The sequence below is a fragment of the Streptomyces sp. cmx-18-6 genome, from assembly GCF_046548915.1.
GTDB lineage: Bacteria > Actinomycetota > Actinomycetes > Streptomycetales > Streptomycetaceae > Streptomyces.
On record NZ_JAEBEP010000010.1, the window covers coordinates 114,728 to 172,398 of the forward strand.

The window sequence follows — 57,671 nt, forward strand, 5'->3', positions numbered from 1 at the left end:
CCTCAGCCCCAGCGCCTCGACGGCTTCGGTCCCGGAGGCGGTGTACGGGATCCTCTCCGGCCGCAGATACAGATTGTGCGGGGCGGGCCGCTCGGACCCCCGGAAGTACGCCCGGGGCGCGACCGAGGGCGGTACGGCGTCGAGCGGCGCACGGTCGATGGCCGGGAGGAGCTTGCTCTGCGCCCCCGAGAAGGCGAGCGTCGGCCGGTCGAACTGGCGCAGCAGCTCCAGATCGGTCTCCCGCGCGCTGCGGACGGGGCCGATGACCGGCGGCAGGTCGGAGGAGTAGACGGCGAGGATCCGGCTGAGACCGGCCTCCACCTGCTCCACGTAGACGACGTCCGCCCGCTCCAGCCCGGTCTGCGGACGGGCCGGGGCCACGTTGTCGATCTTCACGGCGAGCACCTTCGCACCCGCCGCCGTGCCGGCCGGGTCGCTGCTGCGGGGCGCGCGCCCCGAACCGTCGCCACCGGTGCACCCGGCCCCGGCGACGATCAGGAGGAGCACGGCGAGCAGCGCCGCGGCGGACGTTCTCACTCCGGCTGCGGACATGGCGACCGCCCTTCCGGGGCAATCGGCCGGCCGCCCCGGCGGAACGCTGCCGCGTCGCTGCCCCTCATCCATCATCACGCGCCCGGACCGTTCACGGTTGCCTCCGGCGTCGGCGCGGCTCGAAACGGCGGTTGGCGGAGGTCTTGCTCCACGGCGTGCTCTCCCGTACGGCGGAGGGCGAGCGATGACGACCTCCGTCCGGCGTCGCCGCGCCGCCACGGTCCTCGCGGCCCTTCTGGCCCCCGCCCTCGTCCGGCTCGTCACCGAACCGTTCCCCGGCCACCGGCTGCGGATCACCGACCCGGCGGGGGAGACACTGGACGTCGGCCTGTCACCGGTCGTGGTGATCGCGCTGCTGATCTCCCCGCCGGGCTGGGGGCTGCCGGCGGTCCTCGAACCGTTCACCCGGCGGGCGCGCCTCCTGTGGACCGGGGCCGCCTGTGCCGTGCTCCTGGTGTCGTCCCTCCCGCAGACCGGACCGGGGATGACCACGGGAACGCGTACGTCCCTCGCTCTGTGCACCTGGCGGTGGCGGCGGCACTCCTGACCGGGCCGCCCGGCCGGAACACCGCTGTCCGGCACCGTACGCCGTGGGCCGGCCCGGGCCCGGCCTGCATGGCTGGAACTGCACCGCGCCGCGCCCCCGATTCCGCTTCCGATGGGACCCTTCGCTCTCTACGGTTGCACCAGCGGCGGGTCATGTGCCCGTACGGTGACGGGTGAGACGGAGGGGGGCCGATGGAAGCCGAGTTGACGGCACTGGCGGCATCGGGTGCGACGACGTTCGTGGGGCTGATGGCGACCGAGGCATGGTCGCAGGCACGGGGGCGGCTGGCCCGGTTCCTGGCGCGGGGCGAGGACAGCGAGGCCGTCGACGCCGAGCTGGAGGAGTCCCGCGAGGACCTGATCGCGGCGCGTCGCAGCGGCGACGAGGACAGCGCCGAGGACATCGCGGCCGCATGGCGGGTCAGGCTCCGCAGGGCCCTGCGCGACAACCCGGAGGCCGCCGGAGAGCTCAGGGCCCTGCTGGACGAACTGGCCCCCCACCAGGCCCCCGGCCCGACCGTCACGGTCAACAACAGCACCAACGGGGGAACCTATTACGGCCAGGTGATCCAGGGGAACGACATCTCCGGACTGACCTTCACCGGCGGGGGCACGGCAGCGCCCCGGCCGGAACCGGGCACCGCGTGAACACCCCGGGCCCCGGCGGCCACCGGCCCGGGCACATCGCCGCGCGCAACGACCTGTCCGGCACCATCCACGGCCCGGTCGTGCAGGCCGCCACGATCCACGGCGGCATCACGTACACCGTCCAGCAGGCGCCCCCGACCGGTCTGCGGGTCACACCCGACGAGATCCCGCCACTGATGGTGCGGTTCGTCAACCGGACCCAGAACCTCGCCGCCCTGGACGGCTGGCTTGCGCCCCGGGAGCACGGCGCCGGCGTCGGTTTCGCCGCGCTGCACGGGCCGCCCGGCGTGGGCAAGACCGCGCTGGTGGCCCACTGGGCGGAACGGGGGCGGGAGCGGTTCCCGGGCGGACAGATCTATGTGGACTTCGCGAGCCTGCGGGGCGAGAGCGCGGGAGCCGACGTCTCCGAGGCCGTCCGGTGCTGCCTGAGATCCCTCGGCGTCGACGACGCCTACATTCCGGCCTCGTTCGCGGACCGGGTCCGGCTCCTGCGGAGCCTGTCCGCCGACCGGCGGCTGCTGATCTTCCTGGACAACGTCTCCGACCCCGGACAGGCCGCCGCGCTGATCCCGAAGGGGAAGGGCAGCTTCCTCGTGGTGGCCGGCGGCAGCGGGCTCGGGGAACTCGTCCACGACGGGGCCCGGTTGATGGCCGTGGAGCCGCTCGACCGGGACAGCGCCCTGGAGTTGCTCGGCGAGCGGTGCGGGGCGGAGAAGGTCGCCGCCGACCCGGCTTCGGCGGAGCGCCTGGTGGAGCTCTGCGAAGGGCTGCCGGTGGCGCTGCACGTGGTCGCCGGGCGGCTGGAGGCCCGGCCCCGTCTCACCCTGGCGGCGCTCGCGGCGGAGCTGGCCGCCGAGCCGCGCCGACTCGCAGGAATGTCCCTCGGAAAGGAACGGTCCGTGGCCGCCGCATTCGATCTCGTCTACCGCGAACTCGCCCCGGAACCGGCCCGCCTCTACCGCCTGATGGGCTGGCACCCGGGGGCCACCTTCGACGCCGGAGTCGCCGCGGTGGCGGCGGGCCTGGACCCGCACCGCGCCGCCGAAGCCCTGGAAGCGCTGACCGGCGCCAGCCTCCTGGAGGAGACGCCGGACGGCCGCTTCCGCTTCCACGACCTCGTACGGCTGCACGCCGACGACCGGGCGACGGAGGAGGAGGGGCCGGCCGAGCGGACCGCCCTCCTGCGGCGGGTGACCCTGCACTACCTGGCCCTCACCGCCCTCGCCGACCGGGCGATCCGGCTGGACCGGCTGCGGATCGCCGACCTCGGCCGACTGCTCTCCACCGTCCCCGACCCCTTCGCCGCGCCGGGCGCGCCCCGGCCCGTGGACTGGCTGGAGGCCGAGCACCGCAACATCCTCGGTGTGCTGCGGGCCGCCGCGCGGGAGGAGACGCTGCAGACGGAGGTGTGGCAGCTGGCGGAGGCGTTCACGGTCCTCTTCCTGCACCACCGGCACCTCGGCGACTGGCGGGAGTCGCTCGAAATCGGGGCGGCCGCCGCAGCCGAGGCATTGGCCCCCGCGGCCGAGGCGCGGCTGCGCAGCCTCCTGTCACGCCCGTTGATGGATCTCGGTGAGTACGAGGCCGCCCGGCGCGAACTGGACACCGCACAGGCTTGTGCCGAGGTCTCCGGCGACCTGGTCGTCCGCGCCTCCGTGCAGGAGTTCTCCGGACGCCACTGGGAGCGCACCGATCCGGTCCGGGCCATGGCGGCCTACCGCAGCGCCCTCGACCTCAACACCGCCGGGAACGAAGGCCGGGGCGCCGCGATAGCGGCCTACTTCCTCGGCTGCGCCCAGGACGCGGCCGGGAACCCCCGCGAGGCCCTGGACACCCTGCGCGGAGCCCACGAACAGCTCCTGGCCCGCGAGGACCTGCGGATGGCGGCCCGGGTCGATGTGGCCATCGGCCTCGCCCACGACCACCTCGGCGAGACGGACGAGGCGGTACGGGCCCTGAGGGAAGGGGCGGCGGCACTCCGCGACCAGGACGCGACGCACTACGAGGCCCAGGCGCTCGTCGCACTGGCCGACATCCAGCAGCGCTCGCAGGGCGACCCCCAGGAGGTGTGCGCGCACCTGGAGCGAGCCCTGGAGATCTACGAGGCCGGGGGCAGCCCTCGCGCGCAGGAGCTGCGGGAGCGGCTCGCGGGAGGCGAAGCGGCGGGGTGAGCCGGACGTCTCAGCGGGGTGCGGAACCGGGCGTCGGCGAGGTGCGCAGCCGTAGCGCCACGTCCTGTTCACGCGCCCCGACCCGCAGGGCGACCAGGGCGTCGCCCAGCGGGGCCGACGCCCGCAGCAGCGCGTAGACGGCCGCGGCCGGCAGCCCGGGATCCGTCGTCGGCCCGGTCATCGCCGCCTCCACGATCCGGCCGTCCCGCAGCCCCACGAGAAAGCCGCCCCCGGTCAGCGCGGTCGCCGCGAGCCGGCAGCCGGGAAGACGGTCCAGGGTCTCGCCGACCCACCGGAGCCCCACAGCGGCGGAAGGCGCGGGGGCGCCGCGCAGAAGCACCGATGCGCTCTCCACCACCCGCCGGTCCGGCTCCCGCTCGTCGCAGGCGAGATGACGGAAGCGCCCGGCGGCTCTGTCCTCGCCCGGCCCGTCCTCCCCCTGCCGCGACACCGCCGCGGGCTGCCTGCGTACGGTCACCGCATGGGGCCCGTGCCCGGGCGCGGCGGTCGTGGTGACCCTCCAGGAGGTGACCGGCGTGCCCGTCTCCACGGGCTCGGCCAGGAACCGCTCCTGCGGGGGAGCGGGATCCGGTTCGGCCAGACCGAGCAGGTCGTAGAGCGCGGTACGGAGCCGGGGCAGCGCCCCGCCCGGCCGGTCGAAGGCGTCCTCGGTGACGGTGGCGAAGCGCTCCGGCCGCTGCGTGGCGAGGGCGGACGCGATCTGCTCCCGGACGTCGCCGTGCGCGTCGAGGCGGGGGGCCGCCCGGCCGAGCGCGGCCACCGCCGTGCCGGGGACGGCCTCGCTCCCGTAGGCCCCCAGCAGGACCGGTTTGCCGAGCGCCGCACCGTACAGGGTCACCGACCCGTGGTCGCCCACGACCACCTCCGCCGCGACCAGCGCCGACCGCCACGCGTGGATGTGGGGGATGAGCATCAGCCCCGCGTCCAGGGCGGGCGCCAGGAGATTGCGGATCTGCCAGGAACCGTGCCCCGACCAGACATTGGGATGGACGATCGCCGCCACCCGGAACTCGTCGTACGGCAGGGCGGCGAGCACACGGGCCGCCAGCCCGGGGTCCTGCCCGATCAGCGACGTCGGCCCCCAGGTGGAGCTGAGCACCACCAGCCGGTGCCCGTCCGGCACGCCGAGCGCCCGGCGGTAGGAGCCCGCCCGGTCCGCGCTGCCCAGCAGTTCGTCGTAGCACGGGTCGCCCACCAGCAGCGTGCGTCCGGCCGCCTTGGGGTGTGAGGAGAGCAGTTGCTCCTCCTGGCCGGGGTGCGAGATGGCCAGCCAGGCCCGGCCGGACTCCAGCAGGCTGTCCGGCACGACTCCTGACAGCCGGTCACCGGGGGCGCGGGAGTCCGGCACCTTCTTCTGGAAGCCGATGCCGTGGGGCAGCACGAGTACGGGGCAGTGGCCGTCCGGTACGTCGATGTTCTCGCTGGCGGTGAGGATCAGATCGGGCTCCGCGTGGCCCACCTGCTCCCAGGGGATGACCCGGCAGCCCGCGTCGTGCAGCAGGTCCAGCACTCCGTCGTTGAACGCGGACGTGGGGTCGTGGGCGAAGACGACGGTGACCCGGCCGTCCCCGCGGAGGAGGGCGGGCAGGCATTCGAGGACCCGGACGGTCGAGGTCACCGTACGGGCCGCTACGACCAGGGTCTTCTCCCCGTGAAAGGTGCTCCACCGCCCGGCGTCCGTCCCGACGGGAACGCGGAGAGGCTGGCTAGCGTGCATGGCCACCCCGAAAGGCTACGGGCACACCGCCCACTCGCGGCTCGCGGCTCGCGGCTCGCGGCTCGCGGCTCGCGGCTCGCGGCTCGCGGCTCGCGGCTCGCGGCTCGCGGCTCGCGGCTCGCGGCTCGCGGCTCGCGGCTCGCGGCTCGCGGCTCGCGGCTCGCGGATATTGTCGGCCTATCGCATCTCAAGCTGCGCTGCAACCGTTTCGGGGTCGGGCGGGAAAGTGGCGGTCATATGGTACGGCCATCGTGGCTGTTCCGGTGTGCGGACGGCGGAACGACCGAGGGCCCGGGCCTGTCGGGGCCGCCGGATCCAGGCTCCTCGGCCTTCGGGGCGGCGAAGCGCACCGGGGCGCGGAACCGGGCCTTGCGGGCGGCCCGGCGGAACGTGGTGAGGACGGCGGGGCCGGCCAGGGTGATGCAGACGAAGTTGGTGACGGCCCGCCCGGTGTCCCAGCCGAGGGAGGTCGCCACGTCGAAGGCGAGATAGCGCTGCCACTGCTCGGTGAAGGGCAGGCCGGGAAGGTAGGCGATGGAGCTGTTCGGGTCCAGCGAGAACGGCCAGAAGGACAGGTTCAGCAGGAAGCCGAAGAGGTACCCGGAGAGCGACCCGTAGACGGCCAGCATCATCACCTCCAGGCGGCCCGTGGCCCGGGGCAGCAGGCCCGCGAGCATGCCGACGAACGCGCAGCCGAACATCTGGTACGGCATCCACGGGCCGACCCCGCCGGTGATCAGCGCGGACGCGAACAGCGAGGTGCAGCCCAGCGTGAAGCCGAAGCCCGGACCGTAGACGCGGCCCGCCAGCACCAGCACGAAGAACACCGTCTCGATGCCCGCCGTGCCCGCCCCCAGCGGGCGCAGCGCCGCGTTGACGGCGGAGAGCACCCCGAGCATCGCCAGCGCCTTGGAGTTGATCCCGCCCTCGGCGATCTCGGAGATCACCACGCACAGGACCAGGACCAGCAGGACGCCGAAGATCAGCGGCGGGGCGTAGTTGGCCCCCAGGCGGCCCGGTGCGACGAGGAACGGCCAGAAGAAGGCGACCAGCCCGAGGAACGCCGCCATGGCGATGACGATTCCGGCGCGCGGCGCGATGCGGATGGCGCCCGCGGAACGCTCGGTGAGCTCCGGCAGTTCATTCGGCCGCTTCACGCGCCCGCCTCCTCGTCCGGGAGCGCCGACGCCACCTGGCCGACCGTCAAGTACGGCAGCGGGGCGAGGATCTTCGCCACCTGCGGGGCGAAGACGGGGGAGGCGACGATCACCTCGGTGGTCGGGCCGTCCGCGACGATGTCCCCCTGCGCCATCACCACCACCCGGTCCGCCGCGCGGGCCGCGAACTCGACGTCATGCGTGGAGATCACCACCGACCGCCCCTCGGCGGCCAGTTCGTCGACCATGGCGATGAGCTGCGACTTGGCCCGGTAGTCGAGACCGCGGGTGGGCTCGTCCAGCAGCAGCACCCGGGGCGCGGCCGTCAGCTGGATGGCCAGGACCAGCGCCAGCTTCTGGCCCTCGGACAGATCGCGCGGGTGCGACGCGCCGTCGATGCCGGGGGCCAGCCGGTCCAGGATGACGCGGGCCGACAGCCCGCCGCCCGCCGGGGACGCCGACTCGGCGTCGGCCTGGTCGAGTTCCTGCTTGACGCTCTCCAGATAGAGCAGGTCGGTCGGGGTCTGCGGGACGAGCCCGACCAGTCGCCGGGCCTCGGCCGCGGACAGGCTCTTGGGGTCGCTGCCCTTGACCGGGCCGCGCGAGCGGTCCGGTGCGTCACCCGGACTGACGCGTACGGTGCCGGACTTGCGGGGCCCCGAACCCTGGAGCGCCCACAGGAGCGACGACTTGCCCGAGCCGTTGCGGCCCATCAGTGCGGTGATCTCGCCGCCCCGCAGATCGAGGTCCACCTCGCGCACCGCCGCGACTCCCCGGTACGCCACGGTGATCCCGCGCGCCGTGAGCAGATCCGCGCCCGGGGTTTTCGGCGCGGGGCGCACCGGCGGGGGCGGGGTGGCCGCCAGGGCGGTGCGCAGCGGGGCCGCGGCCCGGCGGGCGTCCCGCACCGAGAGCGGGAGCGGGGACCAGCGCGCGGCGCGGCCCAGCTCCACGATGGGCGGCGCGATCGAGGACGTGGTGAAGACGTCCGCCGGCGGACCCGAGACCACGCGCCCGTCGCCCGGGAGGTGGATGACCCGGTCCGCGTACTGCACCACCCGCTCCAGACGGTGCTCTGCCAGCAGCACCGTCACCCCCAGGTCGTGGACCAGACGCGTCACCGCCGCCAGGACCTCCTCCGCCGCCGTCGGGTCGAGCGCGGAGGTCGGCTCGTCCAGGACCAGGACGCGGGGGTGCGCGGTGAGGACGGAGCCGATGGCCACGCGCTGCTGCTGCCCGCCGGAGAGCTCGTGCAGCGCCCGGTGCCGCAGATCGGCGAGCCCCAGCAGATCGAGGGTCTCCTCGACGCGCTTGCGCATCACGGCCGGGGATATCGCCAACTGCTCCATGGCGTAGGCGAGTTCCTCCTCGACCGTGTCCGTGACGAAACCGTCCAGCGGATCCTGGCCGACCACGCCGACGACGTCGGCGAGTTCGCGCGGCGGATGATCGGCGGTGCTGCGGCCGTCGACGGTGACCGTGCCGAACAGGGTGCCGCCCGTGAAGTGCGGCACCAGCCCGTTGACCGCGCCCAGCAACGTCGACTTGCCGACGCCCGTATGGCCCACCACGAGGCAGAGTTCGCCCTCGTCGACCATCAGGTCCACGTCCCGCAGGACCGGTTCGGCGGCCCCGTCGTACACGACGGTGACCCTGTCGAAGGTGATCATGCGGCTTCCTCGGTGCGCTGCGCGGAGACGTACGGCAGGGGCTGGCTCGGCGGCGGGGCCAGGAACCCGGCCGCCCCGGCGAGCAGGATGGCGGCGGCCGGGACGAGCGGCAGCGTCGGCCAGCTGAGCGGATAGATGGACGGGTTCAACTCAGCGGGGTTGTAACCGACCTTGACGAACAGCAGCACCGCCGAGAGCACCCCGCAGGACGCCACCGCCCACTCCGCGAACCGCCACGGATCGGGCCGGTACGTCGTCCGCGTCACCCGGCGGCCGCCGAGCCGCAGCCCGGCCAGGCAGAGCAGCGAACCGACCGCCAGCGCGGGCAGCCCCAGCAGCTTCGGCGCGGTCGCGTCCAGGAGCCCGTACGCCCCGGCGCACAGCCCGCACATGCCCAGCAGCATCAGCGCCCCGGTCAGCCGGCGGGAGCGCGCGGTGGCCGACCCGGCCCGCCCGTAACCGCGCGAGTCCATCGCCGCGGCCAGCCGCAACGACCGCTCCAACGCGTCCTCCAGCACCGGGACGACGATGCCCCGCAACGCCCGCAGCCCCTTGTTGCGCCCCGCCCGCAGCCGCCGCGCGCGCGACACCCGCTGCACGCTCTGCACCAGTTGGGGGGCCACGCTGATCGATACGGTGACGGCGACGCCCAGTTCGTACAGCGCACCCGGCAGGACGCGCAGCGCCCGCTTCGGGTTGGCGAGGGTGTTCGCCGCGCCGATGCAGCACAGCATGCACGCCAGCCGGAGCCCGTCCGTGGCGGCCGACAGCAGCGCCTCCAGGGAGACCGGGCCGCCGAGTTGGATGCCCGCGTACCAGTCGGGCGTCGGGATGTGCGGCAGCGAGAACAGGTAGTGGTCGGTCGGGGTCATGCCGGTGGCGAAGACCGCCCGGAAGATCACCCGGATCGCGACGACCGTCAGCGCCAGATAGAGGTAGTACTTGAACCCCCGCGCCCACGGGGCCTCGGTGCGCCGCATGGTGATGACGTAGCCGAGCACCGCGAGGACCAGGAACAGCAGCAGCGGGTTGTTGGTCCGGCTGACGGCGGTGGCCAGGGCGAGCGCCCAGATCCACCAGGCGAGCGGATGCAGGGTGCGCGGGAGCCGCCTGCCGCCGGTGTCCGGCCCGGAGGCGGACACCGGCGTGCCGGGCTTTCGTGCCGTGCCGACCACGCGGGGACTACTCCGCACGGCGGCGGCGCTTGGCGGCGTACACGGCCGCGCCGCCGATCACCGCCACGAGAGCGGCCGTCGCCGCTATGGGCAGCACCGAGCCGGAGTCGTGCTCCGCCGCGGCCGCCGCGGGGGCGTCCACCACCTTCGACGAGCCTTCCGGGGCCGTCACCGCTTCACTCGGACTCCCCGAGGGGGACGGGGAAGCGGAGGCCGATGGAGACGGGGAGGGGGACGCGCTCGGCGAAGCCGTGGGCGACGCGGAGGGAGTGGCCGTCTTCGTCGCGGCCGGCGGGGGCGGGGCGGCGCTCCGGCCGTTGCCGTCCGGCCGGTCCGCGGTCCGGTCCGGTGCGGGCTTCGGCTTGGGCCTCGGCGCCGGATCGCCGCCCACGGGGCGGGCGTTGTGTGCGCGCAGCTGGTTCGGGGTGAGCGTCGGACGGCCCTTGGTGCCTTCGATGTTCGTCCCGCCGAAGATCCACAGGTCCACGCTGCCCGGCTTGGGCCGGTAGCTCATGGCCCCGAGCTGGCTGTACTCCCAGGTGTTCTCCCCGGCGTCGGCGTGCCAGTACGACCAGTAGGCGGAGGCGGGCGGGGTGAGGACGCAGTCCTCCTGCTGGGGCGTCGGGTACTGCTTGCCGCCCTGGTGGCCGCTGTAGCCGATCCGGCAGATGAAGGCCGGCCCGTCGTGCCCGGTGCCGGTGGTCCGCCAGCCGCCCTGGTTGAGCAGCTCGTAGCCCGTGGTCGGCGTCGTACCGCAGGAGCGGTAGACGGGACCGCCCCAGCGGCTGAAGTCGACGGCCAGGACGACGCCCGATGAGGTCGTGCACTGCCCGATCGGCTGCGGGGCCGCCGCGGCGGGGGAGGCGGGCGCGAGGAGCGCCGCGCCCGCCAGGCCGAGTGCGGCGACGGCGCGGCCGGCTGTCCGGCGCAGACGGGACGTCATCGCTGACCGCCCGGGGCCGTACGCCGGTTGCGGACGGCCACGACCGTGCCCGCGCCCGCCAGGACCAGTGCGGCCGCCGCACCGGTGAGACCGAGCGTCTGGGTGCCGGTCGCCGCGAGGCTGCCGCCCCCGGAACCGCCCGGGCCGCCCGATCCGTGGGTGTCCACGATGCCGGGCCCGCCGGTGGAGCCCGCGCTGTCTCCGGGCGTGACGATCGCCGGCGGCGAGGGCGAGGGCGACGGGTTCGGCGTCGTCCCGTCCAGGCTGCGGGTCAGCACGCCGAACGAGATGCCGGTCGCACCGCCCACGGCCTGCGCGGAGGCACGGAGGTTGGAGCCCCGCTGGCCCTTCTTGGCCGCGTTGAAGCCACCGTCCGCGTTCTGCTGCGAGGCGAGGAACTTCACCGCCTTGCCGAGCTGCTTGCCGTACTTCCCGGCGTCCAGGGACAGGCCCTGCACGGCGAGCGCGGCGGAGTTCACGGAGTTGCCGGAAGCGCCCGGGAACCCGCCGTCCGGCAGTTGCTGCGACGCGAGCCAGGCCAGCGCCTTGTCCACGGCCGCGGCGTGCGCGTCGCCGGGGGCCAGGTCCAGGGCCATCGCGGCCATCGCGGTGGAGTCCACCTCGGAGTCGCCCGTCGACGGGATCAGGCTCGGCCAGGCGCCCGACGGGTGCTGGAGCCCGGCCAGATAGGCGATCGGCGCCTCGGCTGCCTTCTCCTCGCCGGCCCGCAGCTGGGCGATGATGCCGAGGGACTGGCCGAAGACGGACTGCGCGTAGCTGTAGGAGCCCTTGTCGGCGCAACTGCGGTCCGGCGCGGCGCTCTTCTTCGTGCAGACCGCGTCGGCCAGGGCCGCGATGAGGTCCTTGCCGCCGAAGTCGCGCGGGTCGCGTTCGACGACCTGGGCGGCCAGCGCCGCCTTGCCCATCGCGCCGCCCAGGGCGTGCTTGGTGCCGACGTTGGTCCAGTCGTGGAGCGTACGGGCTTTGCGGTCCTTGCCGCCGTGGTCGAGGAAGTCCACGATCGTGCGCAGCGCCTTGTCGTCATGACCGGTCGCGGCCAGTGCGAACGCGCCGTCGATGGTGAGGCCGAAGTCGGCATGCCCGACCTTGCCGTTCGCGTCGTCGTAGTAGCGGCCGTCCACGAGGTTGACGGGGCTGGTGAGGAAGGCGACGCCCTTCTTCAGGTTCGGTCCGCCGGCCGGCGGACCCGTCGTGGGCGGGGTCGTCGGAGGCGTGGTCGGCGGCTTGGTGGGCTCGGGGGCCTTCGTGGTGAGGGTGGCGAGGCTGGTGCCGCTGCCCGCCAGCACGACGGGGGCCATCGAGAAGAGGGCGCCCTCCGTGGCGTTCTCCTCAAACCCGAATCCGCCGTCGTCGAGCTGCTGCCGCGACAGCCACCAGACGGCCGCGTCGGCCGCCCGGTCCTCACCGAGCGCGCGCAGCGCCTGCGCCGCGTAGGCGGTGCTCGCCGTGTGGCCGGTGGTGGCTCCGACGTACACGGGAAGCGCGCCGCTCCTCAGCTGCGTCTTCTTGAGGTACGCGATCGACTTCGCGACGGCGGCCTCGTGACCGCCCACCGCGTTCAGCACCAGGGTGACCAGACCGGTCGTCATGGGGTCGCCGCTGCAGGTCTCACCGGGTGCCAGGAAGGTGGGGGAGACCGAGCCGTCCTGACAGATCATGCCGGTCACCCGGGCGACCGTTCCGGCCGGGAGCTCGACCCCGCCGCGCGACAGGGCGAGCAGGACCAGCGCCTGTTCGTCGACGTAGGTGATGTTCCGGAAGTTGCCCTTGGCGGAGCAGCCCGGAACAGGTTCCTCCGAGTTGTAGTCCGTCCGGCAGACGTTCTTCACCAGGTCGCCGAGCAGATCGCGACCCGCGAAGTCGCGCGGGTCGCCCTCCGTGCTCTCCGCGAGCAGGGCCAGCCGTGCGGCGGCGGTGGCGTCGGGTGCTTCCTTCGGGCCGGACGGGTAGGCGTACCGGTCGACGTCGGCGGCGAGGCGGGCCACCACCTTGTCCAGGGCCGCGCTCCTGCCGTGGGCGCCGGCCAGTGCGTACGCTGCCTCGGTCGTCAGGAAGTAGTTCGGGGTGTCGGAACCTTCGTCCACCACATGGCTGCCGTCACGGAGTTGCCCGGCCACCCAGCGGGCGGCCGCCGGTACGTCGATCTTCCCCAGGGGCACATCCGGCCCCGGAGGGTCCGGCGTCGGGTCGGGCTTGCCCCCGGCCGCGCGGACGTCGTCGGGGGTGAAGGCAGGCCGGCCGGTGGTGCCTTCGACGTTCGTGCTGCCGAACACCCACGCGTCCACGTCGCCCGCCTTGGGCTGGCGGCTCATCGCGCCGAGCGGGCTGTAGGACCAGGTCTCCTGGCCGGGCGAGGCGATCCAGTACGACCAGTAGGCGGTGGCCTGCGGGGTGAGGACGCAGTCCTCGGCGGCCGGGGTCGGGTACTGCTTACCGGAGTTGAAGGCACGGTTGCCGATACGGCAGATGAAGCCGTCACCGTCGTGCTGGGTGCCCTCGGTGGTGAACCCGCCGTCGCGCAGCAGCTCGTAGCCGGTGGTCGGGGTGGTGTCGCAACCCCGCACCACACCGCCGCCGAACGGGCCGAAGTCCACCGCGACGATCGCGCCCTTGGTGGGCGTGCACTGCTTGACGGGGTCGGCGGCGGCCGGAGGCGCCCCGGTGACGAAGGCCACGGTCGCGGCGAACGTCACCGCTGCCGCCGAGAACAGCGAGAGGAGTCTCCTGCCGACTGCCCGCCGGTCACGTTCCCGCCGGTCATGTTGCTGTGCGGTCCCCACCACGGCCCCTCGTGTCGTCCGGGCGGGCCCCGCGTGGCAGACGGCTCCCCGGGACACGGCCGTGAAGGGCCGCCCGCAGAGGGCTGTTCGAACCACGCCGTAGTCCGCGACGGCGCTTCTCGCTGAAATTCGTTGCCCCAGGCATTCCGGCTCGCCCGCGCGGTGGCGGGCCTACGGTTGCGGGTCAGCGCCGGACTTCGACCGGCTTCCCCTGGGGCTGAGTGCTTATCAGGCGGATTGGAACACGCTCTCGAAGAGGGCGTCAAGGTGGCTTACGTCTCGTTGGCCGGACCGACCCCAGGGGTGTCCGGCGGACACCCCCTACGCGCTCCCGTCCTCCCTGGCGCGCCCCTGCCGCCTCGGGTAGCGTCCTGGCCTGCCGACAAGGGGGAACCCGGTGCGAATCCGGGGCTGACGCGCAGCGGTGTGGGACGGCAGGGGGCCGTTCCCGAGCCCGAATGCCCTGTCGGCAGCCGTATTCGGCGAAGCCGTACCCACGCGTTCGGGCGTCGGCCACCCACCCCTGCCCTGTGTGCACCCGGGGCGTGCGGTGCCGTGCGCCCCTCATCCCAGGAGCAGGCACATGCCCCGTTCTGTCACCTCCCGTCCTTCCCGCGTCTCCCGTACGTCTCGCACCCCCCGCCGTCTCGCTCTCGTGGCCCCGGCCGCCCTGGGAGCCTTCGTCCTCACGGTGATTCCGGCCGCCGCGACGTCCACCCCCGCCCAGATAGCCACCTCCAAGACCAACGGGGTGGCATACCTCAAGACCCTCCAGGCCGCGGACGGTTCGTACGCGGGCTCCGGACTCTCCAACGAGTGGGCCTTCAGCGCGTTCGCCGCCGCCGGAACGGCCGTCGTGGACGTGGCGCCCGGCGGCGACGCCACCAAGAACGCCCGCACCGTCTACCGCAACCTGCTGGCCACCCCCGGCTGGCCCTCCGCGAGCCCGGTCGTCACGGACTACCAGCGCGGCACGCTCAACGCGTACGCCGCCGGGATCGACCCCGCCCGGGTCTCCGCCTCGCGCAACCTGATCGCCGACATCTACGGCTACTGGCAGAACGCGGAGGCCGGTTACTTCGGCCCGTCCGCCAACTACAACGGGACGGTCTTCGCCGCGCTGGCACTCGGCGGGGCGAAGACGCAGGCGGGCGGCGGGCGCGTACCGCAGGCGCTCGTCGACAAGATCGTCGCCCGGGTCCGGGCCAACCAGCACAACGACGGCGGCTGGACCTACAGCAAGGCCGAGGGCAACGCGACCGAGCTGGCGAAGCCGGGCGACGTCGACATGACGGGCGCGTCCATGGCCGCGCTCTGCGTCTCCGGCGTCCCCAACACCGACCCCGACATCCTCCAGGCCAAGGCGTTCCTCAAGGGCAAGCTGGTCAGCTCCTCCGGCGCCTTCAACGCGATGTACGGCATCAACTCCAGCTCCAACGGCTGGGCCGTCTCCGGCCTCAACGCCTGCGGCATCAACCCGCAGACCGGCGACTTCCTCACCCTGGCGGGCAAGACGCCGATCGACTTCCTGATCGCCCAGCAGTACAACCCGGGCGGCGGCTTCAAGTACCAGCCCTCGGACACCACGCCCTCCGCCTACTCCTCCACCGACGCCCTGCGCGCCGTCGCCGGCGGCGGCTTCACCCCCGCACCGCCCACCCCCGTCACGGTGGGCGCGCCGAAGTGGGTCGCGCAGAGCGGCTTCACCTCCGGTACGGCGACCAAGCTGGCGCTCACCGTGGACGACGGGACCGGGACCCTGAAGGTCTGCTCGGTCGCCCTCACCCCCACGGGCGCCACGACCGACCTCGGCACCGTCCTGGCCGCCGCGACCAGCGCGTCCACCCCGGCGGGCTGCGTCACCGCCGTCACCCCGGCCACCGGCACCGGAACCATCACCTCCGTCAACGGCAAGGCCAACACCGGTTCGGCGACGTGGAAGGTGTCCGTCGACGGCTCGGCCTTCGCCGGAGCCACCCGCAACAAGGTGATCGGCGTCGGCGACACGATCGCCCTGCGCTTCTCCTGACCCGGTCCGGTGGAGGGGGCGCACGCCCGCGCCTACGCGGGCGGCGTCCCCTTCACCGGGTACGGCACGAACGTGCTGCTGTTCTCGTCGACGGCCAGCGGCTGCCCCAGCGGCGGCACCGCGCGCTGCGGGCAGTCCAGCCGCTCGCAGATCCGGCACCCCATCCCGATCGGCGTCGCCGCCGAGGCGTTGTCCAGGTCCAGGCCGTCCGAGTAGACGAGCCGGCCCGCGTGCCGGATCTCGCACCCGAGCCCGATCGCGAACGTCTTGCCGGGCTCGCCCCAGCCGCCCCGGTGCCGGGTCACGGCCCGCGCGGTCCACAGATAGCGCTGCCCGTCGGGCATGGCGGCGATCTGCACGTGGATGCGGCCCGGGGCGGCGAACGCCTCGTACACGTTCCACAGCGGGCAGGTGCCGCCCGCGCGGGAGAAGTGGAACCCGGTCGCGGACTGCCGCTTGGACATGTTCCCGGCCCGGTCGACCCGGACGAACGAGAACGGGACCCCGCGCAGCCGGGGCCGCTGGAGCGTGGACAGCCGGTGGCAGACCGTCTCGTAACCGAGCCCGAAGTGGTCGGTGAGGCGCTCGATGTCGTACCGCACCTCCTCCGCCGCCGTGTGGAAGGCCCGGTACGGGAGGATCAGCGCGCCCGCGAAGTAGTTGGCGACCCCGATCCGCGCCAGCGGCCAGGTCGCGGAGCCCTCGTCGTAGTCCTCGGACGCCGACGCCGAGATCTCGCGGCCGTATTCGAGCAGCGCCAGCTGGGTGGCCATCCGGAACGCCTGCTGCCCCGGCCGGAGCCGGCTGGACAGATACAGCACCCGGGCGTCCGGGTCGTAGTGGTGCAGCCGGCCGGTGTCCGGGCCCCGGCGGCCCCGCTCGTCGGGCTGCCGGGCCGGGCGGTGGGCCCCGGGCGCGCCGCCGGCCCGGCCCTGCCGGTCGGCTGCGGTGGCCAGCCGGATGCCGTGCCGCTCGGTGAGGCGCGCGGCGAGTGCCCGTACGACCTCGCCGGGGCGCACCCCGATCTCCGCCGCCAGCTCCTCCGCCGCCAGATCCGCCTGATGCAGGTAGTTCTGCCGCCGGTAGAAGAACTCGCGGATCTCCTCGTGCGGGGAGCGCGGCACGTCGAGACCGCCCCCGCCCCGCAGCTCGGCGGCCTCCGCGAGGCGTCCGGCCAGCGCCTGGTTGCGCCGCCCGAGGTCCAGCAGGACGGACGCGACCCCCGGCAGCCGGGAGGCCAGCTCGGACAGCTCGGCGGCCGAGACGCGCGCCGCGCCGACCTCGTCCGCGAGCGCCTCGCGCAGATCCGCCAGCACCCGGGTGGTGTCCCGCTCCGAGAAGAAGCCGGGGTCCACCCCGAACGCCTCGGTCAGCCGCAGCAGCACGGGCACCGTGAGGGGGCGCGAATCGTGCTCCATCTGGTTCAGATAACTCGGCGAGATCGCCAGCACCCGGGCCAGCTCCGCCTGGCTCAGCCCGCGCTCCTCGCGCAGCCTGCGCAGCCGCGCGCCCGCGTAGGTCTTGCTCACCCCGCAACCCTTCCCGTCATGGTCCGCATGTCGGTGAGCCTAGCCGCGAAGAGGGCCTTCCGGACCTTCGCAACCTTGGCAAAGTGCCCGGAAAGATTCGCAGAACTTGGCAGACATCCCCGGTTGATGGCACTCAGTGCCACTGTCAGAGTTGTTCCAGCGGCCCACCGGACACCGGCTCCGGGCCGGGGTACCGAGCACGATTTCACGCCCTGACGTCGTACTCCTCGGAATCTCGGACCGATCAGCCGGGCGCATTGCTTACCGTTCCACCTCGGAGGTCCGGTGGGCCGCACCCAGAAGTCGCGTCACCCAGTGACTCCGACTTCGCACCGTTCGCACGAACGGTCCGCACGACCTCAGAACGACCCACACGACTTCGGGAGTAACGCCATGGCGCAGGCAAGGACGACGGCGGAAGAGCTGGCGCGGCGGTGGGCGAACGACCCCCGCTGGAAGGGCATCGACCGCACCTACAGCGCCGAGGACGTGGTCCGGCTCTCCGGCAGCGTCCGCGAGGAGCACACCCTCGCCCGGCGCGGCGCCGAGCGGCTCTGGCGCCAGCTGCACGAGCAGGACTACATCCACGCGCTCGGCGCCCTGACCGGCGGCCAGGCCGTCCAGCAGGTCAAGGCCGGCCTGAAGGCGATCTACCTCTCCGGCTGGCAGGTCGCCGCCGACGCCAACCTGGCCGGCCACACCTACCCCGACCAGAGCCTCTACCCGGCCAACTCGGTGCCGAGCGTGGTCCGCAGGATCAACAACGCCCTGCTGCGCGCCGACCAGATCGCCACCGCCGAGAACGCCGGCGACACCACCGACTACCTGGCCCCGATCGTCGCCGACGCGGAAGCCGGCTTCGGCGGACCGCTCAACGCCTTCGAGCTGACCAAGGCGATGATCGAGGCCGGTGCGGCGGGCATCCACTACGAGGACCAGCTCGCCTCCGAGAAGAAGTGCGGCCACCTCGGCGGCAAGGTCCTCGTCCCCACCGCCCAGCACGTGCGCACCCTCAACGCGGCCCGCCTCGCCGCCGACATCGCCGATGTGCCGACCCTCATCGTGGCCCGCACCGACGCGCTCGCCGCCAACCTCATCACCAGCGACGTCGACGAGCGCGACGCGCGGTTCGTCACGGGGGAGCGGACCGCCGAGGGCTTCTACCGCGTCCAGAACGGCATGGCCCCGGTCATCTCCCGCGGCCTCGCCTACGCCCCGTACGCCGACCTCATCTGGGTGGAGACCGGCACCCCGGACCTCGCCCAGGCCCGCGAGTTCGCCGAGGCGATCCACGCCGAGCACCCGGACCAGATGCTCGCGTACAACTGCTCGCCCTCCTTCAACTGGCGGGCCGCGCTGGACGACGACCAGATCGCCAAGTTCCAGCGCGAGCTGGGCGCGATGGGCTACCGCTTCCAGTTCATCACCCTGGCCGGCTTCCACTCCCTCAACCACGCGATGTTCGACCTGGCGCGCGGCTACGCCGAGCAGGGCATGACCGCCTATGTCGACCTCCAGGAGCGGGAGTTCGCCGCCCAGGAGCAGGGCTTCACCGCCGTCAAGCACCAGCGCGAGGTCGGCACCGGCTACTTCGACCAGGTCTCCACGGCCATCAACCCCGCCTCCTCGACCACGGCGCTGACCGGGTCGACGGAGGAGGAGCAGTTCCACTAGCAGCCCCCACCGGGCGCGGGGGCTCCGCCGCCCCCGCGCCCGGGGTCCGGCCCCACCGCCCACGCCCCGCTGAGGAGACCCGCATGACCACCCTTGTCACGACCGGCCGCGTCCAGGTCCTCGGCGTACCGGGCGACCGGCACGAGGAGGTCCTCACCTCCGAGGCCCTCGACTTCATCGCCCGGCTCGACGCGGCCTTCGCCGCCCGCCGCTTCGACCTGCTGACCGAGCGCCGCCGCCGCTCCGCCCTGCTGCGCGGCGGCACCCCCCTCGACTTCTCCCGCGCCACCAAGTCGATCCGCACGGACCCCGACTGGCGGGTCGCCCGCCCCGCCCCGGGCCTCACCGACCGGCGGGTGGAGATCACCGGGCCGCCGGACCGGCGGATGGCGGTCAACGCGCTGGGCTCCGGGGCGCAGGTGTGGATGGCGGACTTCGAGGACGCCACCTCGCCCACCTGGGAGAACATCGTCCAGGGCCAGCTGACCCTGATCGACGCCATCGACCGGCGCATCGACTTCACCAGCGAGGCCGGCAAGGAGTACCGCCTCACCGACCGACCCGCCACCATCATGGTCAGGCCGCGCGGCTGGCACCTCACCGAGAAGCACCTCGTCATCGACGACCGGCCCGTCCCGGCGGCCCTCGTCGACTTCGGCCTCTACTTCTTCCACTGCGCCCAGCGGCAGATCGACGCGGGCAGCGGACCCTACTTCTACCTCCCCAAGCTGGAGAACCGGTACGAGGCCCGCCTCTGGAACGACGTGTTCCTCCTCGCCCAGGACCTGCTGGACATCCCCCGGGGGACGATCCGCGCCACCGTCCTCATCGAGACGATCACCGCCGCGTTCGAGATGGAGGAGATCCTCTACGAACTGCGCGAGCACAGCGCCGGCCTCAACGCGGGCCGCTGGGACTACCTCTTCAGCCTGATCAAGAACTTCGCCCACCGCCCCGACTTCGTCCTCCCCGACCGGGCGACCGTCACCATGACGGCCCCCTTCCTGCGCGCCTACACCGAACTCCTGGTCCGCACCTGCCACCGGCGCGGCGCCCACGCCATCGGCGGCATGGCCGCCCAGATCCCCGGCGGCGACGACGCGGAGCGGCAGGCGGCGCTGGCCAAGGTCCGGCTCGACAAGGAACGCGAGGCCGAGGACGGCTTCGACGGCTCCTGGGTCGCCCACCCCGGGCTCGTCCCCGTCTGCCGGACCGTCTTCGACGGGGTGCTCGGCGACCGGCCGCACCAGCTGGAGCGCACCCGCGACGACGTCCACGTCACCGCCGAGGACCTCGTCGCCGTACGCCGCACCGCCGGGCGTCCGACCCCGGCCGGCGTGCGCGACAACATCGCCGTCGCCCTGCGCTACTACGACGCCTGGCTGAACGGCCAGGGAGCCGTGGCGCTCAACGGCCTGATGGAGGACGCGGCGACCGCCGAGATCGCCCGGGTCCAGATCTGGCAGTGGCTCAAGCACAAGGCCGTCGACCGCGAGACGGTGGAGCGGCTCTTCGAGGAGGAGCTCGCCACGCTCGGCGCCACCTACCCCTGGGCCCGCCTCGACCAGGTCCGCGACCTCTTCGAACGCACCGCCCTGGCCAAGGAGTTGCCCGCCTTCTTCACCACGGAGGCGTACGCCCGCCACCTCGTCGGCCGACCGGTGGTGCAGGCATGAGCGCCCGCACCGCCCCCGCCGCCGGTATCGCCCCCGTCGCCGCGCGCATCGCCCGGGTCGGGGTCGTCGGCGGCGGGCAGATGGGGGCCGGGATCGCGGAGGTCTGCGCCCGGGCCGGCCTGCACACCATCGTCTGCGAGGCCGACGCCACCGCCGCCGACCGGGCCCGCGAGCGGGTCGCGGTCTCCCTGGAACGGGCAGTGCGGCGCGGCAAGCTGGACCGCCCGACCGCCGAGGACGCCCTCGGCAGGCTGGTCTTCACCGGCGGCCTCGACGCCCTGGCCGACCGCCAGCTCGTCGTGGAGGCCGTCGTCGAGAACGCCGAGGCCAAGACGGAGGTCTTCACCGCACTCGACAAGATCGTCGAGGACCCGGAAGCGATCCTGGCGACCAACACCTCCGCCATCCCCGTCATGCGCCTCGGCATGGCCACCCACCGCGCCGACCGGGTGCTGGGCCTGCACTTCTTCAACCCGGTGCCGGTACTGCCGCTGGTGGAGGTCGTCCCCTCCCTGCACACCGCGCCCGCCACGGTCGCGGCGGCCGAGGAGTTCGTGACCGCGACGCTCGGCAAGACGGTGGTCCGCTCCCAGGACCGGTCCGGCTTCGTCGTCAACGCGCTGCTGATCCCGTATCTGCTCGCCGCGATCCGGATGGCCGAATCGGGCTTCGCGACCGCCGCCGACGTCGACGCCGGCATGGAGCTGGGCTGCGCCCACCCGATGGGCCCGCTGAAGCTGGCCGACCTGATCGGCCTGGACACGGTCGCCTCCATCGCCGTATCGCTGTACGACGAGTTCAAGGAACCGCTCTACGCCCCGCCGCCGCTGCTCCAGCGCATGGTGGAGGCGGGGCTGCTCGGCCGGAAGACCGGCCGCGGGTTCCACACGTACGACCGGGGCTGAGGGGCCCGGGTGGGCCGCGGTTGAGGGACCGCGGCCGGTGCCGAGCGGGGTGCGGAGCAGTTGACTGTGCTGCTTCCCACCCCGCCGCGGTGTTTCCGCACCCATCCTGCCGGTGGTCTGGTCCAGACCTCTTGACCGAAGGTCTGGACCATTCTACGGTTTGACAGGGTCACGACACAGGGCGGCGCGGGGCGAACCTTTCGCTCCGCCGGCGGCGGACCCGGGCAGGAAGGACCTACGGATCATGACCCGTACCTCACGACTGCTGGGCCTGGGCCTGGCCGCGGTGCTCGCCGTACCGATGCTGATCGGAGCCGTACCGCCGAAGACCGCCGACCACCGGACAGGCACGGCCGAGACCTGCGCGGTCAGGTCGAAGCCGGCCGGCAAGGTGCTCCAGGGCTACTGGGAGAACTGGGACGGCGCGGCCAACGGCGTCCACCCGCCGCTCGGCTGGATCCCGATCACGGACTCCCGCATCACCCAGCACGGCTACAACGTCGTCAACGCCGCCTTCCCCGTCATCCGCTCCGACGGCACCGTCCTGTGGGAGGACGGCATGGACAGCACCGTCAAGGTCGCCACCCCCGCGGAGATGTGTCAGGCCAAGGCGTCCGGGCTCACCCTCCTCCTGTCGATCGGCGGCGCCACCGCCGGCATCGACCTCAGCTCCAGCAGGGTCGCCGACCGGTTCGTCGCGACCGTCGTCCCGATCCTGAAGAAGTACAACTTCGACGGCATCGACATCGACATCGAGACCGGCCTCGTCGGCTCCGGCGACATCAACCGGCTCTCCCCGTCGCAGGCCAACCTCATCCGCATCATCGACGGCGTCCTCGCCGCGATGCCGTCGAACTTCGGCCTCACCATGGCTCCCGAGACGGCGTACGTCACCGGCGGCAGCGTGGTCTACGGCTCGATCTGGGGCGCGTACCTGCCCATCATCAAGAAGTACGCCGACAACGGCCGGCTGTGGTGGCTGAACATGCAGTACTACAACGGCAGCATGTACGGCTGCTCCGGCGACTCCTACTCCGCCGGCACGGTCGCCGGCTTCGTCGCCCAGACGGACTGCCTGAACAGGGGGCTGGTCATCCAGGGCGCCACCATCAAGGTCCCCTACGACAAACAGGTCCCCGGCCTCCCCGCCCAGCCCGGCGCGGGCGGCGGCCACATGCCCCCCGCGCTCGTCTCCCAGGCGTGGAACCACTACAACGGGTCCCTCAAGGGGCTGATGACCTGGTCCCTGAACTGGGACGGCTCGAAGGGCTGGACCTTCGGCGACAACGTGAAGCGTCTACAGGGCCGCTGACCCCCGAGCCCACCGCGCCCCCGGCCCCACCCCGCCCCCGGCCCCACCGCGCCCCCGGTCCCGCCCCGGACCGGGGGCGCGGTGCTGTCCCGGCCGGGCGGCGGGCGAGGCGAGGAAGACGTGAACCCGTCACGCGGCGATGCGGCCAAGGCGAGAGAATCGGGTACGGATCGGGGTGATCGTCCACCCCGGGACGGCGGCCCGTCTCCCCGGGCCGAAGCCGACGAAGAAGACGCAAGAGGAGACCCGATGGCGCACGCACGGGCCGGGCAGCCGGCGCAGTCCGCAGACCTGGTCGACGTGGCACGGCTGGTGACGGCCTATTACGCCCTCCACCCCGATCCGGCGGAGCCCGCCCAGCGCGTGGCCTTCGGCACCTCCGGCCACCGCGGCTCGGCGCTCGCGGCGGCGTTCAACGACGACCACATCGCCGCCACCACCCAGGCGATCTGCGACTACCGGGCCCGCCAGGGCACGGACGGGCCGCTGTTCCTGGGGGCCGACACCCACGCCCTGTCGGAACCGGCCCGGGTCACCGCGCTGGAGGTCCTCGCCGCCAACGGGGCCACCGCCCTGATCGACAGCGAGGACGGATACACCCCGACCCCGGCGGTCTCGCACGCGATCCTGACGTACAACCAGGGGCGCACCGAGCACCTGGCGGACGGCATCGTGGTCACCCCGTCCCACAACCCGCCCGCGGACGGCGGCTTCAAGTACAACCCGCCGAACGGCGGACCGGCCGCGTCGGAGGCCACCTCCTGGATCCAGGACCGGGCCAACGCCCTGATCGAGGCCGGCCTCGGGGAGGTGCGCCGGATCCCGTACGCCCGCGCCCTGGCCGCCGACACCACCCATCGGTACGACTTCCTCGGTACGTACGTCGACGACCTGCCCTCCGTCCTCGACCTGGACGCCGTACGGGACGCGGGCATCCGCATCGGCGCCGATCCGCTCGGCGGCGCGTCCGTCGCGTACTGGGGGCGGATCGCTGAGCGGCACCGGATCGACCTGACCGTGGTCAACCCGCTCGCCGACCCGACCTGGCGGTTCATGACGCTGGACTGGGACGGCAAGATCCGCATGGACTGCTCGTCCCCGCACGCCATGGCCTCGCTGATCGAGCAGCGCGACGCGTACGCCATCGCCACCGGCAACGACGCCGACGCCGACCGGCACGGCATCGTCACCCCGGACGGCGGCCTGATGAACCCCAACCACTATCTGGCCACCGCCATCGACTACCTCTACACCCACCGCGAGGGCTGGCCCGCCGGCACGGGCATCGGCAAGACGCTGGTCTCCTCCTCGATGATCGACCGGGTCGCCCACGACCTCGGCCGCACCCTGGTGGAGGTCCCGGTCGGCTTCAAGTGGTTCGTCGACGGACTGTACGACGGCAGCCTCGGCTTCGGCGGCGAGGAGTCGGCCGGGGCTTCGTTCCTGCGCCGCGACGGCCGGGTCTGGACCACGGACAAGGACGGCATCCTGCTGGCCCTGCTCGCCTCGGAGATCACCGCCGTCACCGGCTCCACCCCCTCCCAGCGGTACGCACGGCTCACCGCCCGCTTCGGCGACCCGGCGTACGCCCGCGTCGACGCACCCGCCACCCGCGAGGAGAAGGCGGTCCTGGCCCGGCTCTCCCCGCAGCAGGTCAAGGCCGACACCCTGGCCGGGGAGCCCATCACCGCCGTCCTCACCGAGGCCCCCGGCAACGGGGCGGCGATCGGCGGCCTCAAGGTGTGCACCGACAGCGCCTGGTTCGCCGCGCGCCCCTCGGGCACGGAGGACGTCTACAAGGTGTACGCGGAGAGCTTCCAGGGCCCCGAACACCTCGGCCGGGTCCAGGAGGAGGCGCGCGCCCTGGTCGCGGAGGCGCTGGGCGGGGCCTGATCCGGTACGTGTCCGGGGACCGTTCCCCGGACACGCACCGGACCGGACGGCCCTCGGGCTTCGACGGGGCGGGGCCGCAGCGGCGTCGCCGCCGGGAACGCCGTCAGCATCGGACCCGCCGCTGCGCACACCGGCGACCGTGGTGAAGCCCGGGTCGTCCGCCGTCCTGGGCGCGTCGAGCACCCGGCCCGCGGTCGACGGGGCGAGCGGGGCGGCGGCCGCCCCGGCGGAGGAGAACGACTCCTCGCCGACTCCGGGGCGGACGCCGCCGACTCCGCGGTGTCGGGGAAACCGATGCGGTGCACCGCGGTCAGCACCGTCACCGGGACCGCGAGGCCGAGGCCCGCGCCGAGTCGGAGGACGCCTCCTGGATGGCGGCGGCCTCGCCCGAGCGGGCCGGGTCCGCCGCGGACATGAGGGCGTCCGCGCCCGGCGTCATCACGACCCCCGCGCCGCACCCGGCCGCCAGGATCGGCACTGGCCGTGATCCGCTCGGTGCTGCGCGAGCGGATCACGGCCGGCGGTGAGGTGGTGGGGCCGAGCGTTTCGTCCGGCGAGCACAGCGATTACGGCTGGGGCGCCAGGGCCGACACCGTGGCGGGCGGCAGCGACGGATTGGCCGCTGCCGCCTCCACCACCTGCCGGTCGGGATCGGTGAGCAGCTCCACGATGACGTGCGGTGGCAGGGCCGGATGGCCGGCGGCCAAGGGCCGTGCCTGCCTGTCCGCCGAACAGTCGCGCAGCGCCCGGCCCGCGGTGACCGAACGGCTCGTTGTCTTCCGACGCCCCGGGGGAGTCGGCGCGACACCCGGACACGTGCTGAGCGCCACGCCCGCCGGCTCGCGCGCGGCCACCGGTGACCGATTCGCCCTCGGGCCGAGCTCCGGTTCAACACACTGAACCTGACAGAGAAGTTGTCCGTGGCGATTCGGGGGTAGCGTGCTCGACATGGACTCTCGTACCACCGTTGAGCGCGCTCAGCGCCTCAAGCAACTGCACGCCGACCACAGGCCGCTCGTGCTGCCGACCGTCTGGGACGTCTGGTCCGCGCGGACGGCGGTCGCCGCCGGGTTCCCCGCGCTGACGGTCGGCAGTCATCCGCTCGCCGACTCCCGGGGGGCCGAGGACCAGGAGGGGCAGACCTTCGAAGAGGTGCTCGCCGCTGTCAGGCCGATCATCGCGGCGGTCGACGTCCCGGTGTCCGTGGACCTGGAGGCCGGGTACGGACAGGAGCCCGCGGACCTCGTCGCCGGGCTCACCGAGGTCGGCGGCGTCGGCCTCAACATCGAGGACACCGTCCACTCCGAGGGCGGACGCGTGCGCAGCACACAGGAGCACGCGAGCTACATCGCGGGCCTGCGCGCGGCGTCCGACGACGCGGGCATCCCGGTCTGGGTGAACGGGCGCACCGACCTGTTCCTGCACGCGGAGAAGGCCGCCGCCGTTCTCGACGAGGCGATCGAGCGCCTGCGGGCCCTGGAGCAGGCGGGCGCCGACAGCGTCTACCCGGTGCGCATCCAGGACGACGACGAGCTGCTCGCGGCGGTGATCGGCGCCGTCTCCATTCCCGTGAACACCACCGCCCATCCGGTCAAGCACGACCTCGAGCGCTTCCGCCGTCTCGGCGTCGGCCGGATCACCTACGGCCCTCTGCTGCAACGCGCGATGACGGACGCGATGAAGGACATGCTTGGCCCGTGGGCGCCCTAGGGCCGGTCGTCGAACTGCCGTGCCCCGTTGGTCAACTGATCAGTTGACCAACGGGGCACGCTCCAGCCTTCTTCACCCTGGAAGGATCCGGCCGAGCCGCCTGTCTCCACCGCGGACACCGCATCGGCCCCCGCCGGGTTCTCGCCCCTTCGCTCAGCCGGTCACGCCGAGCAGCGGCGCCCATGCCTCCAGGGCCGGCTTCTCGGCGAGGTCGGCGAAGGCCACCTCGATCCCGTGGTCGCGGCGCCAGGCCGCCGCCAGGGACATCAGACGGACGGAGTCGAGCCCGTAGTCGACGAGGTTCTCGTCGAGCGGGATCTCCTCCGGCTCCTCGCCGAGGATGTCGGCGACGTCGGCGCGCAGCTGGTCCAGTGTCAGGGCCACAGCGGTCACTTCCCTTCGAAGACGGCTCGGGCGGTGGTGACGACGGCGCACTTGCCGGCCGCCCAGCGCAACGCCATCGCGTGGTCGTCGGCCGAGAAGTCCGCGACCGCGTCGGCCACCACGAACGCCTGGATGTCCTGCATCCAGGCGTCGCACGCGGTCATCAGCACGCCGATATGGGCGTAGACGCCGGTGAGGACGATCTGGTCGCGGCCCTGTTCGCGCAGCCGCTCCAGCAGATCGGTGCGGACGAATCCGCTGTACTTCCACTTGGTGATGACGGTGTCGCCGTCCTCGGGCGCGACCTCGTCCGCGATGGCCGCCGCGTGTTCGTCGGCGGGCAGGCCCGGTCCCCAGAAGTCCTGCTGGAGACCGCGCTCCTCGGCGCTCTGGCCGCCGGGCTGGGCGGTGTAGAGGACCGGAACGCCCAGACGCGCCGCGTCCTTCTTCAACTCGGCCACGTGGGACAGCAGTTCGGGCACGGGTGCGGCCTGCCGGTCGTACGCCGACAGGAAGTAGTTCTGGAGGTCGTGGACCAGCAGCACGGCGCGCGCCGGGTCGACGGTCCAGTCGACCCGGTTGGCGGGCAGCTCGCCGGCGGCGGGCATGGGGTAGGGGGTGATGGCGGGCAGAGCCATGGTGGAGAGGGTTCCGTTCGAAGTCGCCGGAACGTTCAGCGGGAACGTTCGAGAGAGGGGGCGGGGGAGGAGGGGACGGGGGCGGTGCCGGGCGAGGAGGAGGGCACGGCGGGCGAGGGCGGGGCGGGGTTGCGGGCGGCGGCGTTGCGCAGGTCCTTCTTGGAGACCTTGCCCACCCCGGTCTGCGGGAACGCGTCCACGAACTCGACCCGGTCCGGCACCTTGTAGGCGGCCAGGCCCCGTTCGCGTACGAACCGTTTGATCGCCACCGCCTTCAGCGGACCCGCGCCCGAGCGCAGGATCACGTACGCGCAGACGCGCTCGCCCAGATACGGGTCCGGTTCGGCCACCACGTTGGCGTCGTGCACGGCCGGGTGGGCGAGGATGTGGTTCTCCACCTCCTCGGCGGCGACCTTCTCGCCGCCCCGGTTGATCTGGTCCTTGGCGCGCCCCTCCACGACGATATGGCCGCTCTCCGTGACCCGGACGACGTCGCCGGTGCGGTAGAAGCCGTCCTCGGTGAAGGAACGGGCGTTGTGCTCAGGGGCGTTCCAGTAGCCGCGGATCGTGTACGGGCCCCGGGTCAGCAGGTGGCCCGTCGCACCGGGGGCCACCTCCTGGTCCTCGTCGTCGACGACCAGGATCTCGTCGTCGGGGGAGATGGGCCGGCCCTGCGTGGTGACGATGGTCTCGACCGGATCGTCCAACCGCGTGTAGTTGACGAGCCCTTCGGCCATGCCGAAGACCTGCTGGAGGGTGCAGCCGAGCGCGGGCCGCACCCGGCGGGCCGCCTCCTCGCTGAACTTCGCGCCGCCCACGAGCAGCACGTCCAGGGTGCTGAGATCGTGCGCGGTGCCGGGCGCGGCCTCGGTCCACAGCAGCGCCAGCGGCGGCACCAGACCGGTGATGGTCACGCCTTCGCGCTCGACGATCGGGAAGGCCACCTCGGGCGAGGGCTGCGGGCACAGCACCACACGGCCTCCGGCGTACAGCGTGCCGAGTGAACCGGGCGAGGAGAGCGGGAAGTTGTGCGCTGCGGGCAGGACGCACAGATAGACGCTGTCCTCGTCGACCCCGCAGATCTCGTTGGACCCCCACAGCGAGTAGATGTAGTCGTCGTGGGTGCGCGGGATCAGTTTCGGCACGCCGGTGCTGCCGCCGGAGAGCTGGAGGAAGGCCAGGTCGTCCGGGCGGGGCCCGCCGTAGCCGACCGGCTCCTCGGCCACCTCGGCCAGCGCCTCGAACGGGCCCGGATCGCCCTGGGCGACGAACACGTGCTTCAGCGTGGGGACGCGGGCGCGGGTCTTGGCCGCCAGCTCGCGGTAGTCGTACCCGCCGTGCTCGGCCGCGATGACATAGGCGGCCGCTTCGGTGAACTCGCAGAAGTACGCGATCTCGCTCTCGCGGTGGGCGGGCAGCGCGAAGACGGGCAGCGCGCCGATCCGGAACAGCGCGAAGATCACCTCGAAGAACTCGGCGATGTTGGGGAGTTGCACCACCACCTTGTCGCCCTTGGCGATGCCCCGGGCGAGGAAGCCCGCCGCCAGCCGGTCGGCGCGCCGGTCCAGATCGGCGTACGTCCACCGGCTCCCCGCCGCCGGGTCGACGATCGCGACCCGGTCCGGGTGCTCCTCGGCGCGCTGCCGCAGCATCTCGCCGAAGGTCTCCCCGCGCCACCAGCCGGCCGCCCGGTACTTCTCGGCGAACTCCGCCGGCCAGGTGGGCGTCGCGTCCGTACTCACAGCTCGGCTCCCACGGCACTGAGGAAGGTGCGGAACTTGGCCGCGGTCTCGGCGGTCTCCGCCTCGGGCTCGGAGGCGGAGACGATGCCCGCCCCGGCGTAGAGGCGCAACGTGCGCTCCTCGGCCTCGGCGCAGCGGATCGTGACGACCCACTCGCCGTCGCCCTCGGCGTTGCCCCAGCCGACCACCCCGGTGAAGAACCCCCGGTCGAACGGCTCGGTCTCCGCGATGACCTGACGGGCCGTCTGCGTCGGCGTGCCGCACACGGCGGGCGTCGGGTGCAGCGCGACGGCCAGCTCCAGCGCCGAGGTGTCCAGGGAGCGCAGCGTGCCGGTCACGGTGGTGGACAGGTGCCACATGGTGGCCGTGCGGATCAGCGTCGGCCGGGCAGGGACGGTCAGCCCGTTGCAGTGCGGGGCGAGCGCCTGGTGGACGGCGTCCACGACGACGGCGTGCTCGTGCAGGTCCTTCACGGACTCCAGCAGCGTCGCGGCCCGGCGCACGTCCTCGGCGAGGTCCGCGCTGCGCGGGGTCGACCCGGCGAGCGGGTTCGCGACGACCTGGGTTCCCCGGCGGGAGACGAGGAGTTCGGGGCTCGCGCCGATCAGGGTGCGGCCGGGGCCGGTCGGCAGCGCGAAGGTGTAGCCCGAGGGGTCGCGACGGGCCAGGCGCTGGAGCATCGCCGGGAGGTCGAGCGGTGCGTCGGAGGTGAGCTCCAGGGTGCGGGCCAGCACCACCTTGCTGAACTCGCCGCGCCACATGCGGGCCACGGCGGCGGCGACGCCCGCACCGTAGACCTCGGGCTCGGGCACCGGCCGTATCCGCCACTCGACGCCCGCGGAGAGGTCGGCGGGCAGGGCGATGAGCGGGTCGGAGGCGAGGGGCGGGGCGGTGCGCACCGACGCCGGCACGCTGAGCGCGGCCGCTGCGGTGTGGTCGAACGGGATGGCGCCGATCACCACGGGCGCGTCCTGTCCGGCGGCGAGTGCCTCGGCCAGGGTGGCGTCCACCCGCTGTGTCAACGGTCTTTCGTCGTGCGGGACATGGCGTCCGGACCCGCGCCCGAGCAGGGTGCGCCCGGGGGTGGCGAGGAAGTGGTCGCCCGGTGCGTAGGCGTCCAGGAGCGAGGTGGCCGCTCCTACGGAGGGGTGGGCCGGATCGGCCGGGGAAACGTGCGTGGCGACCTGGGATGCCGTCGACACGGGGACTCCATTCTCGATGGTCCCGTCAGCGGGGTGCGGGGGGCTGGATGGGAGGGTGTGGTGGTGCGGAGGGAACGTGCGGGGACGCCGGTCAGCGCAGGGTCGCGCCGCCGTCGACGTACAGCTCCTGAAGCGTGATGTGGCGGGCGCGGTCCGAGGCGAGGAACGCCACCGCGTCGGCGATGTCGGCGGGTTCGGCGATCCGGCCCAGCGGTATGCCGGTGCGGTACGTCGCCGGGTCCCCGTCGATCACGCGCTGTTCGGCGCCCGGGTCGCTCCACAGCCCGCGCTGCATCGCGGTGTCCGTGGATCCGGGGGCGACGACGTTGCAGCGTACGCCGCTGCGGGCGAGTTCGAGACCCAGACACTTGGTGAACATGGCGGCGGCCGCCTTGGAGGCGGCGTAGGCGGCCATGCCGGTGCGCGGGATCCCGGCGGCGTTGGAGCCGACGGTGACGATGCAGCCGCTCTCGCGGGCGGCCATCAGCGGAGCGACGGCCTGGGAGGTGTGGAAGACGCCGGTGGCGTTCACCGCGAAGGTGTCCGCCCAGTCCTGCGCGGAGAGCTCGGTGGCCGCGCCGGTGCGCAGGATGCCCGCGACGTTCACCAGCAGGTCCACCGGGCCGAGTTCGCGCTCGACCCGGCCCACGGTGTCCTGCACCGCGCTCCGGTCGGTGACGTCCATCACATAGGGCTCCAGGCGGCCCGCGGAGCGCTCGCCCGCCGGCAGTTTCTCCTGCCGCCTGGCCCAGTCGGCGGCCAGCGCCTCGATGCCGTGTTCCGCGCGGTCGGTGGCTGCCACCTGAGCGCCGAGCGTGGCGAGCAGCCGCGCCACCGCAGCTCCGATGCCTTGTCCGGCACCGGTAACCAGAGCAGTGCGGCCGTCGAACTCGCCACTTCCGCCCGGTATGTGCTCAGGCATGAGCAACCTCCCTGGTCGTTAGGTAAGGGTAACCTAAATCAATTCGACCGCCCAGAAGGGTGTCGAGTCGTCTCTATACGGTTAGGTTAGCCTCACCTTATGCAAACGCCGCGCACGGGGACCACGGCCTCGGCTCCCGAACATGACGCTTCGACCGCTCAGTTGGACGGAGGGGAAACGGGCCGGGAGGCGAAGACCTCGCCCGCCGAAACGGGGGAAGCCGCTTCGGCACCCGGCTCCAGACCCGCTTCGGGCCCCCCGCCGGGACCCGATGCCGCATCCGGCCCGGGCACGGAAACCGCCGCGGAAGGGGCCAAGGCCCCCGACGCGCCGTCCGCCGGCCGGCGCACCGTGGTGCTCGCCGTCGCCGGTCTCGCCCTGGCCGTGGTGCTGCTGACCGGTCTGTCCCTCTCCATCGGCGCGGGCGAGGTCGGCGTCGGCGGCGTGCTCGACTACCTGCTCAACCGCGACGGGGCCCGCGACAACGCCCGCCTCTCCCTCGTCGTCGGCGACCTGCGCCTCCCGCGCACCCTCACCGCGCTGCTCGTCGGCGCGGCCCTCGGCGTCGCCGGATGCCTGCTCCAGGCGGTCACCCGCAACCCGCTCGCCGAGACCGGTCTGCTCGGCGTCAACGCGGGCGCGTCGCTCGGCGTCGTCGCCGGCATCGCGCTCCTCGGCTTCGATTCCGGTTACGCCTACCTGGTCTGCGCGTTCGTCGGAGCGGTGGTCGCGAGCGGCCTGGTCCTGCTCATATCCGGACGGCGCGGCGGCGGCTCCCCCATGCGGCTGGTCCTCGCCGGAGCGGCGCTCGGCGCCACCTTCGGCGGCCTCACCAGCGTCATCGTCGTCAACTCCGCCGAGACCTACGACAGATTCCGCTTCTGGGTGCTCGGCTCGCTCGCCGGAGTCGAGGGCTTCGGAGAGATCGGCCGCCTGGCCCCCGTCCTCGTCGTCGGATTCCTCGTCGCCCTCCTCATCGCCCGCCCGCTCTCCGCCCTCGCGCTCGGCGACGACCTGGCCCGCAGCCTCGGCCACCGGCCGCCCGTCATCCGCACGGTCGTCGCGGTCGGCGTGACCCTCCTCACCGCGTCCGCCGTCGCGCTCGCCGGGCCCATCTCCTTCCTCGGCCTGCTCGCCGGCTTCCTCGCCCGGGCCATCGCGGGCACCCGGCTGGCCGCCAGACTCCTGCTCGCCGGACTCATCGGCGCCTGCGTCCTGACCGTCTCCGACGTCGCCGCCCGCGTGGTCTCCCGGCCCTTCGAAGCACCCGTCTCCGTCATCGTCGCCCTCATCGGCGCGCCCGTCCTCATCGCCATCGTCCGCTCCAAACAACTGGCCTCGATGGGCATGACGGAACCGGCCACCGAGGAACGCGCACCCGATCGCCCCCGCCGCTTCAGGATCTCCCTGCCCCGCCCCAAGGGCCGTACCCCCAAGGCCGTCCGGGTGCGTCCGCCCGACACCCTCGTCGTCCGCCGCGGCCCGCTGTCCCTGCTGGTCACCCGGCGCGCCGCGGTGGCCGCCACCGCCCTCGCCGCGGCCCTCGTGCTCGCCGTCGTCCTCTCCGCCTACGCGGGCCAGAGCGACATGGGCGTCGGCCGCACCTTCCGCGCGGTCCTCGGCCAGGGCGACCGCTTCGACGTCCTGCTCGTCCAGAACTTCCGCCTCGGCCGCATCGTCGCCGGAATCACCGCCGGCGCGGCGCTCGGCCTCGCGGGCTGCCTCACCCAGACCCTGGCCCGCAACCGCCTGGCCACCCCCGAACTCCTCGGCGTCAACGACGGGGCCACCGCCGCCGTCCTGCTCTCCGTCACCCTCAGCGCCACCGGCACGTTCGGCGCCTGGTGGGCCGGTCCCATCGGCGCGCTGGTCGCCGTCATCGTCGTCACCACCGTCTCCGGCGGCCTCGGACAGCGCGGCTACCGCGTCCTCGTCGTCGGCCTCGCCATGTCCGCACTGGCCTCCGCCATCACCCAGGTCGTGCTCTCCCGCCGCTCCCTCTCCTCGGCGAGTTCGCTGTACGTGTGGACCTCCGGCAGCCTCAACGGACGCAGCTACTCCGTCGCCGTACCCGTCCTCATCGGCCTCGCGATCCTGGTCCCGATCAGCCTCGCCGTCGCCCGCCACCTGGGCATCCTGCGCTTCGACGACGCCACCGCCTCCTCCCTCGGCTCCGCACCCGGCCGGGTCCGCGCGATCTCCCTGCTGCTGGCCGTCGCCCTCGCGGGCCTCGCGGTCGGCATCTGCGGACCGGTCGGCTTCGTGGCGCTCGCCTCCCCGGTCATCGCCTCCCGGCTCGCCGGCCCCCTGCGGGTCCCGCTGGTCGGCTCGATGCTCACCGGCGCGGTCCTGGTCGTCGCCGCCGACACCCTCGGCCGCATCGTCTTCGACGGCGTCGAACTCCCGGTCGGCATCGTCACCACCGTCCTCGGCGGCCCGTTCCTGCTCTGGGTGCTCCTCGGCCGCTCCGCCGCCACCCGCGTCTGAAAGGCGGCCCGCACATGACCTACCCGCCGCGCCGCAACCCGCCCGCACCGCCGACCGACCCCACCGCCCCTCCCGCCCCGGCGGGACCGACCGGATTTGAGGTGACCACTGTGCGAAGCCCCCTGCTGCGTACGCTTCTCGAGGAGGTACGCGAAGGGAAGCCTGACGCCGAGGAGGCGTTCTGGCGGTACGTGAAGGCCACCGGCGCCCCGCTCGTCGAGCCCGACCCCGAGGGCGAGGCCGATCACCGGCTGGTCACCTTCGTGCGCCGCGAGGACCCCGAGCGCCCCGCCACCCACGTCCTGGCCCTGGTCCACACGGTCACCGACAAGGACCGGCACGCCGGCGACCTCGCCCCGCACCTGATGACCCGGCTCACGGGCACCGGCGTCTGGGCCATCAGCCACCGGCTGCGCACCGACCACCGCGCCTCGTACCAGTTCCACGCCACCGCCGGCGCCCGCGAGGACGCCCTGCGCGCCGACCGCCCCTCCTGGCTCAAGGTGCTCGACCACGCCGAGCCCGACCCGCTCAACACCGGGGCCCCGCTGCCCTCCCGCGACGGCCGCAACCCCGCCTCCGTACTCGAACTCCCCGAAGCCCCCGACCAGTCGCGCACCCGGCGCCGCGACGACGTGGACCGGGGGCGGACGCTCGACGCCGAGGTCGACGGCCGCCGGATCACCGTCCACCTCCCGCCCGGACACCGCCCGGACGCCGGCCCGTACGCGCTCGCCGTGCTCCTGGACGGTGAGATGTGGGGGCCGGTCCTCGGCGTCGGAGACATCTTCGACAACCTGCACGCGGATGGCGAACTCCCGCCCACCGTGGCGGTCCTGGTCGACACCATGGGCCGCCGCATGCAGGACCTCGCGTGCAGCGCCCCGTTCGTCGACTGGCTCGCGGACACCCTGCTGCCGTGGGCCGAGCGGGAGTGCGGGGCCGGGGCGGACCCCGCACGGACGGTCATCGCCGGCCAGAGCGCGGGCGGCCTCACCGCCGCCTTCGCCGCCTTCCAGCGGCCCGACCGCTTCGGCCTCGCCCTCTCCCAGTCCGGCTCCTTCTGGTGGCCCGACGACGAACGCGGCGGCGAATGGCTCACCGGGCAGTACGCCTGGGCCGAGCGCAGGCCGGTGACGCTCCACCTGGAGGTCGGCCGGCAGGAGTGGATGCTGCTGGAGGAGAACCGCAGGCTCCGCAACGTTCTGCGGGCCCGCGGATACGACGTGCGCTACCGGGAGTTCAACGGCGGCCACGACTACGCCTGCTGGCGCGGCGGCCTCGCGGACGGGCTGGCGGCGCTGCTCGGCCCGGAGTAGGGCCCGTCGTCGAACGGCCGCCGTCCGGGCGGGGGCCGTCCGCGCCGACCGGCTCGTTCCAGCGGCTGAGCGGTGCGGGCGTGCGCCCGTACGCGGCGGCCACGTCCGCCCACCGCACCGGCCGTCCGCCCAGCGGCGGCCCCTGTCGTCGGACGCCGCACCATGCGCGAGGCCCCCAGGGCCGCCGGGGACCGAGGTCCGCCTCCCCGCCCCGCCGACCGCCGGGCGTCACCGGCCGCCGGCGGCACGGGAACGAGCAGGAGGGGGCGGGGCGGCATCCCCCCTCCGGATGCCTCCCCGCCCCCTCCAGCCGTGCGTACCTCAGCCCTTGACGCTCGGCGCTTCGTCCGCCGCCAGGCCCTCGCCCGGCGGCGGCCCGTCCTCGTCGTCGAACGGCGGCGGCTGCGGGGCCTCGCGCGGCAGCCGCAGCGCGATGACCGCCCCGGCCGCGACGAGCGCCGCCGTCACCCAGACCGCCGTACGGTACGGGCCCGGGTCCACGGCCTCCGTGACATGGCCGCCGCCGATCACGGCGGCGCAGGCGGCGATGCCGAGCGCGCCGCCGAGTGTGCGGACGATCTGGAACAGGCCCATCGCCTGGCCCATGTCGGCCGGCCCGATCGACTCGAACCCGGAGATCTGCACGGTGAGCACCGCCGTACCGAGCACCAGACCGATCAGGAACATCAACCCGCGTACGTTCCAGGCGTTCTCCGCCACCCCGGGCACCGCGAGCGTCGCGAAGACCGCCGCGGCGATCAGCAGCGCCGGCACGGTCAGCAGCCGGGGGCCGAGCCGCGGCAGCAGCCGGTCCACCACCTGCGAGGCCAGCATCAGCCCGACCGCCTCCGGGAACACGCTCAGCCCGGCGTCGAGCGCCGAAGCGCCCAGGCTCGCCTGGTAGAGCAGCGGGAAGACGAACAGCACGCCCATCAGCCCTGCCGCCGTGACCCCGGCGAGCGCGGAGGCCGACCCGTACACCCGGTCGGCGAGCAGCCGCAGCCGCAGCAACGGCGTCTTCGCGCGCACCTGGTGGAACACCGCGGCCACCAGCAGGACGGAACCGAGGGCCGCGCTGACGGCCACGGCGGGGCGGGTCCAGCCCTGGGAGGGGCCGAAGCCGAGCGCGTACGTCAGCAGACCCAGCGCCGGCGTGGCCAGCCAGAAGCCCACCGTGTCGAACTTCCCCTCCGGGCCCTCCACATGCTCCCGAAGACCGACGACGCCCAGCAGCACCGCCGCCGCGCCGATCGGCACGTTCACGAAGAACAGCCAGTGCCAGGAGAGGTGTTCGGTGAGGAGCCCGCCCAGCGGCGGACCGAGCGCGGGCATCAGCGCCGTCGGCACGATCAGCACCTTGGCCAGCTTCATCCGCTCGTGCGGCGGGAACGCCCGGAACAGCAGCGTCATCCCGACCGGCGTCAACAGCCCGCCGGCCAGGCCCTGTACGGCCCGTGCGACCACGAGCGTGTTGAGGTCCGGAGCCAGACCGCAGACCGCTGAGGCGATCGTGAACGCGGTGAGCGCCCCGAGGAACACCCGCTTCGTCCCGAACCGGTCGCCCAGCCAGCCCGCCACCGGCAGCCCCACCGCGAGCGCGACCAGGAAGGCCGTCTCGACGGTGTTGGCCGCCGACAGCGGGCGGTCGAAGTCGCCCGCGATCGTGAAGAGCGCCGGGTTCACGATCGTCGAGTCCAGGCCGTTCATGCACATCGCGGCCGTGTAGACGAGGACGACGGCGACCCGGGGACGTATCCGGGGCCGGATCAGCAGCCCGCTCACCGGGCGGTGGCGGCGACGGGGCCGGCCCAGTGCGCGCTGATCCAGTCCAGCGCCTCCTGACGGGCGCACGGACCGTGAGCCGTCGCCCAGCCCGCGGGCGCCGCCGCGAACAGCGGCCACAGCGAGTGCTGCCCCTCGTCGTTGGTCAGGACGAGGAACTGCCCTTCCGCGTCGAAGGGGTTGGCGGGTGCGTCACTCATCGGTGTCACTTCTCCAGCTCGGTGAGTCGGTCGGCGACCACGCGGGCGATGTGCGCGATCGGTTCGGGCAGGGTCATGTCCTTGTGCGAGCAGGCCACGTTCGTGTTGTCGATGCGCCCGCTCACGTACGGGGTCCAGGTCTGAGGCGTCAGGGTGTCGTCGATGGTGTCCACCGTGGCCCGGAAGAACAGCACATCGCCCCGGAACACCCGGTGTTCGTAGGCCCGTACGAGGTCGTTGGTGTTGAGGTACACCTCGCCCAGCGCCTCGATCTTCGCGGCGGACAGCGCGGCCAGCGGGGAGCCCTCGCGGCGCAGCACCTCCACCACGTTCGCCGTGGTCAGCTCCTTGTCCCCGAGGCTCTCGGGACCGTAACCGCCCATGGTGAGCAGCGATTCGAGCGCCTCGGCCCGGTCGGGCACCGGCAGGTCGCGGAAGCCCTCGGCGGGATACGCGTCCAGGATCGCCAGCAACTCGACCTCCTGGCCCGCCTCCTGGAGGTGGGCCGCGACGGCGTGCGCGATGATCCCGCCGGTCGACCAGCCGAGCAGCCGGTACGGTCCCTCCGGCTGGACCTCCCGGATGCGGGAGGCGTAGTGGGCGGCCAGCTCCTCCAGCGTGGTCGGCAGCGGATCGAGTGCCGTCGCCGCGCCGACGCCCTGGGCCTGGAGCCCGTAGATCGGCACATCGGCCGGGAGATGGCGGATCAGCCCCGCGTAGCACCAGCTCAGACCGCCCGCCGGGTGCACGCAGTGGACGGGGGAGCGGTCGCCCGGGCGGGCCGGCCGCAGCGGCAGCAGCACGTCCAGCGGGTCCTCCTCGCGGGAGACGTCCAGCGCCGCGTCGAGCGCGGCGGGCGTCGGGGCCTGGAACACCGTGCCGATCGACACCTCGATGCCGAACGCCGACTTGATCCGCCCCGCGAGGCGCACCGCGAGCAGCGAATGGCCGCCCAGATCGAAGAAATTGTCCTCCACCCCGGCGGACGGCAGCCCCAGCACCTCCGCGAAGATCGAGCAGAGCTGCTCCTCGCGCACGGTGCGCGGAGCCCGGCCCCCGCCGCCCACCGGAACGCCCGGCGCGGGCAGCGCCTTGCGGTCCAGCTTGCCGTTGCCGGTCAGCGGCAGCCGGTCCAGCACCACCACGGCCGAGGGCGCCATGTGCACCGGCAGGCTCGCCGCCGCGTGCTCGCGCAGCTCGGCCGGGAGGGGCCCGGCGCCCGGCGCGGGAACGACGTAGCCGACCAGCCGCTTGTCGCCGGGCACGTCCTCGCGCACGACGACCGCCACATCGGCGACCTTCGGATGAGTGGCCAACACGGCCTCGATCTCGCCCAGTTCGATGCGGAACCCGCGGATCTTCACCTGCTGGTCGCCGCGCCCGAAGTACTCCAGCGCCCCGTCCGCACGCCGCCGGGCGAGGTCGCCCGAGCGGTACATCCGGCTCCCGCTCTCCCCGAAGAGATGGGCGAACGGGTCGGCGACGAAGCGCCCCGCCGTCAGGTCCGGCCGCCCCAGATAGCCGAGGGCCACGCCCTGGCCGGCGACGTACATCTCACCGGTGACGCCCGGCGGCACCGGCTGGAGCCGGTCGTCCAGCACATAGACGCGCAGATCGGGGATGTTGACCCCGATGGTGCTGGAGACGGCGGAGGCGGCCGTCTCCCGGTCGAGCGCCAGGTAGGAGACATGGACCGTGGTCTCCGTGATGCCGTACATGTTGACCAGCTTCGGCGCGTTCTCGTGGTGGCGCGTGTACCAGTCCGCGAGCCGTCCCAGCTCCAGCGCCTCACCGCCGAACACCACATACCGCAGTGCCAGGTTGTGCCCCGGGGCCTCCCGGTCGGCGGCGGCCAGCTGGTAGAAGGCGGACGGCGTCTGGTTGAGCACGGTGACCTGCTCGTCGGCCAACAACCGCAGGAATGCCTGCGGGTCACGGCTCGTCAGATGCGGTACGACGACGACCCGGCCGCCGTACAGCAGCGCGCCCCACAGCTCCCACACCGAGAAGTCGAAGGCGTAGGAGTGGAACAGCGTCCACACGTCGTGCGGACCGAACGCGAACCAGTGCTCGGTCGCCGTCATCAGCCGCGTCACATTGTGCTGGGTGACGACGACCCCCTTGGGGCGGCCGGTGGAACCCGAGGTGTAGATGACGTACGCCGGGTCCTCGGCGCTCAGCGCCCGGGTCCGGTCCGCGTCGCCGACCGGCCCGTCCGGGTAGCCCGCCGCCTGGTCCACCGTGATCAGCGGGAGGTCGTGCGCGGGCAGCCGGTCCGCCGTCGCCGCGTCCGTGATCACCGCGGCCGGCCGGGCGTCCTCCAGCATGTACGCGAGGCGGTCCGCCGGGTAGTCCGGGTCCATCGGCAGATACGCCGCGCCCGACAGCGACACCGCCAGCAGCCCGGCCACCAGATCCAGCGAACGCGGCAGCGCGAGGGCCACGATGGAGCCGGGGCCGATGCCACGGGCCGCGAGCAGCCGGGCCAACGACTGGGCACGCGAGGAGAGTTGCGCGTACGTCAGCGAGTCGCCCGCGCAGCTCGCGGCCACCCGGTCCGGGTGACGGCGCACCGCCGCCTCGTACACCTCGGGAAGCGTGCGCGGCGCCGGCCGGGCGGCAGGAACCCCGTTGGCCTCCACCAGCGCGCGATGCACCTCGTCCTCACCGAGCACGGGCAGCAGCCCGACCGGGGTCTGTGGCTGCTCGGCGGCTGCGGTCAGCAGCCGGGCCAGCCGGTCCACGAGCGCCTGCGCGGTCGCCCGGTCGAAGAGATCCGTGCGGAACTCCAGGAACCCGGCGATCCCGCCGCCGGCCAACTCGCCCGCGTTCAGGGTCAGATCGAACTTGGCCGTGCCGGACGGCACGGCGGCGAGCCGCGCGGTGGCGTCCCGACCGAACGCGGCGGGCCCGTCCGCGATCGACTGCCAGGCCAGCATCACCTGGAACAGCGGGTGCCGGGCCAGCGAGCGCGGCGGGTTCAGCGCCTCCACCAGGTGGTCGAACGGCAGCGCGTCGTGTTCGTACGCGGCGAGCGTCGTCGCCCGCACCCGGTCGAGGAGGTCCCCGAAGCCGGGGTCGCCCGAGGTGTCGGTGCGCAGGACCACGGTGTTGGTGAAGAAGCCGACGAGCCCGGCCGTGGCGTCGTCGTCGCGGCCCGCCACCGGGGTGCCGATCGGGATGTCGGCGCCGCAGCCGTGCCGGGTCAGCAGGGCGGCCAGGCCCGCCTGCACGGTCATGAAGACCGTCGCGCCGTGCGCCCTGGCCAGCCGGCGCAGCGCCTCGTGCGCGGCCGCGTCCAGGGCGAACGGGACGGTGTCGCCCGCCGAGGTGGCGACCGGCGGCCGGGGTCGGTCGGTGGGCAGCTCCAGCTGGTCCGGCAGCCCCGCCAGCGCCTCGCGCCAGTGGGCGAGCTGGGCCTCGGCGAGCGGGGTCGGCGCGGCGGGGGTCCCCAGGAGCCGCTGGAGCCGTGCGGCGTGGTCGACGTACTGGCCGGACAGCGGCGTGAACTCCGGGGCGCGGCCCGCGAGGCGGGCGGTGTAGGCGGTGGCGAGGTCGCGGGCCAGGGGCGTGGTGGACGCGCCGTCGCCCGCGATGTGGTGCAGCAGCAGGAGCAGGGTGTGGTGGGCCGGGGAGTCGCTGAACAGGACCGTGCGCAGCGGCGGCTCCGCTGCCAGGTCGAAGCAGTGCCGCACCGCCTCGGTGAGGTCGCTGCCGGGCTCCGCGAGACGCAGCACGGGACGGGCCGCCTCATGCCCCGGGGGAAGGATGAGCTGGTGGGGGGTGCTGTCCCCGTCCGGTCCCGGCCCGTTGTCAGTGGGCGGATATACCGTTCTCAGTGTCTCGTGACGATCCGCCAGATCGTGCAGGGCGAGCTGGAGCGCGTCCCGGTCCAGGGGGCCGTTGACGCTCAGGACGAGCGGGATGTTGTAGGTGGGGCTGGGGCCTTCGAGGCGGTGGAGGAACCAGAGCCGCTGCTGGGCCGGAGACAGGGGGAGGGGACCGGTGCGGGGGAGCGGGGAGAGCGGCAGGGACGCGGTGGCCGCGCCGCTGCGGGTGCGTATCTGCGCCGCGATGGCCGCCGGGGTGGCGTGTCGGAAGACGTCGGCGATGGTGAACGGAACGCCGAAGTGCTCGCGGATGCGGGCTGCCAGCCGGGCGGCGAGCAGGGAGTGCCCGCCGAGGTCGAGGAAACCGGCCTCGGCGGCCGGGGGCTCCGCGATACCGAGGACGTCGGCGTAGAGCCCTCGCACGATCTCGGTGTGCGGGCCGCTCTCACCGGCGACCTCCGCACCGATGGCGGGGGAGAGCGGTTCGGGGTCCGGCAGCGCGCGGTGGTCCAGCTTGTCGTTCGCCGTACGGGGCAGGGCGTCGAGCAGCGTCACGGTCGCGGGGACCATGTGCTCGGGCAGGGCGGCGGCCAGGTGGTCGCGCAGGGCGTTCGGGGTGGGCGGTTCGGCGGCCTGCGCGGGGGAGCCGGCCTCGGTTTCGGCCCCGGTCCTGGCTTCGCTTCGCGCGCTCGCCCGCACCGGGACCGCGTAGGCGAGGAGCCGCTTGCCGTGGCCGCTGTCGCGGGCGATGACGGCGGCCGCCGCGACCTGCGGATGTGCGGCCAGCCGGGCCTGGATCTCCCCGAGTTCGATCCGGAAGCCGCGGATCTTCACCTGGTCGTCGCTGCGCCCGAGGAACTCCAGCGTGTGGTCCTCGCGGCGGCGCACCAGGTCCCCGGTGCGGTACATCCGGCCACCGGGCGCGCCGTGCTGCCCGCCGAACGGGTCGGCGACGAACCGCTCGGCGGTCAGGTCGGGGCGGCCCAGATAGCCGAGGGCCAGGCAGGCCCCGGCGACGTACAGCTCACCGGTCACACCGGCGGGCACCGGACGGAGGGAGGAGTCCAGGACGTAGACACGCGACCCGCGCACGGGTCTGCCCTCGGGGCGGGCCGGAGAGTCGCCGGGCAGCCAGTGGTAGGCGTCGACGGTCGTCTCGGTCGGCCCGTAGAGGTTGACCGGGTGCACGGCGTCGGCGGCGGTCAGCCGCTCCCACAGGGCCGGGGGCACGGTCTCGCCGCCGACGACCAGATGGGCGGGATGGTGGCGGCCCTCGTCCAGCAGCCCTTCGGCGATGAGCGCCTCGGCGTAGGAAGGGGTGACGTCGAGGTAGTCGACGCGGTGGGCGTCGACGTAGGCGGTCAGGACCGAGGGGTCCCGGTAGGCAGCGTCGTCCAGCAGATGCAGCTCATGCCCGTGGACCATCCACAGCAGCGGGTCCCAGGACGCGTCGAAGGCGAACGACGCGCTGTGGGCGACCCGGAGCCGGTCCCGGCCGGTGCGGGCGACGGCGGGGGCGATGTGGTCGGTGAGGTGGCCCGCGCCGAGATTGGCCAGTGAGGCGTGGCTGACGAGGACGCCCTTGGGGCGTCCGGTGGAACCGGAGGTGTGGATGAGATAGGCGGGGTCGCCGAGTGCGGGTCCGGCAGGGGGCGGCCCAGCGGGGCGGGCGGTGAGGGCGGCGGCCGTCGCGGGCTCGTCGAGTGCCACCGTGGGCAGCCCGTGGGCCGGCAGCGCGGCGAGCGTCGCGGCCGTGCCGACGACGCAGAGGGGCCGGGCGTCCTCCAGGACGGCCAGCGTCCGGGCGGCGGGGTGGCCGAGGTCGAGCGGCTGGCAGACCAGGCCCGCCTTCAGGACGGCGAGGAGCGCCACGACCATGTCGGCGGTCCGGGGCAGCGCCAGCGCCACCGTGGCGCCGGTGTCCCCCGGGGCCGCGTGTCCGGCCAGCAGGTGCGCCAGCCGGTCGGACGCGGCGTCGAGTTCGGCGAAGGTGAGCACGGCTCCGGAAGCGGCGGCGGCACCGGAGACAGCGCGGGCAGCCGCCTCGGCTCCGGCCGGGGCGCCGGCGGCGTCATCCGTCTCCCCGGCCCCCCGGAACGTGCCCGCCGCCGTCGAGCGCACGGCGACGGCCGTGGGCGTCAGCGCGGCCCGGGCGGCGAACGACTGGGGGAGGGTGAGTTCGGCGGCGGGCTCGGTGCGGCCGGCCGTGGCCTCGCGCACCTGGTCGCCGCTGAGCAGGTCCAGGGTGCCCACGGGCCGGTCCGGGTCGGTGAGCAGCAGCTCGGCCAGACCGTCGAGATAGCGCAGCCACGACTCCTCGTGGGCGGCGAGTCCCGTCTCCCCGTACGCGGCGGGGTTGGCGTCCAGGGTGAGCCGCAGGCCGCCGTCCGGCCCCGACGCCGCGCCGGCCGCGAGGCCCTCCACGGGGCCGGCGGCGAGGTTGCGCACGGTGCCGGGGAGTCCGGCGAAGTCCAGCGCGCCGTCGAAGGGCTTGATGTTGACCATCGGGCCGGTCAGCGGCACGTCGGCCGACTCCAGGGCCAGATCGCGGCGCAGGTCGGCCTGCGGGTAGCGCTGGTGGCGGCGGACCTCGCGGATCTCCAGCACCACCCGGCGCACGAGCTCGGCCCCGGTGTCCCGCGGGTGTACGGCGATCCGCAGCGGCAGCACGTTCACCGTCATGGCGGGGGTGCGCAGGGCCGCCGGTCCGCGCCGGTTGGTCAGCGGGAGGCCCAGCACCACGTCCTGGGCCCCGGTGAGCCGGTGCAGATGGCCCGCGGTCGCGGCGACCACGAGCTCGGCCCAGGTCGCTCTGGCCACGCGTGCCGCCCGGGAGAGCCGGTCCAGGGCGCTCGCGGGGAGGTCGGTGACCCGGTGGAGGAGGTCACCGCCGCCAGGGACATCGGCATCGGGGCGGGCGGCCTCGGGGGCGTACCCGGCCATGCGCTCCGCCCAGAAGGCGCGGTCCCGGTCGTACTCCTCACCGGCCAGGTACGCCGCCTCGTCGCCGGTCAGCTCGCTCAGCGGGGCGAACCTGCCCCCGGGCGCGGGCTCATCGGCGACGGCGGCCGAGTACAGCTCCGCCACCCGGCGGCCGATCAGCGAGAGCGCGTAGGCGTCGACGGCTATGTGGTGGACGCGCTGGTACCACCAGTGGCGGCCCTCCCCGACCCGGATCAGCGCCTGCGTCATCAGCGCGCCGGCGGCGGCCAGGTCCACCGGCCGGGCCAGGTCCTCCCGCATCCACGCCTCGGCCTGTTCCTCCGTCAGGTCGAGGCGGTGCACGACGGGATCGGCGGCGTCCGTGACGTACTGCACCGGTGCGCCGTCGGCGTCGGAGAGCCGCAGGGCCAGCGTCTCCGCCTCGCCCACGGTCCGTACGAGCGCCTCGGCGAACAGGCCGCCGTCCAGCGGCCCGTCGATCTCCACGCAATCCGCCGTGTTGAACTCCGTCCCCAGCGGCGACAGTTGGTGCGCGTAGTAGATGCCCGACTGAGCGGCCAGAAGGGGAAGTCCCGGGGAGGGGGAAGGCGGGGAAGGGGCGCCACCGGGCTGCGCTGCCGAAGAGCTGGTCGGGCGGTTCGGACGCTCATGCATGTGTGTGACGACTCCCCTGAAGGACAACGGACACCGGGCCACCGGACTCCCGGTATGCACTTAGGTAAGCCTAAGTTAACGTATGCGGGACAGTGCACGCGACCGTCCGAGGGCGGTCAGGACCGCCAGGAGAGACCATGACCGTCCCCCGGACCGAACGCCCCGAGTCGCGGGCCGGTGAAGCGGCCGACGAACGGCTCCACACCCTGCGGGCCGCCGTCCGGGACGCGGTCATGAGCAGCTCCAAGGATCTGCTCGACCTGAGCCGGCGCATCCACGCAGATCCGGAGACCGCCTTCGAGGAACACCGCTCCGCCGCCCTGTGCGCCGAACTCCTGGCCGCCCACGGCTTCGAGGTCACCGCACCCGCCCATGGCCTGGAGACGGCGTTCCGGGCCACCATCGGCTCCGGGCCGGTCACCGTCGCCATCGCCTGCGAGTACGACGCGCTGCCCGGCCTCGGACACGCCTGCGGCCACAACCTGATCGCCGCCGCCGGAGTCGGCGCGGCCCTCGGCCTCGCCCCGTACGCCGACGAACTCGGCCTGACCGTCAGGGTTCTCGGCACGCCCGCCGAGGAGCGCGGGGCGGGCAAGGCGCTCCTCCTGGACGCCGGTGCGTTCGACGGCGTGGACGCGGCGATGATGGTCCACCCCTGCCCCTTCGAGCTCGCGGACTTCCGCTCCTTCGCCCTCGGCACCCTCGACGTCACCTACACCGGCCGCTCCGCCCACCCGAGTCTCAACCCGCACGAGGGCCGCAACGCCGCCGACGCGCTGACGGTCGCCCAGGTCGCCCTGGGGCTGCTCCGTCAGCAACTGCCGCCCCAGTGGCGGGTGCACGGCGTCACCACGGCGGCCGGGACCGCGCCCAACGTGATACCCGACCTGGCCACGGCCACGTACGAGATCCGCGCCCTCGCCGCCGAGGACCTGCGGGAGCTGCGGCAGCGGGTCGAGGACTGCTTCCGGGCCGGCGCACTCGCCACCGGCTGCGAAGTGGCCCTGGAGCGCCCCGAGCCCGACTACCTCGACTTCCGGGGCGACCCGGAGCTGATCCGGCTCTGGAGCGCCAACGCCCGGGAGCTCGGCCGCGCCGAACCGGTCGAGCGCCCGCCCTTCGCCTGCACGGACATGGGCAACGTCTCGCATGTGGTGCCGTCCATCCACCCGGTGCTGGACATCAGCGGGGGAGCCTGCGGGCCGCACGAGCCCGAGTTCGTCGCGGCGGCCATCTCCCCGGCGGCCGAACAGGCCCTGCTGGACGGCGCGGTGGGCATGGCGTGGACCGCCGCGGACTTCGCGGCCGCCCGGACCGCCTCCGCGGAGGCCCCCACGTCGTCCGTCCGGACCGCCTCCGCGGAGGCCCCCACCTCGTCCGCCCGGACCGCCTCCGGAGAAGCCGCCACCCCGTCCGCCTGACCCGGCCCTTTGAGATCGTGGCCCGGCCCGGAGAACTCCGGGCCGGGCCACGATCCGCGCAATTGCTTTGGTGGTGCGGCTACTTGGCGGAGAGCGCCTTGATGTAGTCCTCCATCACGACATCGGCCGCCAGCGGGCCGCCGCGGGTGGACCACACCGAGCCGTCGACCGTCACGACCTGCTTGTTCTTGACCGCGCCGAGCTCCTTGTAGGCCGGCTTGTCCTGGACGTCCTTGAGCGCCTTGGCGCCGTCCGAGGTCAGCGTCGACAGGAACAGCCAGTCGCCGTCGATCTCGTTGATCTTCTCCAGGCTGAGCGACGGGGTGTGCGCGTTGCCGTCCTTGTTCTGGGACTTGGGCCGCTTCAGCCCCATCTCCAGCGCGACCCCGCTCGCGAACTGCTTGTTCTCCATCCAGCTCGGCCCGTCCGGGTTCCAGCGGACGATGGAGACCTCGGCGCCCTTGTTCTTCCCGAGCTTCTCCCCGGCGGCCTTGGCGGCGGCCTCGTGGTCGGTGATGAACTTGTTGGCCGCGTCCAGCTTGTTGACGGCGTTGCCGACACCGCGGAAGAACAGCTTCCAGTCGTCGGTCGGCGCCATCGTCACCAGCGTGGCCGGGGTGATCTCGCGGAGCTGCTTGAGCACCTGCTCGTCCTGCATGTCACCGGCGAGGATCAGGTCGGGCTTGGCGGCGACGACCTTGTCCATGACCGGCTGGAGGAGGTTGCCGACGACGTTGACGCCCTCGACCTTCTCCGCCAGGTAGGCCGGCGGCTTGTCCAGGCCCTGCCCGTTGGTGATGCCGACCGGCTTGATGTCCAGCGCAAGCACCGCGTCCAGGTCCTCCTGGGTGAGCGTCACGATGCGCTTGGGCTCCGTGGGTATCTCCACGGCCGCACCGGTGGCGTCCTTGACGGTCCGGGTGGCGGACGAGGCGGAGTCGGCCTTGCCCGCCTTCTTGTCGCCGGAGGGCTTGCCGGAGTCGGAGTCCGTTCCGCAGGCGGTGAGGAGGAGGGCGGCGGCGCCGAGCGTGGCGACGGCTCGCGCCGCTCTTCGGGAGGCGGTGCGGACGGGGCGGCGGTGCAGGGTCATCAAGGGCTCCGGAATCAACGGGACATGAAGCGACGAGGGCACTACGGCAGCACGAGGGCGACCGAGGGCCGCTCGGCGAGCTAAGGTTAGCCTTACTTTAGCGGCATCAGGCAAGGTGATGCCCCATTTCTTCGGAAAGGCCGGTCGTCGTGGACATCCGTGTTGAACAGCTCACCGCTGGATACGCCGGTCATACCGCCGTGGACCACGTCGATCTGACCGTGCCGTCCGGACAGGTGGCGGCGATCGTCGGCCCCAACGGCTGCGGCAAGTCGACCCTGCTGCGCTGTGTGGCCCGCCTCCACCAGCCCCGCTCGGGTCAGGTGTTCGCCGGCGACGCCGACGTCTGGCAGCTCCGCCAGCGCGACGCCGCCCACCGCATAGCCCTGCTGCCCCAGGCCCCGCAGGCCCCCGAGGCGGTGACCGTCGCCGGACTCGTACGGTACGGACGCCACCCGCACCAGGGCCTGTTCCGCCAGTGGTCGCACGAGGACGAGGAGGCGGTCACCCGCGCCCTGGAGGCCACCGGCACCACCGCTCTGGCCGACCGCCGCCTCGACCAGCTCTCCGGCGGCCAGCGCCAGCGCTGCTGGCTCGCCATGGCCCTCGCCCAGGAGACCCCGATCGTCCTCCTCGACGAACCGACCAGCGCCCTCGACATCGGCCACGCCGTGGAGGTCCTGGACCTGGTGCGCGAGGTCGCGGCGCAGGGCCGCACCATCGTCATGGTCGTCCACGACCTGGCCGCGGCCGCCCGCTACGCCGACACCCTGGTCGCCATGCGCGCCGGCCGGATCGTCGCCTCCGGGCCGCCGCGCGAGATCGTCGACGCCGACCTGGTGCGGGAGCTGTACGGCATCGAGGCGGAGATCCTCACCGCGACCTCGGACGGCGCCCCCGTCGTCGTACCGACCGTCCACGTGCCCGCGGTCGGCGTCTGAGCCGCGCCGCACCGCCGGTCCGTCGCGCGCACCCACCCCCGTGCGCCGCGCGTCGCACCCCCGAAACGCCGATGGGCCCCTCCGTCCGGGGGCCCATCGGTCTGTTCGGGCGCGGCTCAGGCGGTCTCGTCGCCGCGGAACACGCCGAGGATCTCCTCGGCGGCCAGCGTCGCCGTCAACGTGCCGTCCCGGACCCGCTGTTCGAGATCCGGGGCGAGCTTGCGCACCGCCGGGTGGTTGCGCAGGCTGTCCAGCAGCTCGTCGCGGACCATCGTCCAGGTCCAGTCCACCTGCTGGTCGCGGCGCTTGGCCGCGAGCCTGCCGGTGGACTCCAGGACCGTACGGTGCTGCTCCAGCCGCTCCCACAGCGTGTCGAGCCCGGTCGACTCGCGGGCGCTGCACGTGAGGACCGGGGGGGTCCAGGCCGCGTCCACCGGGTGCATCAGCCGCAGCGCGCCCGCCAGTTCGCGCGCCGCCGAGCGGGCGTCGCGCTCGTGCGGGCCGTCCGCCTTGTTCACCGCGATGGCGTCCGCCAGCTCCAGGACGCCCTTCTTGATGCCCTGCAACTGGTCGCCGGTCCGGGCCAGGGTCAACAGCAGGAACGTGTCCACCATGTTGGCGACCGCCGTCTCCGACTGCCCGACCCCCACCGTCTCCACGAGCACCACGTCGTACCCCGCCGCCTCCATCACCACGATGGACTCCCGGGTCGCCTTCGCCACCCCGCCCAGCGTCCCGGCGGTGGGGGAGGGGCGCACGAAGGCCGCCGGGTCCACCGCGAGGCGTTCCATCCGGGTCTTGTCGCCCAGGATGGAACCGCCGGTACGGCTGGAGGACGGGTCCACGGCCAGCACCGCCACCCGGTGCCCGAGCCCGGTGAGCATCGTGCCGAGCGCGTCGATGAAGGTGGACTTGCCCACCCCCGGCACCCCGCTGATCCCGATCCGCCGGGCCCGCCCGGCGTGCGGCAGCAACTGGCTCAGCAACTCCTGGGCCAGCACCCGGTGTTCGGCCCGCGTCGACTCGACGAGCGTGATGGCGCGCGCCACGAACGCCCGCCTGCCGTCGAGCACTCCCCGCACATAACTGTCGATGTCGATCTTGGCGGCCATCCGGTCAGCGGCTCACAGCTCGTGGCCGAGCGCGGCGGCGAGCCGCGTCACCAGATCGTGGGCGGCGTCCGGGATCACCGTCCCCGGCGGGAACACCGAGGCCGCCCCCGCCTCGTGCAGGGCCTCGATGTCCTGCGGCGGAATCACCCCGCCCACCACGATCATGATGTCCTCGCGCCCCTCGGCGGCCAGCTCCTCGCGCAGCGCCGGCACCAGCGTCAGATGCCCCGCCGCCAGCGAGGAGACGCCGACGATGTGCACGTCCGCCTCGACGGCCTGACGCGCCACCTCGCCGGGCGTCTGGAACAGCGGGCCGACGTCCACGTCGAAGCCCAGGTCGGCGAAGGCCGTGGCGATCACCTTCTGGCCCCGGTCGTGGCCGTCCTGGCCCATCTTGGCGACCAGGATGCGCGGACGGCGGCCCTCCGCCCCCTCGAACGCGTCGACCAGCGCGCGGGTGCGGTCCACCGAAGGGGAGTCCCCTGCCTCTTTGCGGTACACACCGGAGATCGTACGGATCTGCCCGGCGTGCCGCCCGTACACCTTCTCCAACGCGTCCGAGATCTCCCCGACCGTGGCCATCGCCCGCGCCGCGTCGACCGCCAGCGCCAGCAGATTGCCCTCCAGGCCCGGCCCCGGGGCGCTCTCGGCGGCGGCCGTCAGCGCCCGCAGCGCCTCCTGGCACGCCACCTCGTCGCGCTCCTCGCGCAGCCGCCGCAGCTTCTCGATCTGCTGGGTGCGCACCGAGGAGTTGTCGACCTTGAGGACGTCGATCTTCTCGTCGGTCTCCACCCGGTACTTGTTCACCCCGATCACCGGCTGCCGCCCGGAGTCGATCCGCGCCTGTGTGCGGGCGGCCGCCTCCTCCACCCGGAGCTTGGGGATGCCCGCGTCGATGGCCTTCGCCATCCCGCCGGCCGCCTCGACCTCCTCGATGTGCTGCCAGGCCCTCTCGGCCAGGTCGCGCGTCAGCTTCTCCACATACGCGCTGCCGCCCCACGGGTCGATGACCCGGCAGGTCCCCGACTCCTGCTGGAGCAGGAGCTGGGTGTTGCGGGCGATCCGCGCCGAGAAGTCGGTGGGCAGCGCCAGCGCCTCGTCCAGCGCGTTGGTGTGCAGCGACTGGGTGTGCCCCTGGGTCGCGGCCATCGCCTCCACACACGTACGCGTCACGTTGTTGAACACGTCCTGCGCCGTCAGCGACCAGCCGGACGTCTGTGAATGGGTGCGCAGCGAAAGGGACTTGGGGTTCTTCGGGTCGAACTGCTTGACCAGGCGCGCCCACAGCAGCCGGGCCGCCCGCAACTTGGCGACCTCCATGAAGAAGTTCATGCCGATCGCCCAGAAGAACGACAGCCGGGGCGCGAACGCGTCGACGTCCAGGCCCGCTTCCTGCCCGGCGCGCAGATACTCCACCCCGTCCGCCAGCGTGTACGCCAGCTCCAGATCGGCCGTCGCCCCGGCCTCCTGGATGTGATAGCCGGAGATCGAGATGGAGTTGTAGCGCGGCATCTTCTGCGAGGTGAACGCGAAGATGTCGGAGATGATCCGCATCGAGGGCGTCGGCGGATAGATGTAGGTGTTGCGGACCATGAACTCCTTCAGAATGTCGTTCTGAATGGTCCCGGCCAGCTTCTCGGGCGGTACGCCCTGCTCCTCGGCGGCCACGATGTACAGCGCCAGCACGGGCAGCACCGCGCCGTTCATCGTCATCGACACCGACATGCGGTCCAGCGGAATGCCGTCGAAGAGCTGGCGCATGTCGTAGATCGAGTCGATCGCCACCCCGGCCATGCCGACGTCGCCGGTCACCCGGGGGTGGTCGCTGTCGTACCCCCGGTGGGTCGGCAGGTCGAAGGCGACCGACAGACCCTTCTGACCGGCCGCGAGGTTGCGCCGGTAGAACGCGTTGGACTCCTCGGCCGTGGAGAAGCCTGCGTACTGCCGGATCGTCCAGGGCTGGTTGACGTACATCGTCGGGTACGGTCCGCGCAGATACGGGGCGATGCCCGGGTACGAGTGCAGCGCGTCCAGGCCCTCCAGGTCCTCGCCCGTGTAGAGCGGCTTGACCGTGATGCCCTCGGGCGTCTCCCAGAGCGGGGCCTCCTGGGCGCCGTCTGCGGCCTTCACCACCGCCGCCCGCCACTCATCGGCGGAACCGGCCGGGGGAGCGGCGGACTCCAGCGCGATCCCGGAGAAGTCGGGAACGGAGGATTTCTGTTCCGTGGGCGATGTCTGCATCACGCCACTCCCATGCGATCGAGTACGGAGGTGAGAACGGCGACCGTGTCGCAGCCCGCGAAGACGTAGGAGTCGACGTCGGCGTACTCGCCGGGGCGTCCCGCCAGGAACACCTGCGCCGCGCCCGCCGACTTCAGCGCCCCGGCCACCCCGGCGGCCTGCTCGGCGTACAGGGCGTCCGAGGAGCACAGGCAGGCGACGCCCGCGCCGGAGGCGGTCAGGGCCGCCCCGGCCGTCGCCGCGTCCACCGACACCGGATCGTGCACCGCCTCGATCCCGCCCGCCCCGAAGAGGTTGACGGCGAACGAGACCCGCGCGGTGTGCGCGGCGGCCGGTCCCAGCGCGGCGACGAACACCTTGGGCCGCGCCCCCGTCGCCGCGAGGTGCGCGTCCGACCGGGCGCGCAGCGCCTCGAACGCCTCGTCGCGCCGGACCCTGGGCAGACCGCCCGGAGCCCCGGCGTACGCGTCGGGCGCGGGCTCCCGCTCCACCGGGCGCTCGGAGGGCATCGGGAACTCGCTGACCCCGGTCACCGGCTCCCTGCGGCGGGCCAGCTTCGCGCTGCGCGCCGCCCAGGTGGCGGCGAGCCGCTCCGCGACCATCCCCGAACGCAGGGCCGCCGGCAGTCCGCCCGCCCGCTCGGTCTCCTGGAAGAACGCCCAAGCGGCCAGGGCCAGTTCGTCGGTGAGCCGCTCCACGTACCAGGAGCCGCCCGCCGGGTCGATCACCCGGGCCAGGTGCGACTCCTCCATGAGGATCGTCGAGGTGTTACGGGCGATCCTGCGGGCAAACGCGTCGGGCAGGCCCAGCGCGTGATCGAACGGCAGCACGGTCACGGAGTCAGCGCCGCCGACCCCCGCGCCCAGCGTGGCGAGCGTGGTGCGCAGCATGTTCACCCACGGGTCACGGCGCGTCATCATCACCGCAGAGGTCACGGCGTGCTGCCGCTGAGCCCCGGCTCCGGGAGCCCCCGACGCCTCGGCGACCCGCGCCCACAGCCGCCGCGCCGCCCGCAGCTTCGCGATCGTCAGGAACTGGTCGGCGGTGGCCGCGTAACGGAACTCCAGCTGGGCGCACGCCTCTTCCACGCTGAGGCCCGCCTCGGTCAGCGCCCGCAGATAGGCGACCCCGGTCGCCAGGGACAGCCCCAGCTCCTCGGCGGCCGAACCGCCCGCCTCGTGGTACGGCAGGGCGTCGACGGCGATCGCCCGCAGCCCCGGGTACTCCCGGCCGCACACCCGCGCCCAGCGGACGGCGGCGGCGAGGTCCGCCTCGACGCCGGTACGGGCCTCATGGCCGAGCGGGTCGGCTCCCAGCGTTCCCCGGGCCTCGTTCCTGGCGACGCCGCGCTCCTCGTACAGGCGCAGCAGCTCGCCGGCGGCGGCGTCCAGGTCGGCGGGGGCGTCGAGGACGATGGGGGCCAGATCGAGGTAGACGCCGTCCAGCGCGCGGGCGAGCGAGCCCGCGGGGACGCCGGCCGGGCCGCCCACGGTGAGCCAGAGGGAGGTGACCCCGTTCTCCAGATCGCCGAGCACGGCCTCGTTCAGCCGGGCGGGATCCGTCAGGGCGTGGCGTTGGCGCACGTCCCAGCCGCCCGCCGCGTTCCCTTCGGCCCTGCTGCCCCGGGTGAAGGGGGCGAAGCCGGGAAAGCCGGTGTCGGGCGAGGCGTCGTGCGCGGTGTAGAGGGGCCGGGTGGTGAGCCCGTCCTCCAGTGTGGTGGACAGCGCTTCCTCGGCGGCCGAGCCCGAGACTTCCTTGCCCGACTTGCGCAGAACGCCTTCGACGAGGCTCTGCCACTGGTCATGGGAGGGGTCGGGGAACGCGGCGGCCGGAGAGAGCCCGTCAGCTGGCTGGACCGTCATGGTCAGATGCTAGGTCAGTGCGAGGAAAGAGCAGCAGGGGCACGTGCTGTGACCTTGCCCTCTCCGGTCCGCACTTGATCCTTTACTTACCGTCGCGTAACCCGCCCCTTCGGGCGACCGGGAGCAACACGGCCGGGCCCGACAACCGGGTTAATCCACACGGTGATGCATATTATGTGCGAAGTTTCTTCTTTTTCACCCGGTTTCCAGTGGAATGCCCGTATGTACGTCGATGGCCCTGGGTCTGTCGGCGTACGGAGAGGACGCGACCGTGGCCGTCGGACCTGTGGAGTACCTCGTCATCGCCTTCCCCGGCAGCCGCTTCGCCGAGGCGATCGCGCCTGTCCTCGCCGACGCCGTGGCATCCGGTGCTGTACGCGCCCGCGACCTGGCATTCGTCCGCCGGGCCGAGGACGGCACGCCGACGCGGGCGGAGCTGCGCGAGCTGGACCCGGAAGGAGTGGTGCCCCGTGACGCGGGCGAGGGCGGGGCGGAGCCCGGGCTGACCGCCTCGGACGTCGACGTGGTCGGCCGCGGCCTCCCGCAGGGCGACTCCCTCGCGCTCGTCGTCCGGGACGACCTGTGGACCCCGCGGCTCGCCGCCGCCGTCCGGGCGGCGGGCGGCGCGTTCGTCGCGCACGAGCGCCTCGGCGCGGGTGCGCCGGATGCGGACGGGGGCGCGGAGGACGACATCATCACCCGGCTGGAGAGGCTCGCCGAGCTGCGGCAGCGGGACGTGCTGACCGACGCCGAGTTCGCCGAACAGAAGGCGAAGCTGCTGGCGGACTGACATCCGCCCGAGGCTCCGGGCGTACGCGGCGAGCCGGGCGGCGCCCCGGAGCGCACACGGCGTCCTTGAGTGGTCGCTCGTCGGCGTCACGAGCGCCGTTGGTCCCGATATGTGGAATTCCTGGAATTCGTCAGGGAAAGAGGCAGTTCATCGTGCAGACCGCCCGGACCGTTCCGGCCGCCACCGTTGTCAATCTGCGCGACCTGGGCGGCATCGCCCTGGACCGTGACCGCCGGGTGCGCCAAGGCGTCCTGTTCCGCTCGGGGCAGCTGAGCGACCTCGACCCCGAGGGCGACCGGGGGGTGGCCGCGCTCGGCATCCGTACCGTCGTCGACCTGCGCACCGCCGACGAACGGCAGTGGGCCCCGGACCGGCTCCCCGCCCGGGCCCGGCTCTTCGTCGCCGACGTCCTGGGCGATCACCCCGGCGTCGCGCCGGCCCGCCTCAAGGCGCTGCTCGCCGACCCGGCCGAGGCGGAACGCGCGCTGGGCGGCGGCCGGGCCGAGGAGCTGTTCGCCGAGACCTACCGCAAGCTGGTGCTCTCGCCGGGAGCGGCGGCCGCCTACCGGGCCTTCCTGGAGACGGCGGCGGACCCCGGCGCGCGCCCGGTGCTCTTCCACTGCACGGCGGGCAAGGACCGCACCGGCTGGGCGGCGGCCGTGCTGCTGATGATCCTGGGGGCCTCCCGCGAGACGGTGCGGTCGGACTTCCTCTCCGTGAACCCCGCCGTGCGGGCCGCGTTCGCCCCCTACGTACAGAAGTTCCTGGACGGCGGCGGCGACCCGGTCGTGGCGGCGGCGATCGTCGAGGTCCGCCCCCGCTACCTCGACGTGGCGCTCGACGCCATGGACGAGCGGTGGGGCGGTCTCGACGGCTATGTGCGCAAGGGGCTGCGCCTCCCGGAAGCCGCGCTGGAGCGGCTGCGCGCGGGGCTGGTGATCGTCGGCTGATCCCGCGCGGCGGCCCGCCGTGGACCTTCATACCCCCAGGGGGTATGTTGGGCGCGTAGGGAACCCCAGTCGTCCGCAGGGAGGCAGTCATGAGCACCGGACTGAGAATCGCGGCGTTCGCGGCCGCGGTCGCCGTCGTCTTCGGCGTCGCCTTCGGTGTGGGCAGGGTGGTGGGACCGACCGACGAGCCCCCTCCTCCCGCCCCCACCCACCAGGAGGAGAACCACAGCGCCACGGAGAGCCACGGCGCCCCGGAGGAGTGAGGAAAAGGGCCGGCGGGGAGCCGGGACGCCTCTGGCGCGTACGGCCGCGAGGGGCCGGTCCGACCGGTGCTTCGCGGTCGGGACCGGCCCCTCGCGGCCGTACGTCATCACGTCGTGAGGTCAGCGCCTAGGGTGTGTCCGGCGGATCAGGACCGGATAGGCCGGACACACCCTAGAGGCGCACGAGGCGCTCCGTCAGATCGCGGTACTGCTGGAGGGCGATCCGCAGATCCTCCGTCCCGGCCTCGGACCGCTCCCCGTCGCGATCGGCGCGCAGCAGCCGCGACCGGTCCGACAGGGCTTCCGTGAGCTTGGCGACGACCTCGTCGAAGGTGGCGTCGGCCTCCTGCACCGCCTGGCGCGGGTTCTCCACGAAACCGGCCACCGCCTGGTGGATCCGGGCGTCGAACTTCTCCCGCTCCTCCGTCGCGAACAGAGGACGGCCGTTGCCGTCCCCGACGGACCCGGTCGAGCGGCCGGCGTCCGTACCGGGGGAGGACGTCTTCGCGGAACCGGTGCGGCCGGTGTCCCGGGAATCGGGGGAGGCCGTCGTGCGGCCGGTCTCCCGGGCGTCCGGGGAAGTCGCCGCGCGGCCGGTGTCCGCACTGCCGGGCGTACGGGTCGTCCCGGTGTGCGCCGGGTCGGCCGCCGGGGCCGATGTGCCCAGGGCGCCGTCGCTCGTCGGCGTGGACCCGGAGGGCTTGGCCGCCGCGGGCGGTACGGGCGCAGCCGGCGCGGTGCCGGGAGGCGTCACGGGCGGGACGCGCTCGGCCCCGGTGGACGGTGTGGGCCTGTTCGGCGTGGAGCCGGTGTTCTCGGTGCCGTTCGGATTCTGCGTCATGATGTGCCCCGTCCCTTCGTCAGCTGTCGGTTGCCGTGCTCGCGTTGTTCCGGGCCGTCCTCGAGGAGCGCGTCGAAGAGGCCGCGGGCCTCGACGAACGCCTCGCGCATCTCCTCGGTGTCGGCGCCGTCCCGCCGCACGCTGTGCACCCGGCGGTAGCCGTCGACATGGCGGGCGTGGTGGACGGAGAGCGCGTCGGTGCGGTCCTCGAAGTTCTCACCGGCCGGGAAACCACGGTCGCGGGAGAGGTCGGCCAGCAGTGCGTCGGCCTCGTCGAGCGCCTGCTGCGGCGACTCGACGAACTGCTCCTGGGTCCGGGCCCAGCGCGCGGTGTAGTCGGCGCGGGCCGCCTCGGTCAACGGGCGCTTCTCGATGTGCCCGTGCCGCTTCACCCGCTCCTCGAGCTCCAGCTCGGCCGCCTTGGTGTCGCCGTCGTGCCGGGCGACCACCCGGTCGTACTCGGGGCCGAAGCGGCCGTGCAGACTCCGGCCGCCGGCCTGACGGCCGCGGACCAGGAAGAAGTAGGCGGCTGCGGCCAGGACGACGACCACGGCGATGATGATGATCACTGTTGTCACGGCTACCGCCCCCACCGCTCATCGGCCGGTACGCGGCTCTGGTGTCGCACAGTGGTCAACCCCTTTCGGTCCGGGCCCGGCGGAGCAACCGCCGGGCGACGTGCAGGAGTCCGTGTACCCCCGAACAGCCGTTCATGCGGACATCGTGCGACGGAATGGTCTGTGTATCGTGAACGCGCCGAACCGGCGGCAGGTGGGAGACCCGGCGGACGGCCGGGCGGGGCGGCCGGAACGCGACCCGGCGGACGCCCGTGAAGCCGTACGCGATACGCGACCCGGCGGACGCCCGCGGAACCGTACGTAATACTCGTCGTATGAGATCAGGCGTTACGGCATCCCGGCGCGGCGCGTTCCGTCCGGACCCGCTGGTCCGCCGGGCCACGGTGCGCGACGCCCGGCGGCTCACCCGGCTGGTCCGCGCGTCACGCGCCTACGAGGGCCCCTACGCCCCGATGGTCGAGGGCTACCGGGTCGGACCGGACTACATCGAGACGCACCGGGTCTTCGTGGCGGCCGACCGCGCCGACGACCGGGTCCTCGGCTTCTACGCGCTGATCCTCCAGCCGCCCGAGCTCGACCTCATGTTCGTCGCCGACGAGGCCCAGGGCCTCGGCATCGGACGGCTGCTGATCGGCCATCTGCGGGAGGAGGCCCGGCGGGCGGGCGTGAGCGCGCTGCGGATCGTCGCGCACCCGCCCGCCGAGGGTTTCTACCGCGGTGTGGGGGCCGAGCCGGTCGGCACCGTACGCGCCGACCCGCCCGCGGTGATGTGGGACCGCCCCGAATTCCTGCTCACCACCGGCTGACCGCCGCCCGCGCTCAGCCGCCGTAGGGGCGGGTGATGCATTCCAGGAAATGACCGCTGGGATCGGGGAAGTAGACGCCCCGGCCGCCGTCGTTGTGGTTGATCTCGCCGGGCAGCTTCCGATGCGGATCGGCGTAGTACGCGATCCCCAGCTCCTGGATCCGGACGAACGCCGCGTCGAACTCCGCCTCCGAGATGAGGAAGGCGTAGTGCTGCGGCGCGATGGACTCCTCGGGGATCGTCGCGAAGTCCAGCGTGACGCTGTTCGCGAGGACGACCGGAATGAACGGGCCCCACTCCGGTCCGATGTCCAGGCCCAGCAGATTCGCCAGGAACTCGGCGGACTCGCGGTTGTCGCGGCAATGAATGATGGTGTGGTTCAACTCGACCGACACGGTGGAATGCCTCCAACGGGCACTCACGGGCTACCTCCACGCCTCACCCGGACGGTGACCGACGCGCGATGCCGTGGACAGATCGTATTACGGGAGCGGGGCATGGGTCGACCGGGAAGTACCGGCCGTACCCGGTGGATTGGTCCCGCC

General features: G+C 73.3%; 43 protein-coding genes and 2 riboswitches (1 of these 45 cut by a window edge). Of the genes, 19 read left to right on the plus strand and 24 right to left on the minus strand.

The window, feature by feature from the left end:
* On the minus strand, positions 1–552 hold the 5' portion of the coding sequence (locus ACLJPL_RS23365; RefSeq protein ID WP_411082858.1) for a DUF3048 domain-containing protein. 402 nt of this gene lie to the left of the window's left edge; 552 of the gene's 954 nt are visible here — the first part of the coding sequence; its start codon is at positions 550–552; its stop codon lies off the left edge, out of view.
* A gap of 184 nt (positions 553–736) precedes the next feature.
* Between ACLJPL_RS23365 and ACLJPL_RS23370 the strand changes: the two genes are divergently transcribed.
* The 3 genes from ACLJPL_RS23370 to ACLJPL_RS23380 all read left to right on the plus strand — a co-directional run bounded on the left by ACLJPL_RS23370 (position 737) and on the right by ACLJPL_RS23380 (position 3,917).
* Entirely contained in the window at positions 737–1,099 is a 363-nt protein-coding gene (locus ACLJPL_RS23370; protein ID WP_411082859.1) for a DUF6069 family protein, read from the plus strand.
* Between the two features lie 191 nt (positions 1,100–1,290).
* Positions 1,291–1,746 (plus strand): hypothetical protein, encoded by a 456-nt coding sequence (locus ACLJPL_RS23375; RefSeq protein ID WP_411082860.1) that lies wholly within the window; start codon positions 1,291–1,293, stop codon positions 1,744–1,746.
* Positions 1,743–3,917 (plus strand): NB-ARC domain-containing protein, encoded by a 2,175-nt coding sequence (locus tag ACLJPL_RS23380; protein ID WP_411082861.1) that lies wholly within the window; start codon positions 1,743–1,745, stop codon positions 3,915–3,917. The genes ACLJPL_RS23375 and ACLJPL_RS23380 overlap by 4 nt, the downstream gene beginning before the upstream one ends.
* Positions 3,918–3,927: 10 nt before the next feature.
* On the opposite strand, the gene ACLJPL_RS23385 is transcribed toward ACLJPL_RS23380, so the two are convergent.
* The 6 genes from ACLJPL_RS23385 to ACLJPL_RS23410 all read right to left on the minus strand — a co-directional run bounded on the left by ACLJPL_RS23385 (position 3,928) and on the right by ACLJPL_RS23410 (position 13,401).
* A complete protein-coding gene (locus tag ACLJPL_RS23385) occupies positions 3,928–5,655 on the minus strand; it encodes a hypothetical protein (protein ID WP_411083017.1) in 1,728 nt (575 codons plus the stop codon).
* A 233-nt stretch (positions 5,656–5,888) separates the two neighbouring features.
* Complete coding sequence (locus ACLJPL_RS23390; RefSeq protein WP_411083018.1) at positions 5,889–6,794, minus strand: ECF transporter S component; 906 nt, start codon at positions 6,792–6,794, stop codon at positions 5,889–5,891.
* 14 nt (positions 6,795–6,808) lie between these two features.
* Complete coding sequence (locus ACLJPL_RS23395; protein ID WP_411082862.1) at positions 6,809–8,482, minus strand: ABC transporter ATP-binding protein; 1,674 nt, start codon at positions 8,480–8,482, stop codon at positions 6,809–6,811.
* Complete coding sequence (locus ACLJPL_RS23400; protein ID WP_411082863.1) at positions 8,479–9,657, minus strand: energy-coupling factor transporter transmembrane component T; 1,179 nt, start codon at positions 9,655–9,657, stop codon at positions 8,479–8,481. The genes ACLJPL_RS23395 and ACLJPL_RS23400 overlap by 4 nt, the downstream gene beginning before the upstream one ends.
* Positions 9,658–9,664: 7 nt before the next feature.
* Complete coding sequence (locus ACLJPL_RS23405) at positions 9,665–10,600, minus strand: hypothetical protein (protein WP_411082864.1); 936 nt, start codon at positions 10,598–10,600, stop codon at positions 9,665–9,667.
* Positions 10,597–13,401: a prenyltransferase/squalene oxidase repeat-containing protein gene (locus ACLJPL_RS23410; protein ID WP_411082865.1), complete on the minus strand. Its 2,805-nt coding sequence runs from the start codon at positions 13,399–13,401 to the stop codon at positions 10,597–10,599. The genes ACLJPL_RS23405 and ACLJPL_RS23410 overlap by 4 nt, the downstream gene beginning before the upstream one ends.
* Before the next feature lie 139 nt (positions 13,402–13,540).
* Positions 13,541–13,614: riboswitch (cobalamin riboswitch) on the minus strand.
* Positions 13,615–13,785: 171 nt separating this feature from the next.
* Positions 13,786–13,865: riboswitch (cobalamin riboswitch) on the plus strand.
* A 119-nt stretch (positions 13,866–13,984) separates the two neighbouring features.
* Between ACLJPL_RS23410 and ACLJPL_RS23415 the strand changes: the two genes are divergently transcribed.
* On the plus strand, positions 13,985–15,430 hold the full coding sequence (locus ACLJPL_RS23415) for a hypothetical protein (protein WP_411082866.1): 1,446 nt from the start codon (positions 13,985–13,987) through the stop codon (positions 15,428–15,430).
* A 32-nt stretch (positions 15,431–15,462) separates the two neighbouring features.
* Here the strand turns inward: ACLJPL_RS23415 and ACLJPL_RS23420 are convergent, their stop codons facing one another.
* Positions 15,463–16,959, minus strand: coding sequence for a short-chain fatty acyl-CoA regulator family protein (locus ACLJPL_RS23420; RefSeq protein WP_411082867.1), 1,497 nt, complete (start codon positions 16,957–16,959; stop codon positions 15,463–15,465).
* Positions 16,960–17,352: 393 nt separating this feature from the next.
* Between ACLJPL_RS23420 and aceA the strand changes: the two genes are divergently transcribed.
* From aceA to pgm, 5 genes are all read left to right on the plus strand, one after another.
* Complete coding sequence (gene aceA, locus ACLJPL_RS23425) at positions 17,353–18,633, plus strand: isocitrate lyase (RefSeq protein ID WP_411082868.1); 1,281 nt, start codon at positions 17,353–17,355, stop codon at positions 18,631–18,633.
* A gap of 83 nt (positions 18,634–18,716) precedes the next feature.
* The gene (aceB, locus tag ACLJPL_RS23430; RefSeq protein ID WP_411082869.1) at positions 18,717–20,309 is read left to right on the plus strand and encodes a malate synthase A; all 1,593 of its coding nucleotides are present in this window, start codon (positions 18,717–18,719) and stop codon (positions 20,307–20,309) included.
* Positions 20,306–21,214: a 3-hydroxybutyryl-CoA dehydrogenase gene (locus ACLJPL_RS23435; protein ID WP_411082870.1), complete on the plus strand. Its 909-nt coding sequence runs from the start codon at positions 20,306–20,308 to the stop codon at positions 21,212–21,214. Before aceB ends, ACLJPL_RS23435 begins: the two co-directional genes overlap by 4 nt.
* 244 nt (positions 21,215–21,458) lie before the next feature.
* The gene (locus tag ACLJPL_RS23440) at positions 21,459–22,526 is read left to right on the plus strand and encodes a chitinase (protein ID WP_411082871.1); all 1,068 of its coding nucleotides are present in this window, start codon (positions 21,459–21,461) and stop codon (positions 22,524–22,526) included.
* Between the two features lie 249 nt (positions 22,527–22,775).
* Complete coding sequence (gene pgm / locus ACLJPL_RS23445; protein WP_411082872.1) at positions 22,776–24,419, plus strand: phosphoglucomutase (alpha-D-glucose-1,6-bisphosphate-dependent); 1,644 nt, start codon at positions 22,776–22,778, stop codon at positions 24,417–24,419.
* A gap of 319 nt (positions 24,420–24,738) precedes the next feature.
* Here the strand turns inward: pgm and ACLJPL_RS23450 are convergent, their stop codons facing one another.
* Positions 24,739–24,897 (minus strand): hypothetical protein, encoded by a 159-nt coding sequence (locus ACLJPL_RS23450; protein ID WP_411082873.1) that lies wholly within the window; start codon positions 24,895–24,897, stop codon positions 24,739–24,741.
* Between the two features lie 5 nt (positions 24,898–24,902).
* Here ACLJPL_RS23450 and ACLJPL_RS23455 point away from each other — a divergent pair, with 5 nt between their 5' ends.
* Positions 24,903–25,319, plus strand: coding sequence for a hypothetical protein (locus ACLJPL_RS23455; RefSeq protein ID WP_411082874.1), 417 nt, complete (start codon positions 24,903–24,905; stop codon positions 25,317–25,319).
* A gap of 48 nt (positions 25,320–25,367) precedes the next feature.
* A complete protein-coding gene (locus ACLJPL_RS23460; protein WP_411082875.1) occupies positions 25,368–26,129 on the plus strand; it encodes an isocitrate lyase/phosphoenolpyruvate mutase family protein in 762 nt (253 codons plus the stop codon).
* Between the two features lie 153 nt (positions 26,130–26,282).
* Here the strand turns inward: ACLJPL_RS23460 and ACLJPL_RS23465 are convergent, their stop codons facing one another.
* The 5 genes from ACLJPL_RS23465 to ACLJPL_RS23485 form a co-directional block, all read right to left on the minus strand.
* Entirely contained in the window at positions 26,283–26,513 is a 231-nt protein-coding gene (locus ACLJPL_RS23465) for a phosphopantetheine-binding protein (protein WP_018515030.1), read from the minus strand.
* Between the two features lie 5 nt (positions 26,514–26,518).
* A complete protein-coding gene (locus ACLJPL_RS23470) occupies positions 26,519–27,151 on the minus strand; it encodes an isochorismatase family protein (protein WP_411082876.1) in 633 nt (210 codons plus the stop codon).
* A gap of 35 nt (positions 27,152–27,186) precedes the next feature.
* On the minus strand, positions 27,187–28,893 hold the full coding sequence (locus tag ACLJPL_RS23475) for a (2,3-dihydroxybenzoyl)adenylate synthase (RefSeq protein ID WP_411082877.1): 1,707 nt from the start codon (positions 28,891–28,893) through the stop codon (positions 27,187–27,189).
* The gene (dhbC, locus tag ACLJPL_RS23480; RefSeq protein WP_411082878.1) at positions 28,890–30,095 is read right to left on the minus strand and encodes an isochorismate synthase DhbC; all 1,206 of its coding nucleotides are present in this window, start codon (positions 30,093–30,095) and stop codon (positions 28,890–28,892) included. The genes ACLJPL_RS23475 and dhbC overlap by 4 nt, the downstream gene beginning before the upstream one ends.
* A 91-nt stretch (positions 30,096–30,186) precedes the next feature.
* Positions 30,187–31,017, minus strand: coding sequence for a 2,3-dihydro-2,3-dihydroxybenzoate dehydrogenase (locus ACLJPL_RS23485; RefSeq protein WP_411082879.1), 831 nt, complete (start codon positions 31,015–31,017; stop codon positions 30,187–30,189).
* A 99-nt stretch (positions 31,018–31,116) separates the two neighbouring features.
* Here ACLJPL_RS23485 and fhuB point away from each other — a divergent pair, with 99 nt between their 5' ends.
* On the plus strand, positions 31,117–33,504 hold the full coding sequence (gene fhuB, locus ACLJPL_RS23490; RefSeq protein WP_411082880.1) for a Fe(3+)-hydroxamate ABC transporter permease FhuB: 2,388 nt from the start codon (positions 31,117–31,119) through the stop codon (positions 33,502–33,504).
* A gap of 14 nt (positions 33,505–33,518) precedes the next feature.
* Positions 33,519–34,823, plus strand: a complete 1,305-nt coding sequence (gene fes / locus ACLJPL_RS23495; RefSeq protein ID WP_411082881.1) for an enterochelin esterase — start codon at positions 33,519–33,521, stop codon at positions 34,821–34,823.
* Between the two features lie 321 nt (positions 34,824–35,144).
* On the opposite strand, the gene ACLJPL_RS23500 is transcribed toward fes, so the two are convergent.
* Genes ACLJPL_RS23500 through ACLJPL_RS23510 form a run of 3 tightly spaced genes read right to left on the minus strand, consistent with a single transcriptional unit; the run spans position 35,145 to position 44,232 of the window.
* Entirely contained in the window at positions 35,145–36,605 is a 1,461-nt protein-coding gene (locus ACLJPL_RS23500) for a DHA2 family efflux MFS transporter permease subunit (RefSeq protein WP_411082882.1), read from the minus strand.
* Positions 36,602–36,805: an MbtH family NRPS accessory protein gene (locus tag ACLJPL_RS23505; protein WP_411082883.1), complete on the minus strand. Its 204-nt coding sequence runs from the start codon at positions 36,803–36,805 to the stop codon at positions 36,602–36,604. Before ACLJPL_RS23505 ends, ACLJPL_RS23500 begins: the two co-directional genes overlap by 4 nt.
* Before the next feature lie 5 nt (positions 36,806–36,810).
* The gene (locus tag ACLJPL_RS23510; RefSeq protein WP_411082884.1) at positions 36,811–44,232 is read right to left on the minus strand and encodes an amino acid adenylation domain-containing protein; all 7,422 of its coding nucleotides are present in this window, start codon (positions 44,230–44,232) and stop codon (positions 36,811–36,813) included.
* 137 nt (positions 44,233–44,369) lie between these two features.
* Between ACLJPL_RS23510 and ACLJPL_RS23515 the strand changes: the two genes are divergently transcribed.
* Entirely contained in the window at positions 44,370–45,653 is a 1,284-nt protein-coding gene (locus ACLJPL_RS23515) for a M20 family metallopeptidase (protein WP_411082885.1), read from the plus strand.
* Between the two features lie 79 nt (positions 45,654–45,732).
* Here ACLJPL_RS23515 and ACLJPL_RS23520 read toward each other — a convergent pair whose 3' ends face one another.
* Positions 45,733–46,743, minus strand: coding sequence for an ABC transporter substrate-binding protein (locus ACLJPL_RS23520; protein ID WP_411082886.1), 1,011 nt, complete (start codon positions 46,741–46,743; stop codon positions 45,733–45,735).
* 149 nt (positions 46,744–46,892) lie between these two features.
* Here ACLJPL_RS23520 and ACLJPL_RS23525 point away from each other — a divergent pair, with 149 nt between their 5' ends.
* Complete coding sequence (locus tag ACLJPL_RS23525) at positions 46,893–47,684, plus strand: ABC transporter ATP-binding protein (protein ID WP_411082887.1); 792 nt, start codon at positions 46,893–46,895, stop codon at positions 47,682–47,684.
* Positions 47,685–47,800: 116 nt separating this feature from the next.
* Here ACLJPL_RS23525 and meaB read toward each other — a convergent pair whose 3' ends face one another.
* The 3 genes from meaB to ACLJPL_RS23540 are packed head-to-tail and all read right to left on the minus strand — an operon-like array spanning position 47,801 to position 52,899.
* The gene (gene meaB / locus ACLJPL_RS23530) at positions 47,801–48,796 is read right to left on the minus strand and encodes a methylmalonyl Co-A mutase-associated GTPase MeaB (RefSeq protein WP_411082888.1); all 996 of its coding nucleotides are present in this window, start codon (positions 48,794–48,796) and stop codon (positions 47,801–47,803) included.
* Between the two features lie 12 nt (positions 48,797–48,808).
* The gene (scpA, locus tag ACLJPL_RS23535; protein ID WP_411082889.1) at positions 48,809–51,037 is read right to left on the minus strand and encodes a methylmalonyl-CoA mutase; all 2,229 of its coding nucleotides are present in this window, start codon (positions 51,035–51,037) and stop codon (positions 48,809–48,811) included.
* Positions 51,037–52,899 (minus strand): methylmalonyl-CoA mutase family protein, encoded by a 1,863-nt coding sequence (locus tag ACLJPL_RS23540; protein ID WP_411082890.1) that lies wholly within the window; start codon positions 52,897–52,899, stop codon positions 51,037–51,039. The genes scpA and ACLJPL_RS23540 overlap by 1 nt, the downstream gene beginning before the upstream one ends.
* Before the next feature lie 271 nt (positions 52,900–53,170).
* On the opposite strand from ACLJPL_RS23540, the gene ACLJPL_RS23545 reads away from it, so the two are divergent.
* The 3 genes from ACLJPL_RS23545 (at position 53,171) to ACLJPL_RS23555 (ending at position 54,902) form a co-directional block, all read left to right on the plus strand.
* Positions 53,171–53,689 (plus strand): DUF6325 family protein, encoded by a 519-nt coding sequence (locus ACLJPL_RS23545; protein WP_411082891.1) that lies wholly within the window; start codon positions 53,171–53,173, stop codon positions 53,687–53,689.
* Between the two features lie 152 nt (positions 53,690–53,841).
* Entirely contained in the window at positions 53,842–54,639 is a 798-nt protein-coding gene (locus ACLJPL_RS23550; protein ID WP_411082892.1) for a tyrosine-protein phosphatase, read from the plus strand.
* 89 nt (positions 54,640–54,728) lie between these two features.
* Entirely contained in the window at positions 54,729–54,902 is a 174-nt protein-coding gene (locus ACLJPL_RS23555) for a hypothetical protein (protein ID WP_411082893.1), read from the plus strand.
* A 172-nt stretch (positions 54,903–55,074) separates the two neighbouring features.
* Here ACLJPL_RS23555 and ACLJPL_RS23560 read toward each other — a convergent pair whose 3' ends face one another.
* Both ACLJPL_RS23560 and ACLJPL_RS23565 read right to left on the minus strand, forming a co-directional pair.
* Positions 55,075–55,743, minus strand: a complete 669-nt coding sequence (locus ACLJPL_RS23560; RefSeq protein WP_411082894.1) for a hypothetical protein — start codon at positions 55,741–55,743, stop codon at positions 55,075–55,077.
* Positions 55,740–56,321, minus strand: coding sequence for a hypothetical protein (locus ACLJPL_RS23565; protein WP_411082895.1), 582 nt, complete (start codon positions 56,319–56,321; stop codon positions 55,740–55,742). Before ACLJPL_RS23565 ends, ACLJPL_RS23560 begins: the two co-directional genes overlap by 4 nt.
* A 314-nt stretch (positions 56,322–56,635) precedes the next feature.
* On the opposite strand from ACLJPL_RS23565, the gene ACLJPL_RS23570 reads away from it, so the two are divergent.
* Entirely contained in the window at positions 56,636–57,127 is a 492-nt protein-coding gene (locus tag ACLJPL_RS23570) for a GNAT family N-acetyltransferase (RefSeq protein WP_411082896.1), read from the plus strand.
* 13 nt (positions 57,128–57,140) lie between these two features.
* Here ACLJPL_RS23570 and ACLJPL_RS23575 read toward each other — a convergent pair whose 3' ends face one another.
* Positions 57,141–57,521, minus strand: coding sequence for a VOC family protein (locus tag ACLJPL_RS23575; RefSeq protein WP_411082897.1), 381 nt, complete (start codon positions 57,519–57,521; stop codon positions 57,141–57,143).
* Positions 57,522–57,671: the final 150 nt, after the last annotated feature.

Coding starts and splice junctions, on each gene's coding strand:
- ACLJPL_RS23520 (WP_411082886.1), bottom strand. CDS start 46,743: ATGACCCTGCACCGCCGCCCCGTCCGCACCGCCTCCCGAAGAGCGGCG.
- ACLJPL_RS23510 (WP_411082884.1), bottom strand. CDS start 44,232: ATGCATGAGCGTCCGAACCGCCCGACCAGCTCTTCGGCAGCGCAGCCC.
- scpA (WP_411082889.1), bottom strand. CDS start 51,037: ATGCAGACATCGCCCACGGAACAGAAATCCTCCGTTCCCGACTTCTCC.
- ACLJPL_RS23435 (WP_411082870.1), top strand. CDS start 20,306: ATGAGCGCCCGCACCGCCCCCGCCGCCGGTATCGCCCCCGTCGCCGCG.
- ACLJPL_RS23415 (WP_411082866.1), top strand. CDS start 13,985: ATGCCCCGTTCTGTCACCTCCCGTCCTTCCCGCGTCTCCCGTACGTCT.
- ACLJPL_RS23375 (WP_411082860.1), top strand. CDS start 1,291: ATGGAAGCCGAGTTGACGGCACTGGCGGCATCGGGTGCGACGACGTTC.
- ACLJPL_RS23405 (WP_411082864.1), bottom strand. CDS start 10,600: ATGACGTCCCGTCTGCGCCGGACAGCCGGCCGCGCCGTCGCCGCACTC.
- meaB (WP_411082888.1), bottom strand. CDS start 48,796: ATGGCCGCCAAGATCGACATCGACAGTTATGTGCGGGGAGTGCTCGAC.
- fes (WP_411082881.1), top strand. CDS start 33,519: ATGACCTACCCGCCGCGCCGCAACCCGCCCGCACCGCCGACCGACCCC.
- ACLJPL_RS23540 (WP_411082890.1), bottom strand. CDS start 52,899: ATGACGGTCCAGCCAGCTGACGGGCTCTCTCCGGCCGCCGCGTTCCCC.
- ACLJPL_RS23470 (WP_411082876.1), bottom strand. CDS start 27,151: ATGGCTCTGCCCGCCATCACCCCCTACCCCATGCCCGCCGCCGGCGAG.
- ACLJPL_RS23505 (WP_411082883.1), bottom strand. CDS start 36,805: ATGAGTGACGCACCCGCCAACCCCTTCGACGCGGAAGGGCAGTTCCTC.
- ACLJPL_RS23485 (WP_411082879.1), bottom strand. CDS start 31,017: ATGCCTGAGCACATACCGGGCGGAAGTGGCGAGTTCGACGGCCGCACT.
- pgm (WP_411082872.1), top strand. CDS start 22,776: ATGGCGCACGCACGGGCCGGGCAGCCGGCGCAGTCCGCAGACCTGGTC.
- ACLJPL_RS23370 (WP_411082859.1), top strand. CDS start 737: ATGACGACCTCCGTCCGGCGTCGCCGCGCCGCCACGGTCCTCGCGGCC.
- fhuB (WP_411082880.1), top strand. CDS start 31,117: ATGCAAACGCCGCGCACGGGGACCACGGCCTCGGCTCCCGAACATGAC.
- aceB (WP_411082869.1), top strand. CDS start 18,717: ATGACCACCCTTGTCACGACCGGCCGCGTCCAGGTCCTCGGCGTACCG.
- ACLJPL_RS23515 (WP_411082885.1), top strand. CDS start 44,370: ATGACCGTCCCCCGGACCGAACGCCCCGAGTCGCGGGCCGGTGAAGCG.
- ACLJPL_RS23440 (WP_411082871.1), top strand. CDS start 21,459: ATGACCCGTACCTCACGACTGCTGGGCCTGGGCCTGGCCGCGGTGCTC.
- aceA (WP_411082868.1), top strand. CDS start 17,353: ATGGCGCAGGCAAGGACGACGGCGGAAGAGCTGGCGCGGCGGTGGGCG.
- ACLJPL_RS23460 (WP_411082875.1), top strand. CDS start 25,368: ATGGACTCTCGTACCACCGTTGAGCGCGCTCAGCGCCTCAAGCAACTG.
- ACLJPL_RS23395 (WP_411082862.1), bottom strand. CDS start 8,482: ATGATCACCTTCGACAGGGTCACCGTCGTGTACGACGGGGCCGCCGAA.
- ACLJPL_RS23555 (WP_411082893.1), top strand. CDS start 54,729: ATGAGCACCGGACTGAGAATCGCGGCGTTCGCGGCCGCGGTCGCCGTC.
- ACLJPL_RS23560 (WP_411082894.1), bottom strand. CDS start 55,743: ATGACGCAGAATCCGAACGGCACCGAGAACACCGGCTCCACGCCGAAC.
- ACLJPL_RS23385 (WP_411083017.1), bottom strand. CDS start 5,655: ATGCACGCTAGCCAGCCTCTCCGCGTTCCCGTCGGGACGGACGCCGGG.
- ACLJPL_RS23570 (WP_411082896.1), top strand. CDS start 56,636: ATGAGATCAGGCGTTACGGCATCCCGGCGCGGCGCGTTCCGTCCGGAC.